Source organism: Mongoliibacter sp., from assembly GCF_007692705.1.
Taxonomy (GTDB): Bacteria; Bacteroidota; Bacteroidia; order Cytophagales; family Cyclobacteriaceae; genus Mongoliibacter.
In genome coordinates, this window is the sequence record NZ_REBN01000141.1 from 1 (window position 1) to 43,525 (window position 43,525).

At 38.4% G+C, this 43,525-nt stretch carries 43 protein-coding genes; 23 read left to right on the forward strand and 20 right to left on the reverse strand.

The window, feature by feature from the left end; all coding sequences use genetic code 11:
• Positions 1-818 (forward strand): c-type cytochrome (locus EA341_RS07965; protein ID WP_293012810.1); only part of this gene is annotated, 818 nt, incomplete at its 5' end.
• A gap of 37 nt (positions 819-855) precedes the next feature.
• Here the strand turns inward: EA341_RS07965 and EA341_RS07970 are convergent.
• Positions 856-1,305, reverse strand: coding sequence for a hypothetical protein (locus EA341_RS07970; RefSeq protein WP_293012811.1), 450 nt, complete (start codon positions 1,303-1,305; stop codon positions 856-858).
• A 225-nt stretch (positions 1,306-1,530) separates the two neighbouring features.
• Positions 1,531-1,887, reverse strand: a complete 357-nt coding sequence (locus tag EA341_RS07975) for a YraN family protein (protein WP_293012812.1) — start codon at positions 1,885-1,887, stop codon at positions 1,531-1,533.
• Positions 1,888-2,003: 116 nt separating this feature from the next.
• Between EA341_RS07975 and lipB the strand changes: the two genes are divergently transcribed.
• The 3 genes from lipB (at position 2,004) to EA341_RS07990 (ending at position 4,258) form a co-directional block, all read left to right on the forward strand.
• Positions 2,004-2,720 (forward strand): lipoyl(octanoyl) transferase LipB, encoded by a 717-nt coding sequence (gene lipB, locus EA341_RS07980; protein WP_293012813.1) that lies wholly within the window; start codon positions 2,004-2,006, stop codon positions 2,718-2,720.
• A gap of 318 nt (positions 2,721-3,038) precedes the next feature.
• Positions 3,039-3,440: a hypothetical protein gene (locus EA341_RS07985; RefSeq protein WP_293012815.1), complete on the forward strand. Its 402-nt coding sequence runs from the start codon at positions 3,039-3,041 to the stop codon at positions 3,438-3,440.
• A gap of 77 nt (positions 3,441-3,517) precedes the next feature.
• Positions 3,518-4,258 carry a 3'-5' exonuclease gene (locus tag EA341_RS07990; protein ID WP_293012816.1) on the forward strand — a complete coding sequence of 247 codons (741 nt, stop codon included), beginning with the start codon at positions 3,518-3,520 and terminating at the stop codon, positions 4,256-4,258.
• Between the two features lie 476 nt (positions 4,259-4,734).
• Here the strand turns inward: EA341_RS07990 and EA341_RS07995 are convergent, their stop codons facing one another.
• Positions 4,735-5,511 (reverse strand): hypothetical protein, encoded by a 777-nt coding sequence (locus tag EA341_RS07995; RefSeq protein ID WP_293012817.1) that lies wholly within the window; start codon positions 5,509-5,511, stop codon positions 4,735-4,737.
• A gap of 306 nt (positions 5,512-5,817) precedes the next feature.
• On the opposite strand from EA341_RS07995, the gene rnr reads away from it, so the two are divergent.
• Genes rnr through EA341_RS08010 form a run of 3 tightly spaced genes read left to right on the forward strand, consistent with a single transcriptional unit; the run spans position 5,818 to position 9,610 of the window.
• The gene (rnr, locus tag EA341_RS08000; RefSeq protein WP_293012818.1) at positions 5,818-8,010 is read left to right on the forward strand and encodes a ribonuclease R; all 2,193 of its coding nucleotides are present in this window, start codon (positions 5,818-5,820) and stop codon (positions 8,008-8,010) included.
• A complete protein-coding gene (locus tag EA341_RS08005) occupies positions 7,985-8,971 on the forward strand; it encodes a polyprenyl synthetase family protein (protein WP_293012820.1) in 987 nt (328 codons plus the stop codon). The genes rnr and EA341_RS08005 overlap by 26 nt, the downstream gene beginning before the upstream one ends.
• A 9-nt stretch (positions 8,972-8,980) precedes the next feature.
• Positions 8,981-9,610, forward strand: coding sequence for a rhomboid family intramembrane serine protease (locus tag EA341_RS08010; protein ID WP_293012822.1), 630 nt, complete (start codon positions 8,981-8,983; stop codon positions 9,608-9,610).
• Positions 9,611-9,652: 42 nt separating this feature from the next.
• Here EA341_RS08010 and EA341_RS08015 read toward each other — a convergent pair whose 3' ends face one another.
• Positions 9,653-9,961 (reverse strand): HPF/RaiA family ribosome-associated protein, encoded by a 309-nt coding sequence (locus EA341_RS08015; RefSeq protein ID WP_293012824.1) that lies wholly within the window; start codon positions 9,959-9,961, stop codon positions 9,653-9,655.
• A gap of 109 nt (positions 9,962-10,070) precedes the next feature.
• On the opposite strand from EA341_RS08015, the gene EA341_RS08020 reads away from it, so the two are divergent.
• Complete coding sequence (locus tag EA341_RS08020; RefSeq protein ID WP_293012826.1) at positions 10,071-11,240, forward strand: hypothetical protein; 1,170 nt, start codon at positions 10,071-10,073, stop codon at positions 11,238-11,240.
• A 75-nt stretch (positions 11,241-11,315) separates the two neighbouring features.
• On the opposite strand, the gene EA341_RS08025 is transcribed toward EA341_RS08020, so the two are convergent.
• Positions 11,316-11,885 carry a phosphatase PAP2 family protein gene (locus tag EA341_RS08025; RefSeq protein ID WP_293012828.1) on the reverse strand — a complete coding sequence of 190 codons (570 nt, stop codon included), beginning with the start codon at positions 11,883-11,885 and terminating at the stop codon, positions 11,316-11,318.
• 51 nt (positions 11,886-11,936) lie between these two features.
• A complete protein-coding gene (gene rpoN, locus EA341_RS08030) occupies positions 11,937-13,394 on the reverse strand; it encodes an RNA polymerase factor sigma-54 (protein WP_293012830.1) in 1,458 nt (485 codons plus the stop codon).
• 193 nt (positions 13,395-13,587) lie between these two features.
• Here rpoN and asnS point away from each other — a divergent pair, with 193 nt between their 5' ends.
• Positions 13,588-15,039, forward strand: coding sequence for an asparagine--tRNA ligase (asnS, locus tag EA341_RS08035; RefSeq protein ID WP_293012832.1), 1,452 nt, complete (start codon positions 13,588-13,590; stop codon positions 15,037-15,039).
• Positions 15,040-15,084: 45 nt separating this feature from the next.
• On the opposite strand, the gene EA341_RS08040 is transcribed toward asnS, so the two are convergent.
• The 8 genes from EA341_RS08040 to EA341_RS08075 form a co-directional block, all read right to left on the reverse strand.
• Positions 15,085-16,329 (reverse strand): MFS transporter, encoded by a 1,245-nt coding sequence (locus EA341_RS08040; RefSeq protein WP_293012833.1) that lies wholly within the window; start codon positions 16,327-16,329, stop codon positions 15,085-15,087.
• A gap of 84 nt (positions 16,330-16,413) precedes the next feature.
• Positions 16,414-17,886 carry an NAD(P)H-hydrate dehydratase gene (locus EA341_RS08045; protein WP_293012834.1) on the reverse strand — a complete coding sequence of 491 codons (1,473 nt, stop codon included), beginning with the start codon at positions 17,884-17,886 and terminating at the stop codon, positions 16,414-16,416.
• Positions 17,879-19,204, reverse strand: a complete 1,326-nt coding sequence (locus tag EA341_RS08050; RefSeq protein WP_293012835.1) for an MFS transporter — start codon at positions 19,202-19,204, stop codon at positions 17,879-17,881. The genes EA341_RS08045 and EA341_RS08050 overlap by 8 nt, the downstream gene beginning before the upstream one ends.
• Positions 19,205-19,268: 64 nt before the next feature.
• On the reverse strand, positions 19,269-19,730 hold the full coding sequence (locus EA341_RS08055; RefSeq protein WP_293012836.1) for a biopolymer transporter ExbD: 462 nt from the start codon (positions 19,728-19,730) through the stop codon (positions 19,269-19,271).
• A 1-nt stretch (position 19,731) separates the two neighbouring features.
• A complete protein-coding gene (locus EA341_RS08060) occupies positions 19,732-20,373 on the reverse strand; it encodes a biopolymer transporter ExbD (protein WP_293012837.1) in 642 nt (213 codons plus the stop codon).
• Positions 20,373-20,702, reverse strand: a complete 330-nt coding sequence (locus EA341_RS08065) for a hypothetical protein (RefSeq protein WP_293012839.1) — start codon at positions 20,700-20,702, stop codon at positions 20,373-20,375. The genes EA341_RS08060 and EA341_RS08065 overlap by 1 nt, the downstream gene beginning before the upstream one ends.
• Before the next feature lie 58 nt (positions 20,703-20,760).
• Complete coding sequence (locus tag EA341_RS08070) at positions 20,761-21,594, reverse strand: MotA/TolQ/ExbB proton channel family protein (RefSeq protein ID WP_293012841.1); 834 nt, start codon at positions 21,592-21,594, stop codon at positions 20,761-20,763.
• A 616-nt stretch (positions 21,595-22,210) separates the two neighbouring features.
• Complete coding sequence (locus tag EA341_RS08075) at positions 22,211-24,016, reverse strand: hypothetical protein (RefSeq protein ID WP_293012842.1); 1,806 nt, start codon at positions 24,014-24,016, stop codon at positions 22,211-22,213.
• Between the two features lie 437 nt (positions 24,017-24,453).
• On the opposite strand from EA341_RS08075, the gene EA341_RS08080 reads away from it, so the two are divergent.
• The 10 genes from EA341_RS08080 (at position 24,454) to moaCB (ending at position 32,234) form a co-directional block, all read left to right on the forward strand.
• Complete coding sequence (locus EA341_RS08080) at positions 24,454-24,756, forward strand: hypothetical protein (RefSeq protein ID WP_293012843.1); 303 nt, start codon at positions 24,454-24,456, stop codon at positions 24,754-24,756.
• Positions 24,757-24,847: 91 nt separating this feature from the next.
• Complete coding sequence (gene moaA / locus EA341_RS08085; protein WP_293012845.1) at positions 24,848-25,828, forward strand: GTP 3',8-cyclase MoaA; 981 nt, start codon at positions 24,848-24,850, stop codon at positions 25,826-25,828.
• Positions 25,829-26,083: 255 nt separating this feature from the next.
• Positions 26,084-27,259 carry a gephyrin-like molybdotransferase Glp gene (gene glp, locus EA341_RS08090; RefSeq protein WP_293012846.1) on the forward strand — a complete coding sequence of 392 codons (1,176 nt, stop codon included), beginning with the start codon at positions 26,084-26,086 and terminating at the stop codon, positions 27,257-27,259.
• Between the two features lie 2 nt (positions 27,260-27,261).
• A complete protein-coding gene (locus tag EA341_RS08095; RefSeq protein ID WP_293012848.1) occupies positions 27,262-27,996 on the forward strand; it encodes a sulfite exporter TauE/SafE family protein in 735 nt (244 codons plus the stop codon).
• 69 nt (positions 27,997-28,065) lie between these two features.
• Entirely contained in the window at positions 28,066-28,293 is a 228-nt protein-coding gene (locus EA341_RS08100; RefSeq protein ID WP_293012850.1) for a DUF433 domain-containing protein, read from the forward strand.
• Positions 28,290-28,637 (forward strand): DUF5615 family PIN-like protein, encoded by a 348-nt coding sequence (locus EA341_RS08105; RefSeq protein WP_293012851.1) that lies wholly within the window; start codon positions 28,290-28,292, stop codon positions 28,635-28,637. Before EA341_RS08100 ends, EA341_RS08105 begins: the two co-directional genes overlap by 4 nt.
• Before the next feature lie 77 nt (positions 28,638-28,714).
• Positions 28,715-28,942: a MoaD/ThiS family protein gene (locus EA341_RS08110; protein ID WP_293012852.1), complete on the forward strand. Its 228-nt coding sequence runs from the start codon at positions 28,715-28,717 to the stop codon at positions 28,940-28,942.
• A 3-nt stretch (positions 28,943-28,945) separates the two neighbouring features.
• Entirely contained in the window at positions 28,946-30,031 is a 1,086-nt protein-coding gene (locus EA341_RS08115) for a HesA/MoeB/ThiF family protein (RefSeq protein WP_293012853.1), read from the forward strand.
• A gap of 389 nt (positions 30,032-30,420) precedes the next feature.
• Positions 30,421-30,867 (forward strand): molybdenum cofactor biosynthesis protein MoaE, encoded by a 447-nt coding sequence (locus EA341_RS08120; RefSeq protein WP_293012854.1) that lies wholly within the window; start codon positions 30,421-30,423, stop codon positions 30,865-30,867.
• A gap of 452 nt (positions 30,868-31,319) precedes the next feature.
• Positions 31,320-32,234 (forward strand): bifunctional molybdenum cofactor biosynthesis protein MoaC/MoaB, encoded by a 915-nt coding sequence (gene moaCB, locus EA341_RS08125; RefSeq protein WP_293012855.1) that lies wholly within the window; start codon positions 31,320-31,322, stop codon positions 32,232-32,234.
• Positions 32,235-32,332: 98 nt separating this feature from the next.
• Here the strand turns inward: moaCB and EA341_RS08130 are convergent, their stop codons facing one another.
• Positions 32,333-32,725, reverse strand: coding sequence for a hypothetical protein (locus EA341_RS08130; RefSeq protein ID WP_293012856.1), 393 nt, complete (start codon positions 32,723-32,725; stop codon positions 32,333-32,335).
• A 261-nt stretch (positions 32,726-32,986) separates the two neighbouring features.
• Between EA341_RS08130 and leuS the strand changes: the two genes are divergently transcribed.
• The 3 genes from leuS (at position 32,987) to EA341_RS08145 (ending at position 36,701) form a co-directional block, all read left to right on the forward strand.
• Positions 32,987-35,761, forward strand: a complete 2,775-nt coding sequence (gene leuS / locus EA341_RS08135) for a leucine--tRNA ligase (RefSeq protein WP_293012858.1) — start codon at positions 32,987-32,989, stop codon at positions 35,759-35,761.
• A 73-nt stretch (positions 35,762-35,834) separates the two neighbouring features.
• Positions 35,835-36,152, forward strand: coding sequence for a hypothetical protein (locus EA341_RS08140; RefSeq protein WP_293012860.1), 318 nt, complete (start codon positions 35,835-35,837; stop codon positions 36,150-36,152).
• A 30-nt stretch (positions 36,153-36,182) separates the two neighbouring features.
• Entirely contained in the window at positions 36,183-36,701 is a 519-nt protein-coding gene (locus EA341_RS08145) for an FKBP-type peptidyl-prolyl cis-trans isomerase (RefSeq protein ID WP_293012861.1), read from the forward strand.
• Positions 36,702-36,725: 24 nt separating this feature from the next.
• Here the strand turns inward: EA341_RS08145 and EA341_RS08150 are convergent, their stop codons facing one another.
• The 5 genes from EA341_RS08150 to EA341_RS08170 all read right to left on the reverse strand — a co-directional run bounded on the left by EA341_RS08150 (position 36,726) and on the right by EA341_RS08170 (position 41,024).
• On the reverse strand, positions 36,726-37,682 hold the full coding sequence (locus tag EA341_RS08150; protein ID WP_293012862.1) for an ABC transporter ATP-binding protein: 957 nt from the start codon (positions 37,680-37,682) through the stop codon (positions 36,726-36,728).
• Positions 37,679-38,032, reverse strand: a complete 354-nt coding sequence (locus EA341_RS08155; protein ID WP_293012863.1) for an MmcQ/YjbR family DNA-binding protein — start codon at positions 38,030-38,032, stop codon at positions 37,679-37,681. Before EA341_RS08155 ends, EA341_RS08150 begins: the two co-directional genes overlap by 4 nt.
• A 63-nt stretch (positions 38,033-38,095) precedes the next feature.
• Positions 38,096-38,287 carry a DUF6728 family protein gene (locus tag EA341_RS08160; RefSeq protein ID WP_293012865.1) on the reverse strand — a complete coding sequence of 64 codons (192 nt, stop codon included), beginning with the start codon at positions 38,285-38,287 and terminating at the stop codon, positions 38,096-38,098.
• A gap of 44 nt (positions 38,288-38,331) precedes the next feature.
• Positions 38,332-40,311 (reverse strand): (E)-4-hydroxy-3-methylbut-2-enyl-diphosphate synthase, encoded by a 1,980-nt coding sequence (gene ispG, locus EA341_RS08165; protein WP_293012866.1) that lies wholly within the window; start codon positions 40,309-40,311, stop codon positions 38,332-38,334.
• A gap of 5 nt (positions 40,312-40,316) precedes the next feature.
• Positions 40,317-41,024, reverse strand: coding sequence for an SDR family oxidoreductase (locus tag EA341_RS08170; RefSeq protein WP_293012867.1), 708 nt, complete (start codon positions 41,022-41,024; stop codon positions 40,317-40,319).
• 127 nt (positions 41,025-41,151) lie between these two features.
• Here EA341_RS08170 and EA341_RS08175 point away from each other — a divergent pair, with 127 nt between their 5' ends.
• Positions 41,152-43,431 (forward strand): helix-turn-helix domain-containing protein, encoded by a 2,280-nt coding sequence (locus tag EA341_RS08175; protein WP_293012868.1) that lies wholly within the window; start codon positions 41,152-41,154, stop codon positions 43,429-43,431.
• Positions 43,432-43,525 lie beyond the last annotated feature (94 nt).

Here is a 43,525-nt window from a genome sequence, read left to right on the forward strand (position 1 = left end):
GCAAATACCTTGCACATCATGTAATGATGTGTGTAGATTGTCACTCAGTTCGGGACTTCGAACTATTTGGGGGCCCTCCAATACCCGGCACCTTGACGGCGGGTGGTGAAATATTTGACAGAAAAGAAGGCTTTCCAGGTAGATTTATTTCTCCAAACCTTACTCCATTCAACCTAGGTGACTGGACTGACGGGGAAATATTCAGAGCCATTACAACAGGGGTAAAAAAAGACGGCTCACCATTATTCCCAGTAATGCCATTTGGAGAATTTGGCAAAGCAGATCCCGAGGATGTAAAAGCGGTGATTGCTTGGCTTAGAACTTTAGAGCCCATAGAGACAAATCACGAAAAATCTAAAGCAGATTTTCCTTTCAATATCATAATGAAAACCTTGCCTTCTAAGGCTAATTTCACAAAAAGACCAGATCCGGAGGACCAAATCGCTTATGGAGGATACCTTACCACAATCTCCGGATGTGCGGAATGCCATACTAAGTTTGAAAATGGGAGTTTTATTGGAGAGAGGTTGGCAGGAGGCCGGGAATTTGAATTCCCTGAAGCAATATTGGCGACGCCAAACCTAACACCAGACCCAAGTGGCATTGGTAATTGGACAAAGGAGATGTTTGTGCAGCGTTTCAAAATGTATGGGAAAGACTACGTTCCAGAAAAAGTCAAACCCGGAGACTTTCAGACCATTATGCCATGGATCATGTATGCTGACATGAAAGAGCAGGACTTAGAGGCAATTTACGCTTACCTCAAATCTCTGAAACCTGTAGAAAACTTCGTAGAAAAGTTTCAGGCAAAAAAATAATCTTAAATACTTAGGGTGGCTGGTCTGGCTGCCCTTTTCAATCCCATAATTTGCCTTTATCAAATAAATCTGCAGGTCTATCATCTTTATTCATTGGCCAAATACTATACAATATCACTCCATCAGCCTTTTGGGTATACCCCATGACTATGGTGATTGCCTTACAGTATTCATATTCCAAAAAGATCAATTCACCCAGGTCAGTATCCGTTTTTTTCTCAGTATTGACTAACTTGAAATCACTAGATTCTCCGCAAAGCTGATTGACTGAAGCTTTAAAGTTTTCAAAGTTTCTCTTTTTATTTTCTCTTGCTACGGATGCTGGAAGATCTTGAGATTCTACCATAGGGTGCAGCATCAGCTGCTCGGTGTTCCTGATATTTTTCAAAAAAGAATTTGCATCCGCTTTCGCTTTTCTTACATGGGAGTCAGTACCGCAACCCCACAATAACAGTAAACTCACTCCAAGAATGACGTAAAATTTCATTTGATTTTTTTTTGATTATAAATTATCATAATTGCTCCTACGCAAGAGAGTATTTCCGAAGGGCTCAGAAAGGTGTATAGCCATATATGTTTGCTCGAAACTAATCAAAAAAGCCAAAGGAATAGCCAAACCTTGTGAAATTTAAGCGCCTAGATGGAATATACTCCGCTCTTTTATTGAACAAAAAGTAAGAGGTGCCCAAAACCCCAAAGGCCTATCTTGCTTTTAATAAAAAGCATCTTCAAAATGCTTAAAATTAACGTTCCCATTCCTATCCCTATATACACCCACTATATCAAAGCGGATATCCTTGTGCCAATCTTTTTCATGGATGTAATGGTCAGCAGCCTTAACCAACAGCTTCCTTTTAGTGCTATCTACAAATTCTTCGGCATAGCCAAATCCTGTACCACTTCTATATTTGACTTCTACAAATACGAGAAGTCCTTTATAAATAAAAATGAGATCTATTTCAGCATGCCTATACCTGTAATTTGCATCCTGAAATTCATAACCTTTTCCGGATAGCCAGGTTTTGACCAAGTCCTCGGCTTCCTTACCTTTGTCATTGTGAATTGCCATAATGATAATGTTTAAGAATTGAAAAACTCATTAAAAGTCCAGGACTGTTTATTCTGCTAAAAGCAAAGAACTATCCTAAAAAATTCAGCGTTCCTTCAAAGCATTAAAAACATCCCGTGAATCAAGTTATCAATAAAAAAGTAAAATTTCTAGACCTTGGCAGCAAGGATTACAAAGAAACCTGGGATTTCCAGGAAGAAATTTTCGCAAAGACCGTTGCCCTAAAGATCGCAAATAGAAATGCTGCACCGGATGCCCAGCAAATTACAGACAATTACCTGATATTTGTAGAGCACCCCCATGTTTACACTTTAGGAAAAAGCGGCGAGCTTTCTCATTTACTTTTGGATGAAAATGGTTTGAAAGAAAAGCAAGCCACTTTTTACAAAATTAACCGTGGTGGAGACATCACCTACCACGGCCCCGGTCAGTTGGTGGGATACCCGATTTTGGACCTGGACAATTTCTTCACCGATATTCACAAATATTTGAGGCTTTTGGAAGAAGCCATCATCCTAACCTTAGCCGAATATAGAATCATTGCCGGGAGAATCGAGGGACTGACAGGTGTGTGGCTTGACCACGTAGAACAGAAAAACCCCAGAAAAATCTGTGCCTTGGGGGTAAAATCCAGCCGATGGGTAACCATGCATGGTTTCGCCTTTAATGTCAATTCTGATATTGACTATTTCAACAATATTGTCCCTTGTGGCATTCCGGACAAGGCTGTCACTTCCCTGCACCTGGAAATCGGCAGGCCCGTAGATCCACAGGAGATCAAAGAAATAGTCAAGAAACATATCAGCAACCTGTTTGAAATGGAGTTGGTTTAAAATTTTGTATGGAAATATAGAAGAAATACGGTAGAAATATAATTGAAATATGGTTGAAATAAGGTTTTAGATACTAATGGATATTGGATATTAGTGGATATTGTTTCGGCATATTGTGTGTTTTAAAGTTATCATTAAAGCAGAACCTGGACTGGAACTTTAGTGAAAGTCCCGATAATGAAATGATTCGGGATATTATTAAAATAAAATCAAGAATAAAAGCTTGTTTTACTTGTCTTGAATCTTATTTCTTGCGTCTTGTGTCTCAAATCTCATGTCTCATGTCTTGTGTCTCATGTCTCAAATCTTAGAAAAAAAATGAAAAAAGACATCGATTTTCAACCTGTTACAGGAGTTAAGTTAGCTATAGCCAGAGAAGTGGTGAATGGCCAAACGGAATGGGCTGTATATATGATCAACCTCAACTTGATTGAACTGAGTACAGTAATGGTGACTTCCAAAGGCTATGGGGTGATCGCCGGTGAGGAAAAGAAAACCTCTACTTTAAGGCATGTAATCCAGGAATTGGGAGCACAGTCCATTGCTAAAATAGAACCCATTGATCCCGCGCTTTTTGCATTGCACAATGAGTATTGGGTGAGCTATTATATCCTTGATCAGATTTTTGACAAGAAATTCATTTTTACTGAAGGCAGTATGGATGAAGGAAATATCAAATACATCCCGGAACTTGGATTGGAAGGGGTCTTGCATGCTTAAGATTTAAAGGAAATACAGTGAAATTTTTACTTGAGATTTTTTCTTGATATTTTCATAGTCTAACAAGCCCAAGAATTATGAACAATTTTTTGAATGAATTGAGAGACATCCTTTTTTTGGATATTGAGACGGCCTCCTTAGAGGAAACTTTTGATGCACTGCCTTCACGCTTACAAGAAGAGTGGCTCAAAAAAGAAAAGCACATCCATCAGGATCAAAAAGAAGAACCACAAGCTCCTGGAAGTCTCTTTTTTCACAAAGCAGGCATCTATGCGGAATTTGGCAAAGTCATCACTGTAGGAGTTGGGTATTTTCATTTCAGCCCTGATGAGAGCAAATTGGAGTTCCGAACCAAAAGCTATGCAGAAGAGTCCGAACACGATACCTTACTTGCTTTTGCCGAACTCTTAAATAAAAAAAAGTGGATCCTATGCGCCCACAACGGAAAGGAGTTTGACTTTCCCTACTTGAGCAGAAGGATTTTGATCAACCGGATTCCACTTCCCGAACCACTTCAGATGGCAGGAAAAAAGCCCTGGGAAATCCGTCATTTGGATACGCTGGAATTATGGAAATTCGGGGATTACAAGCATTATACCCGATTGGAATTATTGGCCTCGGTATTTGATATCCCCACCTCAAAAGATGGAATAGATGGTTCGCAGGTGAATGAGGCCTATTATGTGGAAAACAACCTTCAAAAGATCCGTGAATACTGCCTAAGAGATGTTTTGGTCACTGCCCGGATTTATTTGGCTTTTCAGGGTTTCCCTCCTGAGGTCGAAATGGAGGTTGTTAATAGGGATGATTCTGAATGATATATGATTGAAATAAGGTAGAAACCGAAGCTTCAGCGAAGGTCCCTAGAGTGAAACGATTCGGGATAAATTGAAATATAGTTGAAATATGATTATAGACACTGGTGGATATGAATTAGATATTGAAAAATGCTTCGCGAAATATGTAGAAATAGATATTGGTAGATACTGATTGATATACAATGATATTGAAATCAAGAAGGTGAAAAATCTTGAAAAAGGCCTCCCGCTGCGTCCGTTGCGAAAGTCGTTGCGAGCGTCGCGTGAACCATAAACCAAAAAACCCTATTTCAACAGTATTTTAATTGAGTATTTGACTTTAAAAGATGCTTCGCAAAACCGGCGTAAAACGGAAATTTTGAGAACAAAGTGATTAAGGAGAGTGTGGGAATAGGGTTATTTTATTAATAGATACTGGGGGATATTTTTTTTGTATTGAGTGTTATTTCAAAGTTTAACCACTGTTATTTCAAAAATCAATCCTTCCGCTCATAAACCTTAATCCATCCATTTTCGAGGTCTTTTAGTATCATCCCATCACTCTCAAAATCAACCGCATAAACTATATCAGGGAATCCAGGAACAGCTCGTCTTGGAAAAAGATGAATATTGTTTCCAACTATTTTCCACGACATCATCTGTGACATTTCAAAATAATCTGCTGCTTTCAATCGGAATTCCGGTGGGGTGGGAATTTTTTTTTCAGCTTCTTTTTCAGCATCCCTTAAATATCTGACATCAACAACATACTTCCCATCAGGATTAAAGGCATACATATAGTCTTTTCCGTTTTCTACCGAAAACACTTTTTCTCCATTTTCAATTTTATACTTTTCTTTCAAAATCCATACATCGGTAATTTTGTCTTTAAGCGCCTTGGTAGCTTCCCCAAATACCTTAGAAAAATCGTATTCCAAATCTTTGGAAAGCCTTTCCATTTTCACAGTCTTCTCACTTCCTTTCAAAGTCAAAGTGAGGGATTTCTTATGGAGGATTCCATGAACTTCTTCAGACTCCCCTTCGACTTCAAAGACACCGACAAAGCCGCTTTTTTCTTTCCTGGCAAAAAACTCTCTGGAACTTAAATCTGCATGATAGAGTTTACCCATCAGCAATTCACCTTTTTCAGAAATGCTCAGAACCAATGACTTTCCTTTTTCGGAGCTTTGATAAATCCCTTGAAAATCTTGAGAATGCACCCCAAAGGTTATTAAAAAAAGTAAATGCGACAAAAATCTTATTTTAGCATTCATCCTGATAAAAGTTTATATGGCCCACAATTCAATTAAAACCTAAGTTAAAAATATTTAGAACATTCCAGAATGATTTTATTAACTTTATTGAAAACAATATCATAATGAAATCTGAATCACTTAAGAAATCTGAAAAAAACTTTTAGACCTTGGTTCGCTTTTTGAAAAATAGAATTATAATAGAAACCGCTGATTTACTTATCGCAAAAATAGCCATACATTCAGCTATAGAATATATCACAAACAACCAGGCCCATTTTACTACTGGTATAGGGCCTAAATCAAATAATTGGAAATAAAACTTTTATGGGAAATAAATCAAATAACAAAGGCCGGTCAGGCAAGAAAAAAGACGGTAAAATTACCGACGCAGCCCAACTGGCTCGAAAAGTTCTTAACTTTTTGGATAACAATTACGGACAGGAGTTTAATGCAAAACAAGTTATAAAAAAGCTGGAAATAAGAGATAGCCTTACCAAAGGCGCCGTAGAACCTGCCATGCATAAGTTGGCAGCATCAGGAAGTATTTCAAAAAGCCCCAGAAATTATTTTTCATCCATTAAAGAGCCTGGATTTATAGAGGGCGAAGTGGATTATGTCAACCCACGTTTTGGCTATGTCATTCCTGACGCCAAGTATAATCTGGAGGAAGACATTCAGGTTAAGGAAGCCGATATGAAAAATGCCCTTGATGGGGACAGGGTTCGGGTAATGGTTTACCCTGCAAAAGGAAGAAGTGGGAGAAGTGAAGGCAAAGTTCTTGAAATCTTAGAAAGAGACAGGGATGAATTTGTAGGCCGAGTGGAAATTTCTCCAAGGTTTGCCTTTGTCGTTCCTGACTTCAAGAAAATGCATCATGATATTTTCGTGCATAAAGGTGACCTTGGCGGAGCTGAGCACAATCAAAAGGTGGTTGTCAAAATGACTGAATGGAGGGAAGATGACAAGAATCCAACTGGAAAAATCACCAGGGTACTGGGTAAAGCCGGTGAACATGAAGTGGAAATACACTCCATTATGGCAGAATTTGGACTTCCATTTGAATATCCTAAAGAAGTAGAAGAAGAAGCCAACGCCATTCCTGAAGAAATCTCCATAGAGGAAATTAAAAACAGGAGAGACATGCGGGATATCCCAACATTTACCATTGATCCAGCAGATGCAAAAGATTTTGATGATGCCATTTCTTACAGGGTTTTGGCAAACGGAAATCTGGAAATCGGGGTGCATATTGCCGATGTTACACATTATGTCAAGCCGAAAACCCTTCTTGAAAAAGAGGCTTACCACCGTGCTACTTCTGTCTATTTAGTAGATAGAACCATTCCCATGCTACCTGAGCGTTTGAGTAATGGACTTTGTTCACTCAGACCAAATGAAGATAAAGTTACATTTTCCTGCGTTTTTGAAATGGATGAAAATGCTGATGTACTTAATCATTGGATTGGTCGGACGGTTACACATTCGGACAGAAGGTTTGCTTATGAAGAAGCTCAGGAATGCATTGACAAGCAAGAGGGAGATTTTTATAAAGAGTTGACTATCCTAAATGATCTTGCAAAAAAAATCAGAAAGCGCAGGTTTGACAAAGGTGCTGTCAACTTCGAAACCGTTGAAGTTAAATTCAAGCTGGATGAGAAAGGCAAGCCCTTGGGTTTGATGATCAAAGAACGTAAGGATATCCACAAAATGATTGAGGAGTTTATGCTCTTGGCCAATAGGACGGTTGCAGAATTTGTTTTCAACAAAAACAAAGGGGCTGATACGTTTGTATATAGGATTCATGATCATCCAGATTCAGAAAGACTGGAAACTTTCGCCAATTTTGCCAAAAAATTCGGGCACGAAATTGAAGTCGGCGAAGGAGTAAGGATCTCTAAGGCTTTGAATAAGCTTATGGACGAAATCTCAGGAAAACCTGAACAAAATGTATTGGAACAGCTCGCCATCCGGAGTATGGCCAAAGCAAAATATACCACAGAGCCAAAAGGGCACTTTGGTCTTGCATTCAAGCACTACACACACTTTACCTCCCCTATCAGGAGATATCCTGACATGATGGTGCACAGGCTATTGCAGCACTACCTGGATGGAGGTAAAACTCCAGATGCAGAAACCTGGGAAGACAAATGTCTTCATTCTTCGGAAAGAGAAAAAAGAGCTGCCGACTCTGAAAGGGCTTCGATAAAATACAAACAAGTGGAATTTATGGCTTTGGCTGAGGTTAAGGACTATGAAGGAATTGTAACTGGAGTAACAGAATGGGGTGTCTTCGTAGAAATTACCGAAACCAAATGCGAAGGTATGGTCAGGGTGACAGATATGAAGGATGATTATTATGAATTTGATGAAAAAAACATGCGTCTGATTGGGACGAGAAATAAAAAAATGATCACTTTGGGCGAAAAAGTGATGGTCCGTGTCACAAACACGGATATTGACAGAAGAACTATAGACTTGGAATTTGTAAATAATGACTCAGAAAGTAAGCGTAAATAATATTCTTGAAAAACTGGAAACCCATATTCAAGGGTTAACATACGGAGAATCACCCACAGAACTTTACGAACCTATTTCTTATATCATGAGCTTGGGAGGCAAAAGAATCCGCCCATTACTCACTTTGCTCTCATATGCGCTTTACAAAGATGATTTTGAGAGTATACTCACTCCGGCAGCAGCCGTAGAGGTATTCCACAACTTCACATTGATGCATGACGATATCATGGACGATGCCCCGCTGAGAAGAGGGAAGTCCACCGTGCATGAAAAATGGAACCCAAATACCGCAATTCTTTCAGGAGATGTCATGCTGGTCAGGGCATATGGCATGTTGGTGGACATAGATCCGCAACTATTGCCCAAATGTATCAGGCTATTCAATCAAACTGCCGCAGAAGTATGTGAAGGACAGCAGCACGATATGAACTTCGAGGCTATTGATATAGTCCAAGAAGAAGCATATATCAACATGATTCGATTGAAAACAGCTGTCTTGCTTGGTTTTGCTTTACAGCTGGGGGCTATATTGGCCGGAAGAGATGACAAAGAAGCCCAAAAGCTATATGACTTTGGAGTCAACATTGGAATTGGTTTTCAACTGAAAGATGATCTCTTAGATGTGTATGCTGACAAAGCAAAATTTGGGAAACAAGTCGGCGGTGATATCATAGCCAACAAAAAGACCTTTTTACTGATCAAGGCCAAGGAATTGGCCACAGGGGATGTCAAGGCTGAGCTTGAAAAGTGGATTGCTGCCAAAGAATTTGACAAAGAAAAAAAGGTTAAAGCTGTAACCGCCATTTATAATCAATTGGGCATCAAATCTTTAACAGAAGATAAAATGCAGGAGTTTTTTGAAAAAGGATTCAAGCAGTTTGAATCATTACAGATTCCAAATCAAGACGCTTTTCAAGTACTGCACCAATTGACCAAAGACCTGATCAACAGGGAAAAATAAACCGACTTTATGGAATTATCTGCCACAGTGGTCTTGATCATCATTACCGCACTGACTTCTTATCAAGCTTGGAAAAAGCCCATAATGATGGAAAGGTGTATGTTTACTCCTTATACCATCAAGCATAAAGGGCAGTGGGACAGGTTCGTCCTTTCTGGCTTTATCCATAAGGATAGTATGCATTTGCTATTCAATATGTTTACATTCTATTTCTTTGGAAGAGTGATTGAAATGTACCTGACCTACAAGTTAGGGACAGGACTTGGTATCATTGTATATGTTTTATTTTACATTGCAGCAATCGTCATAGCAGACATTCCCACTTATTTCAAACATAATGAAAACAGCTATTATAGAGCATTGGGAGCCTCGGGAGGAGTAGCTGCAACAGTTTTTGCCAGTATTATACTTATGCCCCTTTCGGACATTTGTCTTTTTGGTCTTCTTTGTCTCCCTGGTTTCGCTTTGGGGATTTTATTTTTGATCTACTCTGTGGTCAAAGCCAAAAAGGGAGATGATGGAATCAATCACGATGCACACCTTTATGGAGCGCTTTTCGGAATTGTCTTCATCCTGATAATGTCCCCGCAAAGTGCTTTGGATTTCGTAGAGCAAATAAAAAGCTTCAGGATATTTTAACCTGAAGCTTTTAAAAACTTTTACTGTTGTGAATGTGGGGAATTATTTCCCCTTTTTGAGTTGTCTGATATTTTTATCAGTAACTGATTTTAACAATGGGATCCAGTGTTCCCCCTTATCTTCTGCAAAAACATCCGGACCAGGTATTCCCACACGCATTCCCACCACGCTTTCTGCAGAGGCGCCTTGCCCTTCGTTTTTAAAATAAATATCAACGGCATTTATCACATTGGTAAACTTAGAAAGCTTATCAATACAGCTTCTGATTTCTGCCTGTACCGCATCACTGATATCGAGATTTACTGATTGTACGTCAATTTTTACTCCTCTATAATTTTCTGTGTAGTTCATAAATATTATTTTAGTTGAATTTAGTTATCCTTGGCTAAGTTTTTGAGCCTTTTAATGTGGGTCTTAAGCCCAAGTCAAAATTAAATGTTTAACCTTAAAATCAAATCCAATGGAAATTTTTAATAGAAACAATTTTATAAATCTATCCAAAAAGAAAGCCAATCCTACTATCACTATCTACAGTCCTACCTCCCGTCAAAGTTCAGACGGATATAAAAAAGACCAGATAAATTTCAAAAATCAATTGAAGGATGTCAAAAGTAAGCTAGAGAAAGAGCACATGATGGAAGAGTCAGATATAGAAAAGCTACTTTCACCAGCTTCGGAATTATTGGATAACCATAAATTTTGGCAGAATAATTCTGATATGCTAGCCTGCTTTATTTCAGAAGAGGGAATGGAAATGATCAAAGTACCAATTGACCTTAGGGAAGGGCAGAATTTTATCGGAGAAAAACCTATGCTGTTGCCAATGATTCCTGAATTGTCAGATGATGGACATTATTATATTTTATTGCTCAATTTGGATCAAATCAGACTGTACGAAGCCACAAGAAATACGGTTCAGGAAATCATCCTAGATCCAGAAGAAGTGGCAGTATCTTTCACTGCTGAGGAAGAGGAGGATGAGAATCAAGATCAGCTTCATGGGCAAGGGGGAAGTGGCAATGTAGGAGCAATGTTCCACGGTCACGATGGTGGTTCTGATGAAGTAAAGAAGGTCACCATTTTGAATTATTTTCACAGGATGACGAATATGTTAGAACCAAAGCTCAATCAAAATCCTCTACCTTTGGTATTAGCAGGTGTTGACTATTTGATTCCTATATTTAACGATGCCACCAAGTACAATCATATGTTGAAAGGGCATGTAAGTGGTGCTTATGGAGAAAAAGACATGATGACCTTACATCAAAAATCTTGGGAGATAGTAGCTCCATTTTTTGAAAAAGAAAAGATCAAAAGAAAAGAAAATTATGATCAAAAGGCTGCAGATGGTCTTGCCATTAGCAATGATAAGCTGAAAATCATAAAAGCTGCACTTACGGGAGGTGTGGACACGCTTTTGGTGAATTCAAACCACCAACATCTTTATGGGTCATATGACCCGGACAATCACCAGATTAACATATCTGAAGACAAAAAAAAAGGTGAACATTGTCTAATAGATGAAGCTGCTTCCAAAGTAGTGGAATTCAGCGGAAAAGTATATATGGTAGAAGATGACAACATGCCAGACGGTGCCCAAGTGGCAGCAATACTTCGGTATCCGCTTTAATCAAAAACCATAATTAAGATGAACCATAAAAGGCAGGATTTCCTGCCTTTTATGGTTTTTTTAACTTATTATCTGTTATGACATCCAATACCACATCCCGCTGAAACATACCGAAAAACCCAATAAAAACCCCCAAAGAATTTCACTGGGTTTATGTGCATTCAAATACAACCTTGATGTCCCAATAGCTCCAGTGAGCACCATTGTGCCAAGAAAAATAGGTAAGGTTTGAGACTGTGGATTTTGGATCAAAACAAATAGTGCAAACCCAAGTAATCCTGATGCACCCATCATGTGCGCACTGATTTTTGAGAAAAATGTCACTATGGTGAGGATAATGATGCAGGCTGTGATCATAAACATCGCCATGATAATCAAAGGATCCAATTCCTGCTTGGTAGAAAAAAGGTAAGTAGCCAATAAAAAGAATGCACTCACCATCCCGAAAGGCAAAAGTCTTTCATTTCTTTCTCTCATGTGCAATGAAGATATATTTTTAGTGAGTTTCAATGTCAGAATACTCAGCGAAGGAATGATGAATGTTGTTAGAAATACCATAAACACCAAAAGCAGGTTTGTAGTAAAACTGAATTGTGGTGGTTGCTGTGCTTTGAAAAGAAGCAAGGCCACTACAAATGTAGGCATGAGTAGTGGCTGAAATAAATATGTAATCAACAATGCTAAACTTCTGTACACTTATAGCTCTTTTCTTAGTCTGGCGACTGGGATTTGTAATTGTTCTCTGTATTTGGCTACTGTTCTTCGGGCTATGTTATACCCCTTATCATTTAGCAATTTCACAAGTTTATCGTCAGAGAGCGGCTTCCTTTTATCTTCATTATCGACCATTTGATGCAATACAGACTTCACTTCTTTATTGCTGACGTCTTCACCCGAATCTGTTGCTATACCTTCAGAGAAGAAATATTTCAATGGAAATATCCCAAACTCTGTCTGTATAGATTTACTGTTGGCAACCCTAGACACAGTAGAAATATCCATTTCTATTTTTTCAGCAATATCCTTTAATATCATTGGCTTGAGTTTGGTCTCATCACCTTCAATAAAAAATTCAGTCTGATAATCTAAAATCGCCTGCATAGTTCTCAAAAGAGTTTGTTGCCGCTGTTTGATGGCATCAATAAACCATTTTGCAGCATCCAATTTTTGCTTGACAAAAGTGACTGTATCCTTAAGTTTTTTGTCTTTTTTATCACTTTTGTCATAGGCATCAAACATTTCTGAATAAGACCTACTAACCCTTAACTCAGGAGCGTTCTTAGAGTTTAGAGAAATGTCAACTTTTCCATCCACATTGGTGAGTATAAAATCAGGAATGATATACTGGGTTTTCACCAGTCCATCAGAAACACCACCTGGTTTGGGATTGAGTTTGATGATATAATTGACTGCACTTTTCAACTCATCATCTTCAATTTCAAGTTTCTTTTGAATCTTTGTATAATGCTTCTTGGTAAATTCCTCAAAGCATTCCGAAACAATCTTGATGGCGTTAATGACTATTGGGTCCTCTGGATGTTCTTTTCTTTCTAATTGGATCAAGAGACATTCTTGGAGGTTCCTTGCAGCTATTCCTGCGGGGTCAAAGTCTTGGATTTTCCTGAGAATCTCTTCCAATTCATCCAAGTCTGTTTCTATATTTTGGGAAAAAGCAAGGTCATTGAGTATTGCTTCCAAGTCCCTCCTGATGTAGCCATCGTTTTCGATGCTGCCTATGAGTTGCTTTCCAATAATCTTTTGTCTCTCATCAAGTTTTAGAAAGCCAAGTTGGGAAATCAGCTGCTCGTGAAGTGAGGAGCCGCTGGAAATTGGAATTTCCCGGTCTTCTTCATCCGGAGAATAGTTTCCGTCACCCTGCATTTTATAGCCTCCATAATCATCATTCAGATAGTCATCAATATTTAGCTCTTTTTCATCAAAAGAAGCTTCCTCTTCATAATTATCATCAAAATCTTCATCCTCAGATTCTTTTTTCTCCTCATCTCTTCCTTCTTCAAGCGCAGGATTGATCTCCAACTCCTCCTCTATCCTTGTATCTAGTTCAGCAGTAGGCACCTGCAACAATTTGATAAATTGTATCTGCTGAGGAGAAAGCTTTTGAGATAAGACCTGGCTTAAATGTAATTTCTGCATATGTATTTTCTGTTAGAAAAGTCGACTAGGTTATTGCTGTACTAGGGATTCAAATTTATCACCCTTAGTCTCCAAATTTAGGAAATTAGAACAATTTATTGATAAAAAGCTTATTATATCGTTTTTTTGCATTCCTTTCCAAAGGGCCTTTTTATAGGTTTACTTAATATTTCATCAACATTATCAATTTGATATGGCTTTTAATAAAAGAGAAAAAATACAGGATCTCTTGTCTGGGGATTTTCTGGACACGCAAGTGAGCATCATGGGCTGGGTAAGAACCAAAAGGAGCAATAAGAACGTCTCCTTTATCGCCATGAACGACGGCTCCACCATCAAAAACTTTCAGGTGGTTGCGGATCCTAATCAGATTGAGGATGACATACTGAGAAAATGCACTACTGGCGCCTGCCTTAAAATCACCGGTAAAATCGTTGCTTCCCAAGGAGCTGGCCAACAAGCTGAACTTGTGGCCGAAACCATCGAAATTTTGGGAGAAGCTGATCCGGAAAAATATCCGCTTCAGCCCAAAAAACATTCCTTGGAATTCCTAAGAGAAATCGCCCACTTAAGGGTAAGAACAAATACCTTTGGGGCCGTATTTAGAGTGAGACATGCTCTGGCTTTTGCCGTTCATAAATATTTCAATGACAAGGGCTTTTTCTATATCCACACACCGATCATCACGGCATCAGATGCTGAAGGTGCCGGCGAAACATTTAAAGTAACAACTTTCGACTTAAAAAATCCTCCTTTAGATGAAGCTGGAAAAATAGATTATAAACAGGATTTCTTCGAAAGAGAAACAAATTTAACTGTTTCCGGACAATTAGAAGGGGAGTTGGCGGCAATGGGTTTGGCTGAGATATATACTTTTGGTCCTACTTTCAGGGCTGAAAACTCCAATACCACTAGGCACCTCGCTGAATTCTGGATGATTGAACCCGAAATGGCTTTCCACGATGCAGAAGATAATCAGGATTTGGCCGAAGATTTTCTAAAGTATATCATTTCCTACGCCTTGGAAAATTGTAAAGATGACCTGGAGTTCTTGGATAAAAGAGCTCATGAAGAAGAGGTCACCAAAAAAGCTGATCAAAGGGCTGAAATGGGCCTTTTAGAAAGACTGAAATTTGTGGTAGATAATAAATTTGAAAGGCTTTCTTACACAGAGGCAATTGAGATTCTCCGCAATTCCAACCCTAACAAAAAGAAAAAATTCCAATACCTTATTGAGGAATGGGGTGCTGATTTACAATCGGAGCATGAAAGATACTTAGTCGAAAAACATTTCAAGAAACCAGTTATTTTGACCGATTATCCAAAAGACATCAAAGCCTTCTACATGCGTCAGAATGAGGATGGAAAAACAGTAGCTGCTATGGATATACTTTTCCCTGGAATCGGAGAAATTGTAGGAGGTTCACAAAGAGAAGAAAGGTTAGACAAACTGACAGAGCGCATGGAAGAAATGGATATTCCAGCGGAGGAAATGTGGTGGTATTTGGATACCAGAAGGTTTGGTAGCACCCCACATGCAGGATTTGGATTAGGCTTCGAAAGGATGGTTCAGTTTGTCACAGCAATGGGTAATATCAGAGATGTAATTGCCTTCCCAAGAACACCGGGTAATGCTGAATTTTAATCAAAAAATATATCTAAAAAGGTCTGGGAAATTCTCAGACCTTTTTTATTTCTCCACAATAACCTTGGGATCAACAGTTTCTTCAATGCTTGTCACAGCTTCTACATCCACCACTTTTATCCTTCTGATCAAAGGAATACAAAGTAAACTGAACACAATAGCGATGTAACCGACAATATTAAAATTGATCAACTCTCCATTGATATTCTCAGCTAGAATAAGACCGGCAACAAAAGATGCCATTCCTGCTGCAATCTGCTGCACTGCTGAATTAAAGCTCAAGAAGCTCCCTCTATTTTGAGGCAAAGCTGTCCCGGTAATCAAAGCTGAAGCTGGCACCATCCTTCCATTAGAAGTCACGAAGAACATGGTAGAGATCAGAAGCACATATGGAATAGGAGTTGCACCTAAGTGCGTAATGACAGCTATAGGAATCACATTCAAGGTCATGAAAATGGTGAAAATCTTCACTTTCCCATATTTATCCGTCATTTTACCAACCCAAGGTGAAGTGAAGATCGTGAATGCACCACCTGCCATGTAAATATAAGTAAGTTCCATATCCGTAAAGCCTACATTAGCGACCATGTATGGGCTTAGAAAGGGAATGATCATAAACTGACCCAACATCATCATGATGGTCAAGGTGATGGCGCGCATTTGATTTGCATTGCCCGTCACTCTCCTGATGACCTGAATCGGTGTTGGCTTATTGGATTTTGCTACAATATGATCTGTCAAAGAAGGTATGTACTTATAGATCATCCAAAATATCACTCCTGATAAACCTGCTAGAAAAACGAAAGGAGCATGCCAGTTAGATAAACTAGCGATAAACAAACCGAATGGTACACCAAAAACTGAGGCTACAGAAAATGCTGCCATTACCAATCCCATTGCCCGACCTCTTCTGCTATCGGGAATAACATCTCCGATTATAGAAAGTATCAAAGCAGATGTCAAGCCTCCAAACAGCCCTGAAATAATTCGAGCTGTCAATAAAATGATGTAATTGGGAGATAAAGCACAGGCGATTGTTCCTAAGAAGAACCCAAAGAAAACCCACATCATAATGCTCCTTCGATCGTATTTATCTAGAACAAAAGCTCCCAAAAAACTACTTGCCCCTGCAGCAAAGGTATAAGAAGAGACCAAAAGACCGAATTCCCTTGGGCTGATTTCAAAAATCCTCATCAGCTGCGGTCCTAGTGGCATCAAGATCATAAAGTCCACTATGTGGGTGAAATTGATTGCTGCTAAAGTCCACAGTAGTAGTTTTTCTTTTTTCATATATCCAAAATACTCATGTACAACTACCTGCCATCTGAATAAGTTCTGGAACCCTAGGGTTTAAATTATCTTCTGAAAAAGAAATTAATCTATATTCATTTCCAAAAAACTTGTGGGAATACTTTCTATGATATCAGATGCGATCATCCCTCTAACTTTTGTCTTTGAGGCAATTTCACCTGCAAGACCATGATGAAATACTCCGCAGATACAGGCATTCAAAGGACTATAACCCTGCCCTAGGAAGGAGGTAATCATACCAGTCAGAACATCTCCTGCACCAGCAGTAGCCATGTGTTTATTCCCCGTTGAATTAAAATACTGTTTTCCGTCAGGAGCAGAAATACATGTAAAAGCCCCTTTCAAGACAACAAAAACCTGATTTTTGACAGCAAGGGAGGAGGCCTTTTCTAGTCTTTCAAAATGATGTTCCGAATTACCTGCCAGCCTTTCAAATTCTTTCAGATGAGGGGTAAGTATGCTTCCCTTAGGTATAAAGTCCCAAAGCTCTTCATGCTCAGAAAGTAAGTTAAGCGCATCTGCATCCAAAACCATAGGCTTGTCATAGGACCTGAAAATTTGACCTAACAACATCAGGGGAACTTCGCCAAGCCCGGGACCTATACCCACCGCATCAAATTTATCCATGTCTTTGATAACTTGTTCCTCATCAACCATCACTTCTGTGCATGCAATATGAATCACATCAGTAGACGCACCTTCAGCCCACACATGAACCAATCCACTACCACTTCTCAGGGCTGATTTAGCACTCAAAATAATAGCACCAACTTTACCTTTTCTTCCCCCAATCAGTAATACCCTACCAAAATCCCCTTTATGACTAAACTTATGGAAATATTTATGCAAAACGGGGATATCAGAAGATCTCAAATAATACCTTGAACTTCCAAATTCTTTCAAGAATTCATCGGGGATACCCAAATCAAGAACCTTAAGACCTCCAACATACTTAATATGATCAGGAGTCAGTAGTGACAATTTAGGAAACTGGAAGCTGACTGTCACGTCCGCCTTAAATGCTTCTCCTTCTACAAGAGTATCAGAGGGAAGACCCGAAGGTACATCAATAGCTATTTTCTCTCCCAAGAGTTGGTTCAGTTCAAGAATCACATCCCTATACTTTCCTTCCAGTGGCCTATTGATCCCCACGCCAAATAAGGCGTCAATGACCATTTCCCCCGAAACCAGATTAAGGTCTAGGCTTGGATATTCAAATCTCCCAATGTCTTCGGGTAATAGATCAAAGTTTTTTTGCCAATCAAGGCTACTGTTATCCTTATTTGAGAATAACACCACTGCCACAATATAACCTCTCTCAAAAAGCAAGCGTGCTATGGCCAAGCCATCTCCACCATTATTACCTGGCCCTACAAAAACAAAAATCTTTTTTTTCTTTTCACTATGGTTCTCTAAAAACCAAGTCAAAAAAGCATTGGCAGCCCTTTCCATCAATTCCCATGAACTGATCTGCTCCTTTTGGACATACTTTTTATCCAATGCTGCGATAAGATGGCCCGGTAGTATACTAAGCATTTTGTGTTTCGTTAAAGTTGTGAAAATTCTTTCTGGGAATCCTTACTAACAATAGAAATCCAAACCCAACCATAAAGAAAAAACCTAAAGCTAAGGATGAATTTCTCATACTTCCCGTGATTTGTTCAATTAAACCGTAAGATAAGGTTCCTAATACGATAGCTATTTTTTCTGTAACATCATAGAAACTGAAGTAAGAAGCATGATCTGTTGTGTCCTCAGGGATCAGTTTAGAATAAGTAGACCTGGAGAGAGACTGAATTCCACCCATAACCATACCGACCACAAATGCCAAAGCATAAAACTGATACTCATTCATGACAAAATAAGCTGCTCCACATATCAATATCCAGATAAATACCATGATAACAAGCGAGTTTCTGTTTCCAAATTTTTTGGAGACATAAGCGAAAAGATAACTGCCCACAATAGCTACCAATTGGATAATCAAAATCGTGATGATTAATTTATCTCCCGGAAGTCCCAACTCCTTATCTCCAAAGCTCGCTGCTAAATACATAACGGTCTGAACACCCATGCTGTAAAAAAGAAATGCTGCAAGAAACCGATTCATTACTGACGTATCCATTACAACAAAAAAAACTTTCTTGATTTCCTGATAGCCCTTAAATAAAAGTGCGCGTTCTACTTTCTTGTTATACGGATTGTCAGGAAGGTAACTGAAAGGGATTTGAGAAAACCCAAGCCACCATATCCCTGTGATTAAAAAAGACCATCTGGCTGCTTCCCCACCATCAACTAATCCAAAAGACCCAGAAAATTCTATCATCAATAAATTAAGTACCAAGAGAATAACACTGCCCACATAGCCAAGAGCAAAACCTTTTGCACTCAATAAATCATACTCTTCTTCACTGGCAATTTCAGGAAGATAAGCATTATAAAAAACAATACTCCCAGCGTAACCAATACTTGCTAAAACGGCACATAGAATGCCATATTCCAAATTATCCCCATCAAAAAAGAATAACCCCATACAGGAAACGGAACCTAGATAGGCAAAAAACTTCATGAAAGTTAACTTTTTTCCCCCTGTATCTGCAATACCTGACAGCAAAGGTGATATCAAGGCTATTACTAAAAATGAAAAAGAAATAGAATATGAATACAAAACTGTATTGACAATTTCATATCCAAAAAATAAAGCGATATCGCCCCTATCCTCTGATTTAGTGACACTGTTAAAATAGACCGGAAATATAGTAGAAGTAATAACGAGGCTATAAACAGAATTTGCCCAATCATACATGGCCCATGCACCCTGAACCTTTTTAACTTCAGTTGTCACATTTCTCATCTTGCCTTAAAGTAAAAAAGCTATTCCATGTGGAATAGCTTTTCTTTTTTATAACAGTTGATTTTTAGTTCTGAACTTTTCCAACTGCCGCATAAAGTAATTTTCTGGCGTCGGCCTCTCTCAATTCAAATTGAACATCAGAGATTGGACCCATTTTTACATCACGGTCAGCTTTCATAGAGATGGTTATCTGATCCCTTTCCACTTCAGATAATTGATCTTTCTCTTGATTTACCCATAAGATAATATCAGATGTGTTGATCAATACGTCATTAGCCTGAATTCTTGGTTCTGTACCATACACTGCTACGTTTTTAGGCTTTCCAATATACAGGTAAGAAATCAAGGATTTCTTTTCCAGTTTTTGAAGCTGTGTAGCCTGTGGGATTTTTTGTTCTACCAAGATTTCTTGTTCTCTCAATACAGTGGTCACCATAAAGAAGAACAACAACATGAAGATAATATCCGGGAGTGCAGAAGTAGGGATATTTTCGGAAGTGCCTGTTTTTTTCTTAAACTTTGACATATTAATTTCCTCCTATTTTATCTGGTTCTGCAATTGAAATTGCCATTGGTATACCTTCTTTACCTCTGTCCTGTAACTCCTTCTCAGCTGGATTTCTACCTGTCAATGCCCTGTATTGATCAGCTGTAAGGCCAACTCGTTCAGCATAGATTTCGAAATAAGCTCTTTTGACCTGATCCAAAACTTCCAAATACATCTCATAAGAAGTACCACGATTGGTTTTGATAGATACTACTGCTCCACCAGACATTGGGTGATCAGAAGAAGACGGGTCTCTATTAGCTTTTTCACGAAGTGAAGCTGGAAGACTATTGTACAAAGCTACTGCCTCTTCGTCAGGAGCTCCGAAGTTCAAGAGGAAAGCTTTAACTTCCTCAGCTAGAGTGTTTGTGTTATCCATATAATCTCCTTCCACCAAAAGCTGGTCATTAGCATTGACCAATATGTTGAAGATATTTCTTTCATTCAACAAAATCTCCGGTGGCGGTTGATTAGGATCCTGCTTTGGTGGCAGGAAATTAAGAACACCCTTATCTGAGGCAATTGTAGTGGTAACCAAGAAGAATATAAGCAACAGGAACGCGATATCCGCCATGGATCCTGCATTTACTTCCTGAGCCATTCTGCCTTTTTTCCTTGCCATTACTTAATTGCTTTATTGATTTCTGTAAATACGATTCCCAACAACGCCACAAAGAATAATGCATACGTTGTTAGAAGGGCACCTCCTACAAACTGAGATAGTCCGGGAGTCAAATTAAAGGGGTCTGCAGCAAATCTTGGAATTACTTCATTGTCTGCAATAGAATACATGACAAAGAAGACAACAGCAAGAGCTACGACCGCCGCACCAGTTTTGATCAAGCTACCGGGATCCCCGATGGACTTGATTAAAGGCATCACTATCGCTAATACTGCTCCGATAATGATCAATACCTCTGCTACGTATAAAAAGATGTCTATTGAATCCATAATTAATATTTTCTTTAGTTAATTGAATAATTCTAAATGGAGCGTTCCTCCATTAAGATTACTTGGTCAATTTGTGCTTAACAAGCATATCTACCAAAGTGATGGAAGCATCTTCCATATCATTAACCAAAGAGTCAATTTTCGCAACACAATAGTTGTAGAATAACTGAAGGATAATTGCTACAATCAAACCAGCTACTGTGGTCAAAAGGGCAATTTTAATACCACCAGCCACAAGAGATGGAGAAATATCACCGGCTGCTTCAATTGCATCAAATGCACCGATCATACCAATTACCGTACCCATGAAACCAAGCATTGGTGCAAGGGAGATAAATAGAGAGATCCACACAAGACCTTTTTCCAAACGTCCCATTTCCACAGATCCGTAAGCAATGATTGATTTCTCTACCATTTCGATACCTTCAGTGTATCTCATCAAACCTTGAGTAAAGATTGATGCCACTGGACCTTTAGTGTTTCTTGTAACATCTTTAGCCGCTTCGATTCCACCTTGTTCAAGTGCTTCTTCGACATTGGCCAAAAGTTTTTTGGTGTTGGTAGTAGAAAGGTTCAATGTGATGATTCTTTCCAAGGCAACAGCAAGACCTAAAATCAAACAGATCAGTACTGGTGACATGAAAGTAGGATCACCTTCAATAAACTTTTCTTTGATGATTTGGTGGAAGCCTTTGTCTTCATCGATGATTTCATCATCAACAACTGCCGGAGCAGCTGGTTCTGGAGCGGGAGCAGCTTCCTCTTCTGCTTCATCTTGGTCCACAACTTCTTCAGTGGTTTCTTCTGCAGATTCATCTGCGTCCTGAGCTTTTGTAATCACCGGTGAGAATAGGAATCCGGCAAGCATGAACAAAGCGATTAACTTTTTCATAATGTAGTTTTTAAAGAGAATTTAAATAAAGGTTAAACGGTTTCTAAATTAATATTGAGATTTTAAAGTTATCATTTTTTCAATTCAAATTGCAAAGGAAATATTCATATTTTTTTCAGAGCAAGTGATTATCACTTCTTTGTAGTTTCTTTTTGCAGGCTAAATTATGGATAATGAACTGCTTATAATTGACATTGAATTGTACAAACAAAATTATATGTTTGACAGATAAGCAGATACATCCAAATGAAAACTAAAATTTCCCAGTTTTAATTTGGTGGGGGAAAAACACTTATTGTTTTTTGTACTTCAAAGATGATTTCAAACAACTCTGAACCCCAAGAATAGTAAAGATTATCCTAACCACCATGGAATTTATGTAAATCGGAGAATATGTCCTGTGATTGGAAAATAGATAAAAAGAACTGACGCTGGCGAAATTCATATTTGAAAATTATACCAACAAATTAAACTTTGCCAAAACTGAGTCTGATTTTTCAACTTAGAAGGCTAGCTCACCCAGCATTTTTGTCAGCATAATAACTACATGAAACTGCATATTTTTAATTTGGACGTGTATTTGACTTGGGATCGTACATGTTCGTACCTTGAGACCTTAGCTAAAACTGATGTGAAGTCCATCCGCATCTATTGTTGCCTCCAAATCTTTTTTCATTTGATCCAATTGTAGCAAGAATTGATTTTTCACGTCACCTGCTTCTTGAGAAAATTGGTTCTCCAAACTTTGGTAATATTCAATTCCACCCATAAGATTGGACTTGAATTTTTTCAGGTAGGCCTCATATTTTTTACTAGGGTCGCTGAGATTTTTCTGAATGTCCTTTTTCAAATAATCAAAATACAATTGAAGCTCTTTAATAAAAACATGAGGCCTGTCTGCTTGGAGGTTTAACTGCACCTTGCCATAAATATGATTCACCATTTCACTTAAGCTGAAAATACCTTTAAAATAAGCCAAATTGGGTCCTGGGCAAATTGTCACTGCATTCAGGTTTCTCCTCGGAGTGCCTCCAGCGTTCAAAATAGCTGGTGCGCTTAAGCCTTCGCATAAACAGTCTTTTTCCAATACCTCCTCTAATTCTGCCTTACTTGTATTACCAGATTTGAATTGTTTTATTTTCAGATCTTGGTATTGTCTTGAAGCTGTACAGATAGCTTTTTCAGTAAACTCTGTACTGAAGGTTAAAAACTTTTTGTAACAAGGACTCCCTGGTCTGTTCTTTTTGATCCTCGTTTTTCTTTGCTCTTCACCACTACTTGTACGAAGGTTATTGAACGGAACTCCCAAAGGAGAAGCATGACTGAGAAAATAATCCGAGTTTTTGGCCTGGATCAACCTGTCCAATGTATCCTTATCCACAGAGGTCGCTTCAGGAACAAGCAAAAAAGGACTCCCCCAACCTGTTCCGTCCAATTGGTAATAAGTCATCAAAAATTCATTTTCCTCAGAACTTCCAATCCCACCCTGATAGGTAATTTTTGGCATCATCCCTACAGGAAGCGGGCACTTCCCTTTTGCTTCCAAAGCATGCTGGCAAGAGGAAAATAATATTTGTGAAAGGTTCGCTTTCTCCCTTTTGAACTCTTCCAAAATAGGACCTATCAGCATTCCTTCTGTAGCAAAGGCATGGCCTCCACAGTTCAATCCTGATTCTATTCTGAATTCCGAAACCCATATTCCTTTTTTAGCCAAGAACCGCCCCTGGATCAGAGCGGAACGATAGTCTGATACTTTCAGAATAATTTTCTTCTTTAATTTCCCACTGCTATCAGGAAAGAAATCATCAAATTCCTCAATATAGCTGTAGAGGGCCGGGTTCATGCCTGCCGAAAAAACTACAGAACTTTGGAGTGAAGACAATGCAAATCCCCTTAACGCGGATAAAGCGTCTGAAAAAGTTCTCGGCATTTCATTTCCCTGCTTATCAAAGTTGATTTTATCAACTTTAGTCATGATGTTGACATCTATGTAACCTGCCTTAACCTCATTCAGTAACTCCTGCTCCAGGATAGTCTTTTCAGAAGATTCGAGAAGACCCAGGAACTTTCTAAATTTCAGGTAAAGTGGGTGCCTGGGATGAAGTAAATCGAAGTATTTGTATAAGCTGCTGCCTGGAGAGAAAGGCTGATTTTTGATTTCCCGAATTTGTTGATTTACAACATCATTCAAAAGATCTAAATATTTCCGGATCCGCTCAGCACGGTAATCATGTGTATCTGCTTCTATGGGAAGGTATGGGATATTCCTTTCTCTGGAATACAATCTCCTCATATCTTCAAGTAAATGGTCGTCCATAATTGATACTACTGAACTGATTCCAAACTTGGCGACTTTCAAAGGGGAATCTACTGTAAAACCTAGTCCCATCACAGGGATATGAAAAGCATGAATTGAAGTCATTGGGTATAAATAAATATGCGAAATTAAAATTTCCCCAAAGGTACTTGACCGTCATTTCAATAAGGAATATAAACCGTTCAAAAATGAATGATTTTGGTCAGGATTTAGAGGGCTAAGTTGTTAATTCTAACCTCTAGACTATTTTTGTTCGTATGTAATAACCATAAGAAAAACCCTTCAGGAAATGAATGATTAAAGCTTATGCTACCTGACCACCTTAAGCAGCAATTCCATACCGACCTCCTGTACTGGACAAGTCCCCGAGAGGGCATGAAAGGTAAGGGCCATTGGAAAAAAAATTTAAACATATGAAATCGAGCATAAGGAAAACCTCACACAATGGGATGATTATCAATCATGCGACCTGCCGGTAGGCAGGGATTCCATAACCTGTCCTGGCTTGTCAGGATGATCTCTGAAAAACAAATTAAAATCATATGAAAAAGGCAACTTATATAGATATACATTTTTTGGAGGTAAATCTTGAAAACCAAAAACTCCAGACTTTTATCAGTAAAATAGAAAAAGCGACTGAATTGACCTTTTTGTCGAAAACCAACAAATACTCCGATCTTTGTCAAATTGAAGATGAAGCAGTGAACCCGGAATACAGGTCTTTTTTTGATTTAAATGATCTGCATGCTTATTTTACTGCCAATAATATCAAAACCTTAGATTTTTTAAGCACAAGTCCCCTACCAACAGACAAAATTGATTTCTGGAAACAAGTTGGGAGATGACAAACCACTGATGTATTTTCTGTTTTTTAGGGAACGATTCAAAAAGTCTTTAACTTGTTTACTCAAATTAGATATAGCAAAATCAACTTCAATGCTTCAGGACCAGTATCAAAGAGTTCACGATTACCTAAGAATCTCCCTGACGGATAGCTGTAACTTCCGTTGCAATTACTGCATGCCGGATGAGGACATTCAAAGCATGCCCAATGCACACCTGATGCAGGCAGATGAAATTGAAATCATCGCCAAGAAATTTGTGGACTTAGGAGTAAAAAAAATCCGACTCACTGGAGGCGAACCGCTGGTCAGAAAAGAATTCCCTCAAATCATCCAAACGCTATCCAAGCTCCCTGTTGAACTCACCATCAGTAGTAACGGGGTCTTGATAGATAAACACTTAAATGCTCTGAAGGCAGCTGGCATCAAAAAAGTCAATATCAGCCTAGACACCTTGAATAGAGAAAGCTTCCGTAAACTCACCAATAGAGATCAGTTTGAAAAAGTTTGGGAAAACATAAACCTCCTCTTAGAAAACAAATTCAGGGTTAAAATCAACGTAGTAGCGCTGAACGGAATCATAGAAAAGGAAATCTTGGACTTTGTTGCATTGACAAAGGATCTTCCTCTGCATGTTCGCTTTATAGAATTTATGCCCTTTGCTGGTAATCTTTGGAACAAGGATAAGGTACTGACCGCTGCGAAAATGCTTGAAATGGTGAAAAAGGAATTTAAGGTCAGCAAACTTAAAGATGAGCCAAACGACACTGCCAAAGCCTATCAAGCAGAAGCTCACTTGGGAACTTTTGCCTTTATCACCACCATGAGTGAGCATTTTTGCGGGACTTGCAACCGCATGCGTATCACCGCAGATGGTAAAATGAAAAACTGCCTTTTTGGAAAAGATGAAATGGATATTCTCGGGGCATTGCGTGAAGGTAAAGATATAGAGCCCCTGATCAGGCTGTCTGTTAGGAACAAACATGCTGCTCTTGGAGGACAATTTACTCAAGATTATACCAAAGCGGAGGCTGATAAAATAGAGAATAGAAGTATGATTAAGATTGGGGGATAAAAAGGATATTAATTGATATTTGTAGATAATGGTTGATATTTTGAGACAAATTTGGTTTTGAAATATGGTGGAAATACAATTGAAATATATTGAAATAGATATAATTGATATTGATGGATATTTTGAAAAGAAATTTTTATTGAAAATAAAGGAAATAGGGCACCTGATAAAAGCCAGGGTTAATTTCAACCATAATCAGCCAAAAAAGTCCCAAGCAGAATAGTTAAAAGAAGCCCATTTTATTGAAACACAAATATGATCTCAGTTACCGAAGCCAAATCCATACTCCAACAAAATATTCCACAGAAGAAAATTAAACTTTTCCCTCTGGAGTCAACCGAAGGTCTGATATGTGCAGAGGACATTGTTTCTCCCATAGATGTGCCTTCATTTGACAATTCCGCTATGGATGGTTATGCGCTTTCCTTGGAGCCAGGCAAATCCTCTTGGGAGTTAGCAGGTGAAATAGCTGCAGGAGCTAAAGAAACACCCACACTTACATCCGGAAAAGCAGTCAGAATTTTTACAGGAGCACCAACTCCTAAAGGTGCAGATACCGTAATTCCTCAAGAATGGGTAGAAATAAAGGATGGGAAGTTAAGCTTCGATACCAATAACTTTAAGAAAGGAGATCATATCAGGCTGAAAGGAGCCCAAACCAAAACGGGAGATCGAATCATGCAGGCAGGAACAGAGATCAGTCCCGGAGGAATCGGGCTGCTGGCTTCAGTTGGCATTGAGCATGTCCCTGTTTTTTGCCCACCATCTGTAGGATTGATCATCACAGGGAATGAAATCAAGGAAATTGGCCAACCTTTAGCATTTGGCGAAATATACAATGCCAATGGACCTCTTCTAAATGCTTACCTGAAAAAAGAAGGCATCATTGAAATAGAAACCATCAGAGTTGAAGACAATGCGGCAATGGTAAGGCAATCAATCACCAAAGCTTTGGCAAATCATGATTTGATCATTTTATCGGGAGGGATCTCTGTTGGAGACTATGATTATGTGAAAGCAGGTTTGGAAAGTGCTGGAGTTCAAGAGTTGTTTTATAAAATCAAGCAGAAACCAGGGAAACCAATTTTTGTAGGCAGAAAAGATCAAAAAATGATTTTCGCACTCCCTGGTAATCCTGCATCTGTTATTACTTGTTTCAACCAATACGTTAAACCAAGTATTAAGCAGTGGATGGGCCATCAAAGTTCTTGGGAGCCAACCCATATTTTACCCTTAGCAAAAGCTGTAAAAACCAATCCTAAGCTTACTTTTTTCTTGAAAGCTAAGATTGAAAATGATAAAGTTGACATTCTTAGTGGACAGGAATCCTTTAATCTGATTGCTTTTTCTCAGGCAGATTCTTTTGTAGAGATTCCTGAAGGAATAGAAAGCTTAGAGGCTGGTGAAAAAGTAGCGGTTTATACCTGGTAAGTATGGAATCATTTTGGTGGTTATTGTATATTCTGATGCCAGTCGCTGCGTTTTTATATGCTGCTGTTGGTCATGGCGGCGCCAGTTCATACCTGATGTTTTTAGCCATCTTCAACTTTGCCCCCGAAGAGATTCGCCCAACGGCCTTGATACTGAATATCATCGTTTCCTTTATGGCTTTTATGGCCTATCGAGGAACTGTAAAGTTTCCAATCAAACTCTTTTTATCTATCATCATCTTTTCGGTACCTGCAGCATTTCTAGGTGGAAAAATCCTTGTTGACACAGCTGTTTATAAACAAATTCTCGGTATTCTTCTGTTCTTTCCGATTTTGAGATTTCTGAATGTCTTTCCGACTGCATCCACACAAAAGGCCTCTCAAAATCTACTCCTTACTGCAGTGATCGGTTTAAGCATTGGTTTTGTATCAGGATTGATTGGCATTGGAGGGGGAATCATACTTTCACCTATACTCCTGCTTTTAGGCTGGGCCAATATGAAAGAAACAGCCGCAGTAAGCGCTCTTTTTATATTTTTCAATTCCATTTCGGGACTTATCGGAGCCAGTACTTTTACTGTAGACCTAGACCCTCAATTGTGGATTTTAATGCCATTGACCATCGCAGGTGGAGCACTAGGAGCTTATATGGGAGCCAAAAAATTCAATTATCAAGGCGTAAAATATACTTTAACTGTTGTACTTCTTATTGCAGCTGTGAAATTGATTTTGGGATAAAGAACTTGACCCGAAGAATTTATTCTTAATGAAATAAATCACGTATATTTAATTGTAAAGAAAGTAGCTATGGTTAATTACAAGTCAATTATTACGATCGAGTCTGGAAAAAGAGGTGGGAAACCTTGTATTCGAGGAATGAGAATCACTGTAGGTGACGTATTGGGTTGGTTAGCTTCAGGAATGAGTATATCAGAGATTCTTGAGGAATATGAAGAATTAACAGAAATTGATATCTATGCGGTTCTCAGCTATGCAGCTGATAAGGAAAATAAAACTTTTCAATTGGCTGTATGAAGCTATTGTTCGATCAAAACATTTCATTCCGTATTCTTAAATTACTTCACAAACAGTTCGATAAGTCAAGTACTATTAAAAATGAAGGATTAATTAATGCAACAGATAAAGAAATCTGGGATTTTGCGAGAATTAATGGCTATGTAATAGTAACACAAGATGCTGATTTTAGTGATTTAAATAGTCTATATGGATTTCCGCCGAAAATAATCTGGATTAGGACTGGAAACTTGACAACCTCAAAATTAGCTAATTTACTTTCAGAGAATAGAGAAGAAATCTACAAATTCATTGACAATAAAAAATTCGGATCTTTCGAAATAGTTTCTTTCAAAAACCATTAAACCTTCTTTTTAAATAACATTCCTTCAAGAAAAGAACTCAGAATGTTATCTTTGAATTAAAGCATAGAACAGAAAGAATGAAAATACTAGCCTTCGGGAAAATTGTAGAATTATTGGGCAAAACAGAGTTGGAATTAGACAACATGCCTAATACGGACATTCTGTTGGGTTTTTTGCAGCAGCAATATCCCGAACTCAAAAACATGAAGTTTAGCCTTGCAGTTAACAAAAAGCAGGTCACTGGAAATACAGAAATTCCTCAAGGAGCAGAGGTTGCACTTTTGCCACCATTCTCTGGAGGATAATCAATGAACAGGTTCGAAAGACAATATATTCTGCCCGGTTTTGGGCAAGCTTCTCAGCAGAAACTCCTTGATGCGAAAGTCTTGGTAGTTGGCGCAGGAGGATTGGGTTGTCCTGCCCTACTCTATCTCAGTGCAGCCGGGATTGGTACGATTGGGATTGTCGATGGAGATCATGTATCAGTATCAAATCTCAATCGGCAGGTTTTATTCGGCCATGAAGACTTGGGTAAAAACAAAGCCTCCACTGCTACCAAAATCATTTCAGCAAAGTACCCTGATCTAAAGATCAATGTCATCTCTGAATTCCTAAGGACTGACAATATCTTGAGTATACTCCAAGAATATGACTTGATTGTGGATGGTTCTGATAATTTCCCTACCCGATATTTGGTTAATGATGCTTGTGTATTGCTAGGCAAACCATTGGTTTTTGGGGCCATTTATCAAAATGAAGGACAGGTTGCTATTTTCAATACCAAAGGAAAAACATCAGCCAATTACCGGGACATCTATCCCGTCGCTCCTGCTCCTGAAGAAGTTCCAAATTGCAATGAAACAGGAGTTCTAGGTGTATTGCCGGGAACAATTGGAACCATGATGGCAAATGAAACCATCAAATTGCTCACAGGGTATGGAGAAACTTTGTCAGACAAAATGCTCTTTTATAATCTCCTCAATCACGCATCATACCAAGTAGAACTCAGTAAAAACCCTGATAGCGAAAAACATCGCCCACAATCAGCAGAAGCATTGTTGCAGATGGATTATTCGGATTTTTGTGGCTTCAGTTCGCAAATTAACTGGCAAGAAGCTACAACTTTACTAAAAACCAAAGATCAAAGTATTTTGATAGATGTGAGAGCAGCCGATGAATTACCACAGCTTGTTTCTCTGGAATTCACTCGGATAGCATTAGATCAAATCGAAGTAAGAAAAAATGAATTGTCAACATACCAGAATGTCTTGCTCTTTTGCCAAACAGGCATTAGAAGTCTAAAAGCAGCCAAGATTCTTCAAAGACAGTTCCGTGATAAAAATATTCTGTCAATTGAGGGGGGGATTTTAAAATATTATGGGGATTTGGAATAGATATTAGATGTTATGATATTGAAATATGCTTCGCGAAATAAAGTAGAAATATATTGAAATAGATATTAATAGATATGCTTTGATATTAGAGATACTGGAGGATATTCGATATCTAAATGTAATTCATGAAATATTGTGGAAATATGCTTCGCGAAATAAAATTGAAATATGTAAGCGAACTCAAAAGAGCTCAAAATCAAAAAAAAGTACTTCCGCAGCCTACTTTACGAACATCGCTTCACCCGCTGCGTGAAGTATGAAGCACAAAGAGTATTTCAACAATATTTCCATTTATTTCTATAGTATTTCTATTAAAAATAAGCCCCTGAGGTTTAAGATCATACTTAACTTAGTGTCTTAGTGCCTTCGTGGCCCAAAACATAAAAACCATGGAAAAGAAAAGAACACCCAAAAACATATTTGTAGAAGGAGCAATCTCTCCAGAGAAAATCGCTAAATCCATCGCCAACCATAGTAGCAAAACAGATATTGGCGGACACAGCATTTTCTTGGGACAAGTGAGAGCGGATCAAAAAGAAGATGGAATTGTCAAGGCTATAGAATATACAGCCTACGAAGACATGGCTTTACAACAAGCTTATGAAATCCGTGAAGCTGTCTTCTCCAAATATCCCTTGAGCTGCATGCATATTTACCATAGTTTGGGAGAGGTCAAAACAGGAGAAATCTGTCTCTTCGTCTTCACTTCCTCCAAACACCGTAAAGCTGCCATCGATGCCTGCGAGGAACTCGTAGAACGCATCAAAAAAGAACTCCCTATCTGGGGAAAAGAAATCTTGGATAATGAAAGTTCAGAGTGGAAGGTGAATACTTAAATATTAGATATTGATTGATATTGGATATTATTTGATACTGGCTTAGCTACATAATCTGAAATAAGGTAGAAATATACTTCGTGAAATAACATAGAAATATCTATAAATAGAGTTGAAATTGATACTTATAGATATTGATTGATATAATAAATGAAATATGCTTCGCGAAATAATTAGAAATATAGCTGTGGCGAAATATTGTTGAAATGGATATTGATTGTTAATAGAAACATAATTGTCATTTGATCCACCCCTGCGCTCGCTGCGCCAATCGTTGCGTTCGCTGTGTGAACGACAAAAATTATCATCTCTAAAAAGACAATATCAAAATATCGCCAAAGGCTATTATCATCAAGTATCTACTCCTTATTTCAACCATATTTCCACTTTATTTCTATAGTATTTCAACCCTATTTCTACCATAATTAATCCTCTAACCTCTAGATTCTAACATGATCAACATAACCCATAAATCTACCACCCTTCGAAAAGCCATTGCACAGGCCATCGTCAAAGTAAGTTCTGAGGAAACAATCGCGGCCATTGTTGACAAAAAAGTCCCAAAAGGAGATGTTTTCGAGATGGCAAAGGTGGCGGGACTTTTTGCTGCCAAACGGACTGCGGACATGATACCCGATTGCCATCCCCTACCCATCGAATACACGTCGGTTAGCTATGACATCAAAGGTTTGGAAGTCTATGTTTTAGTGGAAATTCACACCATCTACAAGACTGGTGTAGAAGTTGAGGCCATGCATGCCGCATCAGTTGTCGCGCTGACCATGTACGACATGCTAAAACCCATTGATAAAAATATCAGTATTGAGCAGATTAAATTGGTGGAGAAAAAAGGAGGGAAAAGTGATTTTTCAAAAGACAAAACCCTAGAGCTCAAGGCGGCTGTGATCGTATGTTCGGACACTATTTCCGCTGGACAGAAAGAGGATAAAGCTGGTAAAGTCATTATCAGCAAACTGGAGCAGTATCATGTCAGCATTCAGGATTACCTCGTAATCCCAGATGAAAAAGAAGAAATTCAAAGTAAGTTGAAAGACCTTACAGCACAAGGAATCAATATGGTGATTTTTACAGGTGGAACGGGTCTTTCACCAAGGGACATCACACCTGATTCCATCCGTCCCATGATCGAAAAAGAAGTACCTGGCATAGAAGAAGCCATTCGCAACTATGGCCAACAACGCATGCCATACGCTATGCTTTCCCGATCTGTAGCTGGATTAATTGGTAACACTCTAGTCCTTGCTTTACCTGGTTCCACCAAAGGTTCGGAAGAGTGCATGGATGCTGTTTTCCCAGCCGTATTGCATGTTTTTAAGGTCTTGGAAGGACCGAGTTACAGGCATTAAAATGTATTAGAGTCTAGAGGATGCTCTGTTGGATTCGCTGTCTGAGAAATGAAGGACATTTACCTAAAAAAAATAAACGCAATCAATAATAAAAAGCCTCAATCAAAAATCTCCACGTGATATACATCAGTTTGATTCCGGCATATGCCTTTAACCTCGAATCCTCCTTCTTGAGGAATTTCCTCAATCAAATCAAAAACTTCGCAGTCATTTGACAATCCTTCAAAGATCAATGTAAAGTGATGTTTTGAACCAAAAACATGTAACCATTCTGGAAAAAATGGAATCCTATCCGCATTCAGTAATTTAGATTTGTCAGCTCCCTCTCTGGGAACCAAAAAAGTACTTGGCCAAATTCTGATTTGCCACCATGAATGTGTTGTAGAAATACTAACATGGACGATAACTTGGCGTTCTACCCTAATTTGTTCTTGGGCATCAGCAATCAGTTTTCTTTCCAGATCAACTATAGGGGTAATTATTTTTCCCAAAACACAGAATTTGAATTGAATGTAATTAAATTATTTGTTCAATTACAGTGAATTGACAAGCAAAGTTCAATGTGATATTGAAAATTGATAAATCTGGACCTATCGATTCAACCAAAAACCGGTATTCAAAAACGATTGATTTTTCAATCATTAGAGAACCATTCTGGTCGTTATGACATCAATCAGGAATTATCCACCGAATCCCGCTATTTTTTCTATTTTTGCAAGCTGTTAGACAATATTTTAAAGAATTCGCTAATAATGGCTGATTATAATCCTCAAGTAATAGAAAAAAAATGGCAGCAATACTGGGAGAAAAACCAGATTTTCAATGCCAAAGTTGACCCTAGCAAACCAAAGTTTTATTCATTAGACATGTTCCCCTATCCTTCAGGGGCGGGATTACATGTAGGACATCCTTTAGGCTATATAGCTTCTGATATCGTCACCCGATATAAAAGGCTTCAGGGCTTTAATGTCCTGCATCCTATGGGTTATGATTCCTTTGGTCTTCCAGCAGAGCAATACGCCATTCAGACTGGCCAACACCCTGCCATTACCACGGAGGAAAATATAAAAAGGTATACTGAACAGCTGAAAAATATAGGGTTTGCTTTTGACTGGGATAAAGAGGCCCGTACCTCAAACCCTGACTATTATAAATTTACCCAGTGGATTTTCATGCAGCTTTTCAACAGCTACTATGACAAATCAGAGGATAAAGCCAAAAGTATCCAATCACTGATCAGCAAATTTGAAAGCAATGGGAACATTGGAGTTGATGCGGTCTGTGATGAAGAAACAAAGGAATTTAGCGCAACAGATTGGGCAGCCTTTTCTGAAAAAGAAAAGCAGGAAATACTTCTAAAATACAGGTTGACCTATTTGGCAGAAACCACCGTCAACTGGTGTGCGGCTTTGGGTACGGTACTTTCCAATGATGAAGTAAAAGACGGCTTTTCAGAAAGAGGTGGGCATCCTGTAGAACGCAAGAAAATGATGCAGTGGTCCATGCGAATCACCGCATATGCGGACCGACTTTTGAAAGGACTTGAGACCGTAGACTGGAATGAACCCATCAAAGAAATGCAGCGCAACTGGATTGGGAAATCCACTGGTGCAGAGATGGTCTTTCAAGTAAAAGGCCAAGATAAATTAATCAAGGTTTTTACAACTAGAATAGATACCATTTACGGAGTGACTTATTTGGCATTAGCTCCTGAGCACGATTATGTAAAAGATCTGATCACAGCAGACCAAAAAGCCACAGCAGAAGCTTATGTAGAAGTTGCCAAAAACAGGTCTGAGCGTGAAAGAATGTCTGATGTCAAAACCATTTCTGGGGCTTTCACAGGTTCTTATGCCATCAACCCTTTCAACGGTGAGGAGATCCAAATCTGGGTAGCCGATTATGTATTGGCAGGTTATGGTACTGGCGCTGTCATGGCAGTCCCCGCTCATGATGAACGAGATTATAATTTTGCCAAACATTTTGGATTGGAAATCAGGCAGGTCATCGAAGGCAGTATGGAGGAAGGTTCTTTCCCTGGCAAAGGAGGAACCATCATGAATTCTGACTTCCTTTCGGGTTTGGAGATGAAAGATGCGATGGATAAAGCCATTGCTTTCTTAGAAGAAAATAAAATTGGGAAAGGTAAAATCCAATACAGGATGCGTGACGCCATCTTTACCCGTCAGCGCTACTGGGGAGAGCCACTTCCTGTCTATTTCAAGGAAGGATTACCTTATCTGATTGATGAAAAAGATTTGCCTTTGGTATTGCCGGAGGTTGATAAATATTTGCCAACTGAAGATGGAGAGCCACCTTTGGCCAGAGCCAAGGATTGGAACTACAGTACCGAGGAAGGTACATTCCCCTTAGAAAGAAGCACCATGCCAGGATGGGCAGGCTCAAGTTGGTATTTCTTCCGCTACATGGATGCTAAGAACACCGAGAAGTTTGTAGATCCTGAAGTAGCCAAATACTGGGGAGCGGTGGACCTCTATATTGGAGGTGCTGAACATGCCACAGGACACTTGCTATATTCTAGATTCTGGACCAAGTTCTTATTTGATATCGGTGCAGTGGATATACAGGAGCCTTTCCAGAAAATGATCAATCAGGGTATGATTCAGGGAAGGTCGAATTTTGTCTATAGAATCAAAGGCAGCAATAAGTTTGTAAGCCTTGGTTTGAAGGATCAATACGAAACCTCTGCCATGCATGTGGATGTGAACATTGTTTACAATGACCAATTGAATTTAGATAAATTCAAGGCTTGGAGGCCTGATTTGGCGGATGCGGAATTTATCCTGGAAGACGGCAAATACATCTGCGGTGCCGAAGTGGAAAAAATGTCCAAATCAAAGTATAATGTGGTCAACCCTGACGACATCATAGAAAGATATGGGGCAGATACTTTAAGGCTTTATGAAATGTTTTTGGGTCCTTTAGAACAGTTTAAGCCTTGGAACACCAACGGTATTGACGGTGTGTCCAAATTCTTGAAAAAGCTTTGGAAGCTTTACCATGACAACAATGGTAATATTTCCATTTCTGATGACAAGCCTAGCGCTGAGGAATTGAAGACTTTACATAAGACCATTAAGAAAACCCAAGAAGATTTAGAGAATTACTCTTTCAATACTTCTGTGGCTTCCTTTATGATCTGCGTCAACGAACTGACTGCCCAAAAGTGTAACAAAAGAGCAATCCTGGAACCTTTGGCTGTGATTGTGTCTTCTTATGCGCCCCATATTGCGGAAGAACTTTGGACATTGTTAGGACATAAAGATTCTGTCATCTATGCTACTTTCCCGGAATTCAAAGAAGAGTTCTTGGTAGAAAGTAACCATGAATACCCTGTTTCTATCAATGGAAAAATGCGTACAAAGTTGACACTTTCACTAGCTCTTTCTAAAGAAGAGATCGAAAAAGCAGCTATGTCTGATGATACAGTACAAAAGTGGGTTGAAGGAAAAACTCCTAAAAAAGTCATTGTCATTCCAGGGAAAATCGTCAACATAGTAGTTTAAAATAAATCCAAAAATAGGGGGTTATTGCATAACTAACGTTAGCCTAAAACCCCATATTTTAAAATCTCATAGGATGAATCGCTTTTTTATAAAATTTGCAGCACTGGTCTCTTCGGGAATTTTCGCGTACTCTTACCTAAGAGAATGGGTCGGTGCAAAGTGGTTGGACGAGGACATATTTCTTCTACCCAACAATGAAAATGCGCCATACTTCCATAATTCTGAATCACTTTACCTCAGGGTGATTTTTATTTTTGGACTTTTATTCACTGCCATTTTCATAGCTTCGGCATATTTTACTATCAAAAAGAAAGAGAAAATGATCATGCTTTGCTTCGTTCTAAGTATGTTTAGCATTTTTGTTGTTATGCTAAATGGGGCAATAAAATAATTGTAGTTTTGTATTTGAATATCAAAGATTATGGAAATAGCAGAAAAAATGATCGTAGGCCTCACCTACGAGTTGAAAGTAAGTAAAGAGGAGGATGAAATTGAATCTGTTCCGTTCAGTGTGGAAGTTAGGGATAAAGAAGATCCATTTTACTTTCTTTTCGGTAACAGTGGATTACCTGAAAAATTTGAAGAATCACTTTCCGGAAAAAAGGAAGGTGAGAGTTTCAACTTTGTACTAAAAACAGAAGAGGCCTATGGTGAAGCATCGGAGGAATTGGTGATGGAATTTCCCAAAACACAATTTTCAGAAGCGCAGGGCTTTGAACCCGGGATGTTGGAAGAAGGCAATTTCCTCCCGCTTATAGATGAAAACGGGTACCCAATGCAGGCTAAGGTTATAAAAGACTTAGGTGATAATGTCCTTTTAGATTTCAATCATCCTCTGGTAGGCTTTGACCTTCATTTCGACGGAGAGGTTTTCGAAGTGAGGGAAGCCACCGAAGAAGAGTTGGAAAATGGTCATACCAATGAAGATTCAGAAGATTAAAAAAATCCCCTACCCAGGGGATTTTTATTGAAAGGATATTTCTTTATCCTTTTCCCATTTCAAATAAACCTTATCTCCAACGTTGAAAACTCTTTTTTTATCTTCCGCTTTCCAGAATTGCCCTGTTGAAAGTTGCACCGTGAGTTGATTATAATGGATCAGGTATTTTTTATCGACCACTTTCGCCTTTTGCCCACTGGTTTTGAATAAAAACAAATCAGATGGCCTGATATAGGTGTTTTTGGTATGGGGAATTTCATTTAGGTAACTGAATAATTTGGCAGCATAGAGATTTTTTGGTTTAAGAAAAATTGAAGCTGCATCTCCTGATTGAATGATTCTCCCTCTTCGGATAATAACCAGAGAGTCGCTCATCTGTAAAGCATCATCTAAATCATGAGTAACAAAGAGTACTGTGATATTCAGTTTTTGGAAAATCAGCTTTAATTCTTCAATCAATTCCCTGCTTTGAATGGTGTCCAAGCTTGAAAATGGTTCATCCAGTAAAATCACTGAAGGCTCAAGGCTCAATGCCCTTCCTATTGCAACTTTTTGCTGTTGTCCACCAGACAATTCCCTTGGGAATTTATCCTTAAAGTCTCTTAATCTCAAAAGAGCAAGGATCGTGTCCAACCGATGCGCCCGATAATCCTTGTCATATTGCAAAAGAGGTCTAAGTATATTTTCTTCAACAGTACTATTAGGAAAAAGCTTATAATCTTGATAAACCAACTGGATTTCATCATAACCAGGAACCAATTTTTCTTTTGGCCCTAAAATTCGCTCACCTGCTAAAAACACTTCTCCAGAATCTCTGTTTTCCGTCCCAGCGATAATTCTGAGTAAGGTGCTTTTTCCGGATCCGCTTTCCCCTATCAAAGAGGTTATTTTACCTTTTGGCAAATCCAATGAAAAATCTTTTAATACAGGTTTTCCCTCTTCATAATACTTATCAATATGTTCTATTTTAAGTAAACTCATGATTTGGATATGAGGTCTTTCACCTTTTTGGGTAGTGTATCCAAAATCATTTCATAAGAATGATCCACCAGTTCTAAAATTAATTTATCCGCAACAGTTTTATTGAACGCTACTGTGTTCCAATGCTTCTTGTTCATATGGTAGCCAGGAACGATATCAACGTATTCTTCCCTTAATTCCTCAGCCCAGTCCGGATCACATTTTAAGTTCACACTTTCAAATAGCTCAATATCTATTATGGCAAAAATCTTTCCACCTACCTTAAAGCAAAGGGTGTTATTATCAAAAGGGGTATCTTCTACAACACCTTTTTTCGAAAGGCAATACTCTCTGAAAAAAACAATATCCATAGTAAACTATATCGAAATACCGACAATGAAAATCGTAATCAATATATCAATATAAATTATAAATCAAGCACACCGCTTCACTGTCCAAATAATAATGGCAGCTAAAAACATAAGAATTGAGATCTTATTTATTCCGTGCATCATTTTCAAATTAAAATTCGAAGGTTTTTCTGGATCTGGTTTTTGAAAAACTCTGAAGAAATAATTCCCAACTTCTCCAAGTTTAAAAAATTCCTTAAGTCTATTTTTTGACATTTTTTTATTTGTCTTGTATTTGGATTCGTTATTGTAACAAAATACTAGGACTCTGGTTCAGTCCAAGCGCCTTCTTTTTTGATGATTTCTATAAGTTCATCCACAGCTTTGGCAGAAGGAACTGAGCGTTTCACTACCTCTTTACCTTTATAGAGTGTAATTTTCCCTTTCCCGGACCCAACATAACCAAAATCTGCATCTGCCATTTCTCCTGGTCCATTCACAATACATCCCATAATTCCAATTTTCACCCCTTTCAGGTGATCTGTCCTTTTTCTGATCATGGCTGTGGTCTCCTGCAGATCAAAAAGGGTCCTTCCACAAGAAGGACAAGAAATGTATTCCGTCTTGGACATACGGGTGCGGGCAGCTTGCAATACCCCGAAACTAATGGAATTATGGGTTTTGATTTGCTCTAGTTTAGATTCCCTTGACAGAGCCTGATAAGCATTCCCTCCTATCATAATTCCGTCGCCTAAGCCATCAATCAATAAACCGCCTATATCTGTAGCGGTGTAAAGCATAGTTTTATCATTACTTTGTTGAACGTATTCAACTTTTACCACCACTGGTAATTTGACATTATTTTCATGTAAAGAAACAAAAGCTCTCCTCAAAGCCGGATAGGTATGGGTATTTGATGTATGAAGAATAATGACCAAATCATTCCTACCTTTTATCAGAGGAATAGCCCGCTCTATTTCCGCTACATTGAGAAACAAAAAATTCAATAAAGGGTGTAATTCAGAAGACTCCTTAAATTCAGAAAGACTAAAAGCCGGGAATTTATTGTCTCTATCCTCTGTATTTTTCCAAATTGGGAAATTTTGGATTTCCTTCATCCCATTTGGTAACATGAATGGGATAGGATTAGACCCTGTAAACACAAAGTCTGCTCCTTGGTCATTCATTTTCCACTTATCCAACTCTGGAAGGTAGAAGTGTCCTACCTGCTTCATTTCCTTTGGAGAGATATTTTCTATGGAAGAAATATCAGCAATTACCCTTGGCACATTCCCTTCTCCAAAATTATATATTTCAGCGCTCTCTCTTTTGCTATACTCAAAAGGTGAGAAAGGATATTCATTGATTTCCGGAATTGGATCATGACCTTTCCTGTTTTCGTAGCGATCAACCAGTGCCTTTGCAACAGGAGCTTCAAATTCAGGATCTTCAGTCAAAGATACCCTGACAGTATCTCCAAGTCCATCTTCCAAAAGCGTCCCGATTCCAACAGCAGACTTTATTCTACCGTCTTCTCCATCACCCGCCTCTGTTACTCCTAAATGTAAAGGATAGGGTTTGAAACCACCTTCCTCAAGTTTTTGAACCAGAAGCCTATAGGCTTGTACCATCACCTGTGTATTGGATGATTTCATGGAGATCACTATGTCAAAAAAACTTTCATCCTCACATATTCTCAAAAATTCCAAAGCAGACTCTACCATACCAAGCGGGGTATCTCCATACCTACTCATGATACGATCAGAAAGCGAGCCATGATTGGTTCCTATCCGCATGGCTGTTCCATGTTCTTTACAGATTTTAACCAAAGGAAGGAAACGTTCTCTTATTCTTTCTAACTCCTCTTGATAGCTTTCATCAGTATATTCAATGACTTCAAATTTTTTCTTGTCTGCGTAATTCCCAGGATTGATACGAACCTTCTCTACAATTTTCGCAGCAATTTCCGCAGCATTTGGAGTAAAATGGATATCTGCCACTAGAGGAGTATTGTAACCCCTTTTCTTCAGTTCGTCTTTGATGTTCTGAAGATTTTCGGCCTCCTTAATACTGGGAGCTGTGATACGGATCAACTGACAGCCACTTTCAATCATGCGGATACATTGCTCCACAGAACCTTCCGTATCCATAGTATCTACTGTAGTCATTGACTGCACGACAATAGGATTATTTCCACCTATAATAACATCGCCCACTTTAACTGGGATGGTTTTCCTTCGGGAATAGCTGGTCAGGCTGTTACAGTATTTAATTCGTTTCAATAATGCTTTGGTTTCCATGGGATTTATAGATCTCCTAATTGTGGTCTGATTACTATTTCTTCAACAACTGAACTTGGAGAAAGGTTATAAGCTCCCCAAACGGACTCTGCAACATCAGAGGCTTTCATAAAACGCTCTTCTGGAATCTCCACCCCTTCCCAGCTGGCTGTAAAAGTTGCGCCTGGCAAAATAGATGTAACTTTAACATTAAAATCTTTGAGCTCTTGCCTCAAACATTTGGTAAAACCCAACATTGCCCATTTAGATATTGCATAACTACCTCCATTAGCATAAGCAGTCAATCCCGCAATGGAACCAATCGAGAAAATATGCCCTGAATTCCTCTCAATCATTTCGGCTGTAAATTCCCTTGTCAAGTAGTAGGCAGAATAGAGGTTGGTTTCAATCATCAATTCCAAATTACCTTCAGGTTCAGTATGAATGGCACCTGGAAGAAATACTCCTGTATTATTGATCAGTACTTCTGGAGGGCCAATCTCCGATTTCACTTTCTTTGCAAAGGCAATAACCTGATCTTTTTTTGATAGATCAGCTTTGACAACAAGTATTTTCTGATTGGGGAAATTCTTTTTGAAATACTCCTTGAGTTCATTCAGATCTGCTTCATTTCTTGCACAGGTAGAGATATCAAAACCCTTCTTGGCAAACCTTTCAATGATTTCTCTACCAATTCCTTTGGTGCCTCCTGTTACTACAATATGTTTTGACATTTACTTCGTGTTTTAATAGTTAGTATGACAACTATCTAGCTTGGGCAAAGTTACATTTTTTTAAAAGATTTGCGAACTTAAACGGTTAATCCTCTTTTAAAGAACCATTTTAAGCTAATTTTAAAATATGGAAGATCAAGTTACTGACAAGCTAGAGCTGGCTGCCCAGTTTGTAAATAGCACGAACAGCCCTATTTTTCTAACTGGAAAGGCTGGAACCGGAAAAACAACATTTCTAAGAAGTTTGGGAAACCTCACATACAAAAAATATGTGGTAGTAGCTCCTACAGGAATCGCAGCCTTGCATGCCAAAGGAGTAACTATCCATTCTCAATTTCTTTTGCCACTAGGTTCATTTTTACCCACACAAGAACCAGACGGAAATTTTGGTACTGGAGCAAATTTTTATACCCAGCAAACACTGAGTAGGAGACATCCATTGAATGCCGCAAGAAGAAGTGTTCTAAAGTCGATTGACCTATTGATTATAGATGAAGTTAGTATGTTAAGGGCAGATGTATTGGATGCTATTGACTTCAGGTTAAAAACAATAAAAAGAAACTTCGATGAACCTTTTGGAGGAGTACAATTATTAATGATTGGGGATTTATTTCAATTACCTCCTATCGTTAAGGATCATGAATGGAGAGTGTTGGGGAAGTTTTACAGAAGCATGCATTTTTTCGAAGCACATGGTTTGAGAAACTCTGGAATGGTCTACTTGGAATTAGATAAAATATTCAGGCAGCAGGACAATACTTTCATCCAAATTCTCAATAATCTGAGAGAAAATAAAGTAACAGAAAACGACATTAAAATTCTGAATTCTTACTTCAAGTCTCACGAGGAAATTAAAAGTATTGAGGATGCCATTACGATTACTACCCACAATTACAAAGCTGAGGAGATCAATCGTAAAGCATTGAATGAGTTACCTGGAAAGTTGTATCAATATGAGGCTGAAATAGCAAATGATTTTTCTGAGAATCTTTTTCCACTTCCTAAAATACTGGAGCTCAAGGTAGGTGCTCAAATCATGTTTGTGAAAAATGATACTAGTGGTTTTTCTGAATTTTTTAATGGAAAAATGGCAAAAGTAAAAGAACTCTCCTCCAATGAAATAATCGTGACTTTCGAAGGAAGAGAAGATGGATACAAACTGAGAAAAGAGAGTTGGGAAAACAAGAAGTACGTTATTCATGAAGACACAAAGGAACTTGAAGAAGAAGTTATTGGAACTTTTGAACAATTCCCAATAAAGCTTGCATGGGCTGTCACCGTACATAAGAGTCAAGGATTGACCTTTGAAAAAGCAATAATTGACGTAGGACAGGCATTTGCTCCTGGTCAGGTATACGTAGCATTGAGTAGATTAAGGTCAATGGATGGACTTATTTTAAGAACCAGGATTTCTCCAGCTACCATCAATAATGATCAAAGTGTTGTGAATTTTTCAAAAAGCACCGAAGCCCTTCCGCCTTTAGAGAAAATATTAGAAGATAGGCAAAGCAATTTTGTACAAAAACTTGCCATCCAAACTTTTGATTTCAAAGATATATTAGACTCAATACAAAGTTTTGAGAAAAATGCTGACAGTAGCTTAGAGTTTGAGGATGAAGAAATGAGAAAAGCCATGAGTAATTTAAAAAGCTTAATCTCTGAGGAGCTTGATTATTTAGGCAAATTCCAAAATCAACTCAATAGGCTTATCTACAACCAAGAAATAGCATTGCTTCAAGAAAGACTAGAAAAAGCTGAACAATATTATGAGCATAAGTTAGAAAACATCCTTTTCAAACTTCTAATACACCATGCAGAGGTAGATAGGTTATCAAAGACTCAGACATACAGAGACAAGCTTGATGAAGTACAATTATCTATTTTAAAAAAAATAGTCCAAATAAAGAAAGTAGCAAAAATTATACTTTCCGTCATCGAAGGTTCTCCGATAGGTAAATTAGAAAAAATAGATCTTGAGGTATCTTCGCTGCGGTCTAAACTGGCTAAAGAAGCTGAAAAGCTGGCTAAAGAAAATCCGAAATTTTTGAAAAACAAAACGGGAAAAAGGAAAAAAGGAAGCCCTAATGTAAAGCTTGAAAAAGGGGAAACTTACGAAATAACTTATCTTATGAGTGATCAAGGGGCTAGTATTGAAGAAATTGCCCTTCAGCGAGGACTTGCTGAATCTACTATAAAAGGACATTTGGCAAAAGGAATTCAAAAAGGAAGAGTATTGCTTTCATCCCATATGAAATCTGAATTGATAGAAGAAATTTCTTCTATCATAAAAAGATTCGATGCTGACCTGGTGAAAATAAGGCAAGAAATGCCAGGAATATATGATTATGGCACTTTAAAAATGGTTGCGGCACATCTGGGTTTAATTAAAGAAAAAAAAGCGGATTAAGATTATCAATAAACCACACAATTAAGATAAGAGAAGAAAAGGTGGTATGCCCCATCATCGGTGTCTTTTGGTGTTAAAATGTTCCCGCTCACTT

Coding starts and splice junctions, on each gene's coding strand:
- EA341_RS07970 (WP_293012811.1), bottom strand. CDS start 1,305: ATGAAATTTTACGTCATTCTTGGAGTGAGTTTACTGTTATTGTGGGGT.
- EA341_RS07975 (WP_293012812.1), bottom strand. CDS start 1,887: ATGGCAATTCACAATGACAAAGGTAAGGAAGCCGAGGACTTGGTCAAA.
- EA341_RS07985 (WP_293012815.1), top strand. CDS start 3,039: ATGAAAAAAGACATCGATTTTCAACCTGTTACAGGAGTTAAGTTAGCT.
- EA341_RS07990 (WP_293012816.1), top strand. CDS start 3,518: ATGAACAATTTTTTGAATGAATTGAGAGACATCCTTTTTTTGGATATT.
- EA341_RS07995 (WP_293012817.1), bottom strand. CDS start 5,511: ATGAATGCTAAAATAAGATTTTTGTCGCATTTACTTTTTTTAATAACC.
- rnr (WP_293012818.1), top strand. CDS start 5,818: ATGGGAAATAAATCAAATAACAAAGGCCGGTCAGGCAAGAAAAAAGAC.
- EA341_RS08005 (WP_293012820.1), top strand. CDS start 7,985: ATGACTCAGAAAGTAAGCGTAAATAATATTCTTGAAAAACTGGAAACC.
- EA341_RS08010 (WP_293012822.1), top strand. CDS start 8,981: ATGGAATTATCTGCCACAGTGGTCTTGATCATCATTACCGCACTGACT.
- EA341_RS08015 (WP_293012824.1), bottom strand. CDS start 9,961: ATGAACTACACAGAAAATTATAGAGGAGTAAAAATTGACGTACAATCA.
- EA341_RS08020 (WP_293012826.1), top strand. CDS start 10,071: ATGGAAATTTTTAATAGAAACAATTTTATAAATCTATCCAAAAAGAAA.
- EA341_RS08025 (WP_293012828.1), bottom strand. CDS start 11,885: ATGCCTACATTTGTAGTGGCCTTGCTTCTTTTCAAAGCACAGCAACCA.
- rpoN (WP_293012830.1), bottom strand. CDS start 13,394: ATGCAGAAATTACATTTAAGCCAGGTCTTATCTCAAAAGCTTTCTCCT.
- asnS (WP_293012832.1), top strand. CDS start 13,588: ATGGCTTTTAATAAAAGAGAAAAAATACAGGATCTCTTGTCTGGGGAT.
- EA341_RS08040 (WP_293012833.1), bottom strand. CDS start 16,329: ATGAAAAAAGAAAAACTACTACTGTGGACTTTAGCAGCAATCAATTTC.
- EA341_RS08045 (WP_293012834.1), bottom strand. CDS start 17,886: ATGCTTAGTATACTACCGGGCCATCTTATCGCAGCATTGGATAAAAAG.
- EA341_RS08050 (WP_293012835.1), bottom strand. CDS start 19,204: ATGAGAAATGTGACAACTGAAGTTAAAAAGGTTCAGGGTGCATGGGCC.
- EA341_RS08055 (WP_293012836.1), bottom strand. CDS start 19,730: ATGTCAAAGTTTAAGAAAAAAACAGGCACTTCCGAAAATATCCCTACT.
- EA341_RS08060 (WP_293012837.1), bottom strand. CDS start 20,373: ATGGCAAGGAAAAAAGGCAGAATGGCTCAGGAAGTAAATGCAGGATCC.
- EA341_RS08065 (WP_293012839.1), bottom strand. CDS start 20,702: ATGGATTCAATAGACATCTTTTTATACGTAGCAGAGGTATTGATCATT.
- EA341_RS08070 (WP_293012841.1), bottom strand. CDS start 21,594: ATGAAAAAGTTAATCGCTTTGTTCATGCTTGCCGGATTCCTATTCTCA.
- EA341_RS08075 (WP_293012842.1), bottom strand. CDS start 24,016: ATGACTTCAATTCATGCTTTTCATATCCCTGTGATGGGACTAGGTTTT.
- EA341_RS08080 (WP_293012843.1), top strand. CDS start 24,454: ATGAAAAAGGCAACTTATATAGATATACATTTTTTGGAGGTAAATCTT.
- moaA (WP_293012845.1), top strand. CDS start 24,848: ATGCTTCAGGACCAGTATCAAAGAGTTCACGATTACCTAAGAATCTCC.
- glp (WP_293012846.1), top strand. CDS start 26,084: ATGATCTCAGTTACCGAAGCCAAATCCATACTCCAACAAAATATTCCA.
- EA341_RS08095 (WP_293012848.1), top strand. CDS start 27,262: ATGGAATCATTTTGGTGGTTATTGTATATTCTGATGCCAGTCGCTGCG.
- EA341_RS08100 (WP_293012850.1), top strand. CDS start 28,066: ATGGTTAATTACAAGTCAATTATTACGATCGAGTCTGGAAAAAGAGGT.
- EA341_RS08105 (WP_293012851.1), top strand. CDS start 28,290: ATGAAGCTATTGTTCGATCAAAACATTTCATTCCGTATTCTTAAATTA.
- EA341_RS08110 (WP_293012852.1), top strand. CDS start 28,715: ATGAAAATACTAGCCTTCGGGAAAATTGTAGAATTATTGGGCAAAACA.
- EA341_RS08115 (WP_293012853.1), top strand. CDS start 28,946: ATGAACAGGTTCGAAAGACAATATATTCTGCCCGGTTTTGGGCAAGCT.
- EA341_RS08120 (WP_293012854.1), top strand. CDS start 30,421: ATGGAAAAGAAAAGAACACCCAAAAACATATTTGTAGAAGGAGCAATC.
- moaCB (WP_293012855.1), top strand. CDS start 31,320: ATGATCAACATAACCCATAAATCTACCACCCTTCGAAAAGCCATTGCA.
- leuS (WP_293012858.1), top strand. CDS start 32,987: ATGGCTGATTATAATCCTCAAGTAATAGAAAAAAAATGGCAGCAATAC.
- EA341_RS08140 (WP_293012860.1), top strand. CDS start 35,835: ATGAATCGCTTTTTTATAAAATTTGCAGCACTGGTCTCTTCGGGAATT.
- EA341_RS08145 (WP_293012861.1), top strand. CDS start 36,183: ATGGAAATAGCAGAAAAAATGATCGTAGGCCTCACCTACGAGTTGAAA.
- EA341_RS08150 (WP_293012862.1), bottom strand. CDS start 37,682: ATGAGTTTACTTAAAATAGAACATATTGATAAGTATTATGAAGAGGGA.
- EA341_RS08155 (WP_293012863.1), bottom strand. CDS start 38,032: ATGGATATTGTTTTTTTCAGAGAGTATTGCCTTTCGAAAAAAGGTGTT.
- EA341_RS08160 (WP_293012865.1), bottom strand. CDS start 38,287: ATGTCAAAAAATAGACTTAAGGAATTTTTTAAACTTGGAGAAGTTGGG.
- ispG (WP_293012866.1), bottom strand. CDS start 40,311: ATGGAAACCAAAGCATTATTGAAACGAATTAAATACTGTAACAGCCTG.
- EA341_RS08170 (WP_293012867.1), bottom strand. CDS start 41,024: ATGTCAAAACATATTGTAGTAACAGGAGGCACCAAAGGAATTGGTAGA.
- EA341_RS08175 (WP_293012868.1), top strand. CDS start 41,152: ATGGAAGATCAAGTTACTGACAAGCTAGAGCTGGCTGCCCAGTTTGTA.